We start from the raw sequence: 55,599 nt of genomic DNA, 5'->3' as shown, positions 1-55,599 counted from the left end.
GTTTCCTTGCGTGCCCGCGACAGGCGAATGGACAGGTCCTGGCCGATGACAAAGGCGGTGATGAAGGCCTGCCGGTCGATGGGCTTATCTACAAGGTCGGCGATCGCCAGCAAGGGCGGAAGGATGGCCACGCTGGGGTGGGTGCCTAAAGGGTCTGCCACATCATCGAAGTCGAGCACGCGCGCGGCGGCACCGTTGAGCATCGCCGCCGCCGGTGCGGGCAATGCCTGCTGGCGGCCGAGTACGCGGCTTTGGGGTTGGCCGCCCCATTGCTCGACGATGCCGGCCAGCACCTTGACCCCCTCGTCACGGGCGCCGGCCAAGGATACGCCCAGGGCATCGAGCAAGGAGCGGCTGGCGATTTCCAGGGCTGCGGGGTCGATGGCGCTAAAGGTCAGGTCGTCACAGTATTGGGTGATGCGGGCTTCCAGTATCATTTCAACTCCATTGAATATGAGAAGAGTTACCGATTGCCGCCCTGTTTTGGCGACGTCAGAGGTGCAACACGTTCAATCCACCTTGGCAAAGGTGATGAGCAACTGGCCGGCGAGGATGCCGTCGTCCTGCTGTATGTGTAGGGTCTGGATCCGCCTGCGCCCGGGCGCAGACAAGGTCATGACCATTTTCATTGCTTCGATGCGCAGCAACGGCTGGTTCTCTTCGACGAGGCTGTTTTCACTGATCAGAATCTCCAGCACGCGTGCAGGCATGGGCGCCAACAGGGTTGCACTAACGTCCTGGCGCGCAGTGGTCCCGTCGCCGTCGCGGCGCCTGGTGCTGTGCCAACTGATGCTGCGTCGGCTGCCGGCATGGTCCAGGGTCGATTCGTGGGCGCCATTGGGGGTGACGTGCACGGTCTTGCGTTGGCCATCGACCTTCAGCGCCAAGCGGGTGGCGCCGTGAGGCAGTTCGTCCTGGCGCAGGACATCCAGCACGAGGGTATGGCCATCGGCAAACACCGCCTGATAGCGCTGATTGCCGAGGTCTTCGATGTGAACCTGTGCCGTGTCGGCATCGCCTTCGACGCTACCGGCCAATGTCGTGAGCGACGCTGTGTTCGCTAATCTGCTCATGCGGGCATGCTCCTTGAGGGCTATCAGGACAACAGCCAGTGGCTGTTGCGCTGCGTCCAGGCTGACGTTTGGTGGCTGGCCGGCCGTGTCGTGGGCGCAGAGGGCGGCTGTAAATGCCGCGCCAGTGCCGCCACGGCGTGCATGAGTCGTGCATCCTCGGCGGGCAGGGCATGGGCTGAAGGGAAGTGATTGCAGATCGACAGGTCATACGTGCCATTGATAAAGGGCGGGTATGACAGCAGCCACGCGTGCACCGGCAGGTTGGTGCTGAAGCCCGCCACCAACCACTCATCCAGGGCGGCGCGGGCGCGTTGCACGGCGAAGGCTCGGTGGTTGGCGCAGACGATCAGTTTCAGGCACAGGCTGTCGAATAACGGCGACATCAGTGAGCCGATCTGTATCCCGGAATCCACACGAATACCCGGCCCCTCTGGGACGCGGTAGTCGGTGACGCGGCCTCCGGTAGGCAGGAAGTCGCCATGGGCGCTTTCAGCGCACAGACGGAACTCCAGAGCGTGCCCGTGAAACTGTACCTGCGCCTGGGTGATGCTCAGCGGCTGGTCCTGGGCCGAGCGAATCAGTTGCTCGACAATATCGACGCCGGTGATTTGCTCCGTCACCGGATGCTCGACCTGGATTCGCGCATTCATTTCGATGAAGTAGAACTGCTCGCTGGCATCCACCAGAAATTCCACGGTACCGACACTGTCGTAGCCAACCTCTCGAGCCACGGCCAGCGCGGCGTCATGCAGGCGTTGCCGAACTTCGTCGCTGAGGTTGGGGGCCGGCGCTTCTTCGACGATTTTCTGTCGACGGCGCTGCACGCTGCATTCCCGTGTGCCCAAGTGCAGATAATGGCCATGCTTGTCGGCGATCACCTGGACTTCGATGTGGCGCACGGCCTCCCCGAGAAATTTCTCCAGGTAGAGTTGATCACTGCCAAAGGCGCGCATCGCTTCATGGCGCACTTCGGCAAAGGCCCCGGCAAACTCATCCGGCTGCGCCACTACGCGGATGCCGCGCCCGCCGCCACCCAGGGCGGCCTTGAGTAACACCGGGTAGCCGAGGGCATCGGCCGCACGGGCACCCGTCTCGACGTCGGCGTCGATGGTCAGGCCTGGCACCACGGGCACGTCGGCGCGCTGGGCCGCCGTGCGGGCAGCAATCTTGTCGCCGGTTTGGCGCAAGGCGGCCACGTTGGGGCCGATAAACACCAGGCCTGCGTACCCGCATGCTTCGGCGAAGAAGGCATTTTCCGCCAAGGGCCCGTAGCCGGGCGCCACGGCGTCGGCGCCGCAGTCTACCGCTGCACCGATCACCGTTTCGATCAGCGTGGCCGGGTCCCAGGCTTCGACACGAATAGTGGCGTCGGCGGCAAGGACAAAGGGTGCTTCGTCATCGTCGGCGCTGTAAATCACCACGGTCTCGATGCCCAGCAGTTGGCTCGTGCGGATAAAACGGTATGCGATTTCCCCGCGACAACAAATCAGTACTCGACTCACCATCGTCACGCCCCTGTCAGTTATATGAGGGTTGTCTCGGCGCTTTGGCCGCGACCCAGGGTGGTATGGGCACGGGTAAATTCACCGGCGCTGACGGCACCTGCCACTGAGATTTCTCCGGCCAGCGCCACGGCCGCCGCGATTTCCGCCAATTTGCGCGCATCGTCGGAGCAGCCGAGCATGCGCAGGCATTCTTGCTGGGCGGGCAGCCGTGTGCCGCCGCCGACAGTGCCAACAATTAGATTGGGCAGGGTCACACTGGCGAGCAGGTCTCCGTTGTTCAGCACATCGAAGGTGGTGCAGGCATTCTTGAACGATACCGTGACGAAGGCTGGGTCCTGGCCGCAGGCGATGAACAATGCCGTCAGCGCATTGGCCACGTGGATGTTCGGCGCGGTGGCGCCGCGCTGGGCCAGCAAGCTGTTGCAAGCATGCAGGAAACGCTGCATGCGCAGGGGCGTGGTGCGCAGGCGCTGTTCTACCAAGGCCTTGGGGATTCTTACGCTAGCCGATACGTAACGCCCTTTGGCTTGGTCCGCGACGAAACGTTTATCGCCTCCCAGGGTGTTGAAGTAGTAGTCCACCCACTGCGGGCATTGGCTCTTGAGGTAACGGCACACGGCTTCGTTGGCCTTGGTGGCCATGTTCAGGCCCATAGCGTCGCCGGTTTCGTAGGTGAACGCTAGACCTACCAGGTCGCCCTGGAGCAGCGGCGTCAACTCCAGTAGGCGCGCATGCTTGCTGGTGGCGTTGGCCGTCGCAACAATATCGGCCATGTGCGCCCTGAGCCAAGCGTCGAACTGCGGGGCGTCGCTGGCGTTGTGCAAAACGATCGCGGAAATCTTGGTCAGCGCATCGCCGAGGAATCGGTAGGCCGGCTGCCCAGGTGAAGGCTGAGCGTTGTCTGGGCTGTTGATGGTGCAGCCGCCGCTGTCAGTGATCAGGTTCATGCCCCGGGAAAAGGAGGCGACCAGCGCCCCTTCGCTGGTCGCCAGCGGCACGATGAATGCACCTTGGGCCCGTGTTCCATTGATCAGCAGCGGGCCCGCGACACCCAAGGGGGTCCCGACAAAACCGATGAAATTCTCACAGGTACCTTTAACCTGCTCGCCACTGATCGGCGCACCGCCAATGTAAGGAAGCGGGGTGTCCGTCTGTTCCGCGACCCAGGCCAGGCGCCGGGCGATTTGCTCTTCGTGGTAATCGTTACTTGGGTCCCTTGGAATAGCCATGACCATGCTCCCTCACAGTTGAATGTTCGAATGTCTTCTCGCCGGTAGCCCCGGGATCTTGTCCTGTAATAGTGCGAAATTGGCGATCAGCGTATTGCGTAAATGTTCAGGTTCCACCAGCCCTTCGATGTAGGTACGGGTGGCCGAATATTCAGCGCTGGCGTGGGCCTGGCGGTAGTCATCTATAAGGGTTTCCCGGCGTGACTGAGGGTCGGCGGCGGCGGCAATATCCTTGCGGAAAATCACATCGACGGCGCCTTCCGGGCCCATCACCGAAATCTCGGCGCCGGGCAGGGCATAGATCAGGTCGGTGGCCGAGCGGTTGGCCAGGGTGGGGTAGGCGCCACCATAGGCTTTGCGCAACACCACGGCGATTTTCGGCACACTGGCTTCGCAGTAGGCATGCATCAATTTGGCGCCTGCACCAATCACGTTCGAACGTTCCTGTTGTCGCCCCGGCAGGTAGCCTGGTACGTCGATCAGCGTTAGCAGCGGAATACCGAATGAATCGCACAGCCGCACAAAGCGCGCCGCCTTGGTGGACGCATTGATGTCCAGGCAACCCGCCAGCCACGACGGCTGATTGGCAATGATGCCGATGCTTTGGCCGCCCAGCCTGGCAAAACCAATCACGATATTGCGCGCAAAGAGCGGCTGCACTTCAAGGAAAGAGTGCTCGTCGGCAACCGCCTCGATCAGATGGCGCACATCGAAAGGCAAGTTTTTCTCACTGGGGACCAGTTCGGCGACGGCAGGGATCAGGTAGCGCCGGGTGGCGGGACCTTCCGCCAGTGGTGGACGGACGGTGTTGTTTTGCGGCAGGTAGGACAGCAAGTCGCGGGTCAGGCTCAGTGCCTCTTCGACGCTGCCCACGAGGAAGTGGGCAAGCCCGGTTTCGCTGGCGTGCATGAGGCCGCCACCGATTTCTTCCTTGGTCACTTCTTCGCCGGTGGCGCGGCGGATCACCGCGGGCCCGGTCAGGAACAGGGCCGATTGATTGTCCACCATGATGATGAAGTCTGTCAGGGCCGGCGTGTAGGCGGCGCCGCCGATGCAGTCGCCGAGGACGATGGAAATCTGCGGCACTACTCCCGAGGCTCTTACAGTCTTGTAAAACACATGGCTAAACTGAGAGTCGGCATCGACCCCCTCGTGAATCCGTAGGCCGGATGAGTGATTGAGGGCAATTATCGGCACGCCGGTGCGTAGGGCAATATCCAGCACTTTGCAGATCTTCAGGGCATGGATCCGGCTTGAGCTGCCGCCCATGAAGCTACCGTCATGGCCATAGACTATAACGGGGCGGCCATCTACGGTTCCATGGCCGGTAGCGATGCCATCGCCCCGGATCTTGCGGGCTGCGGCCCCGAAATGCATGCAATCATGCTCGGCCTGAGCGTCCAGTTCATGGAAGCTTTGCGGGTCTAGCAGGTCGATGATCTGTTGCCGGTGTGCAGCCGGATTAGGAGCGAGAACTGTCCGTTCACGAGCAGCGTCCCTGACTTCAAGCGAATCTGACATGAGTTGGCTCCACTGGTTAAGAGTGTGCCGAACGCCGTCCCTTGACTGATTTACTGAGAGGCGGTCGATGGTTTGAAATAACGACAGTCGGATGCCGCTCGACGAATACTAGATCTCAAGCGATCTATTCGCAAGCGCTGCAAGTGAACATTTTTGAGAGCCGCTAGGGGCTCGGGAGGGAGGAAGCGCCGGGTTTTTGGGAGGTTCCGGCGCGAAAAGAGTTAGTCGCCGGCGGCCTTAATGATTTTGTCAAAGACCTCGTCGACGATAGTCAGGTGTTCGGCAGTCACGCCGTGCAGTAGCTTGGCGCGTATGCCCCTAACCACCAGTTCGGCTTGTTCTGCCAGCTTGCGACCGGCATCAGTTAGATAAAGTGCTTTGGCTCGACGGTCAGACGGATCGTCACGGCGAACCAACAGGCCCGAGCTTTCCAGTTGGTCCAACAGTCGCACCAAAGACTGTCCTTCAAGACCCATATGGTCCGCGAGGGTACGCTGGCGCAGACCTTCGCCCAATTTGCTGATGAGCCATAAAGGAGTGGTGGTGGCGTCCGACAAGTTGAGCTTAATCAATTCCTCGTCGGCGACCTTGCGCCAGACCCTGGCAGCTCGCTGCAGGCGCAGGCAAAATGTGTCGTCTGCAAGGGTACGTAAACTTGAATACATCAAAACACCTTATTGTTATATGCCGCTTGTCCGGTGGTTGCGATCAAAGCCGAGTGCCTACCGGTCCGCAACAGGGCCGCAGTGATACAGCTGCGATCCCTTCGCAGTTGCTAGTAAAAAATTATAGCGGATACAAACGAACAGTCAGGATGCATTCACATCTCAAGTTTAACAGAATATTTCTAGCTATGAGGATCCTCGAGGGTAACCTTGTCTTGATTTGAGAAAGCTTCGCGTTATTAAGCGTTTGTGACCGTTTGAAGAACGAATCACGCTCCACTTGCATCCATGATTGATATTTAAAGTTCTATAAATCCTTGCGTATTGATCATCTGCGTACTAATTTTTGATCTGGGGCTGTTGAGCCTACTCAGTCAGGGGGATTGGGAGCATGGAAAGCATTCGACATCTTGGTATCGTAGGCTTGGGATTACTGGGAAGCTCAATTTTGCGGCATGTGAAACTTAACTACCCCCATGTTCATCTGCATCCCTTTGATGGCGACCCAAAGGTTTGTCGCGAGGTTGAAGGGCTTGGCTTAACGCTGCAGTGCGCTGACAGTCTTACTGAGTTGCATGAATGCGATTTGGTGGTGGTCTGTGTGCCGACGGGATCGGTGGCGACGGTGGTCATGGATTTGGCCAAAGGGATGAAAAATGGCGCCGTGGTGACCGATGTCGGTTCAGCCAAGCAAACGGTGATCAATGAGTTGGGCAATTGCTTGCCGACGCATGTGTCATTTGTCCCTGGCCACCCCATGGCGGGCGGTGAGCAAAGCGGGCCGCGTGCAGGGCGCGAGGATCTGTTCGCTGGCAAAACTTGCCTATTAATACCGCTTTCCATAACGCCAACGAGTGCCATAGAACAGGTCGAAGGATTCTGGCGGGCGCTCGGGGCCATCACGTGTAGAGTCGATGCCCGTCAGCACGACCATATAGCCGCCTTGACGTCGCACCTGCCGCACTTGATTGCCTTCTCTCTGATGGAAACCTTTGGTGATCAGTTGCCTATCAGCTCGCAAACCGCCTCCTTCATCGGGCGTAGCTTCTTCGAGCAAATTCGTCTGGCCTCCTCGGATGTGACGGTGTGGACCAGCATCTTTGAAAATAACACCGACGCGATTTTGTCTGAGGCCGAGCATTTCATCGCGGTACTGAACCAGTGGTGTGCTGTCTTGCAAGAGCGCCCGATAGAGTTGCACGGCAAAATTAGCGACTCCTCGGCACTGGCCAACAAATTGCTGGGACGCTCACTGTAATGCGTGCAGGAGAAGAGGCAATGGAGAATGTTGAACTGGCGAGCCTGCGCAAAACCATTGATGAGCTGGACGAGCAACTGATTATCCTGCTTTCTCGACGGTTTGACGTCACTGAGCGAGTGGGGAGGCTCAAAGCACGGCAACAATGGCAGGCTGTGGATTCTGAGCGCGAGTCGCAACAGGAACATCGCTACTTGACCCTAGCTACGCAGAACGGCGTGAGTACGGTGCTGATCCTCAATATTTTTCGCACCATCATTGATGAGGTGGTATCTAATCACCGGTCGCTCATCGACGATTGAGCGGTGGTATTGTCAGTTTCGGACAGCTAGTACAAAAATTGCTCCGCCGAGCCCCCCTAAATTTGAAAAATACTGTGTTTTCAATAAATCAAATCGAGATCGAGAGTCCCGTCCACTGCGCCATATTTGCTTCCTAAGGCCCACTGAACATCGCTCAAAGGCCGGCTGGGTTACGATTCCGACAGCGCGTTCAGCAACGTATTGAACTCACCATGAAATCTCCGCCGCGCGAATACCGGCAAATACATGGTACCAGTTGCCCGCAGCGTAAATGCCGGTGCTGTCTCTCTGCTCACGGAAGTGATGACCAGGCACGCAAGGTAATGGCGCACGCCTCGATAAGCGATTCAGAGCCTAACCTCTAACCTTGATGACCACCTTCCCGAAAGGCCCCTGGTCGAGGCGCGCAAAAGCTGCAAGAGCGTCGGCGAACGAAAATACCTTGTCGATCACCGGCTTGATGCCGTACTGGTCAATGGCCTGATTCATCTCCTCGAAAGCACGCCGGTGCCCCACAGATACACCTCGCAAGGTGGCGCGTCGAAGTTGAAGCGGAATGGCCGGCATGCGGAGTTCGGTATCGGCCAGGAAGCCGATCTGCAAAATATGCCCGGAGACCGCGAGGGCTTCGACTGACTGGCGCAAGTTGTCACCACCGATCAGTTCCAGCACCTGATCGACGCCATCCCCATTCGTCAGTTCGACCGCCGCCTGCGCCCAGGTAGAAGACTGGCTGGTGTTGATGCCAGCCCAGGCGCCCAGCGCTTTAGCACGGGCCAAATTGTCGTCACTGCGTGAGGTCACTATCACGCGCGCGCCCAACGCTTGCGCGAACTGCAGGCCGAACAAGGACACCCCGCCCGTACCTTGGACCAGCACCGTTTGCCCTTTATGCAGCTTTCCAGCTTCCACCAGCGCGAACCAGGCAGTCAAAGCGGCAACGGGCAAGGTCGCGGCCTCTTCATAGGAAAGGTAGGAGGGTGCCGCGACCGCTATCTCCTCGGAAAGCACGACGTACTCGGCCAACATGCCCGGCAGCGGACCGCCCAGCGACAAGCCGTGCTTGAGCATCGCCCGAGGCGGCTCACCCTCCAGCCACTGCGTCCAGAAATTGCCTATGACTCGGTCGCCGACCTTGAAACGAGTGGTCTGCGAACCCAGCTCGATCACTTCACCCGCCATGTCGGAAACCGGGACGAAGGGCATCGGTGGTAGCTTCGGTAACAATTCGCCGTTGACTACCAGCTTGTCCCGGTAGTTCAGCGATACCGCTGCGACTTTTACCAGCACTTCGTTGGGACCTGGATGCGGCACAGGCCGTTGCGCCAGTTCCAGGTTTTTCAACCCGAATGTTGGTAATTGCCAGACCTGCATGGATTCGACCGTCATTTTCATTACTCCTTTCACGTCGCTCAGTCACGAAGGCTTAGTTTATGGGAGAATTGCATGCGTTAGTTTGGACTAATACGATATAGACTGAGCACTTTAATTCCTCAATCGAGGTCGGTATGACAATTTATAGTGCATCCCGTCTCCAAGGCATCAGCGTATTCGTCCAGGCGGTGGAGACGGGCAGTTTCACGGCGGCAGCCCAGAGAATCGGTCTTTCCAAATCCGCGGTGGGCAAAAGTGTCGCAACTCTGGAGGAGCGATTGGGCATACGCCTGCTCGATCGGACCACGCGGCGACTCGCACTCACGGCTGAGGGGGCCGACTTCTATCAAAGCTGCTTGCGCGTGATTGCTGAACTAGATGAGGCCGAATCGCGCGCCGCCTCGCGCCGCAGAGAGGTGTCGGGACGCCTGCGCATCAGTCTGCCGACGACCTTCGGAAGGCAATGGGTCATGCCGGTGTTGTGCGACCTCGCCCGGCAGCACCCGAAGCTCACGCTGGATGTGGCGTTTGCGGACCGTTCGGTCGATCTGCTGGAGGAGAACATCGATCTGGTGGTGCGGCTGGGAGACCCGGGCGACAGCGCCTCGCTGTCGGCACGTCATCTGGGATTCCAAAGAACAGTCACCTGCGGCACGCCAGCCTACTTCGTAGAACATGGCAGTCCAACATCCATTAATGATCTCACCAATCACGACTGCATTACTTTTGCACAAGGTGGACACGTGTTCCCGTGGAAGTTGCTAGATAGCGAGGGCCGTACTGTAAACGTCAAAATCAAGGGGCGCCACACCATCAGTGATGGGGATGCCTTGCGCACTGCGGTCCTTGATGGTCTGGGCATTGGGCAGTTTCCCACTTGGCTGGTGGCGGATGCATTGAAAAACGGTGCGCTCCAGACGGTTCTCGCGCCTCATGGGGTTGAGGGCTCCCCTATTCATGCTCTCTGGCCTGCAACGCGGGATCTGGCACCCAAGATCAGGGCGACAGTGGACAAACTCTTGCTGGCGTTCACACCCATAGCGCCCTGGGACAAGAAGGGAGCCCGACCTCCAGCTGTGCATCTATAGCTCGTCGTAGAGGTGCAGTGTTATCAGGCTTCTTTGATTTTCAGAAAGGAATCGTCGGGCCGCACCGATTGAAAAATAATTCAGGCTTCTCAATTAGATACCCTTTCAAGGTGGTTTTCCTCCTTGGACCTTGTACCTGACATGCCCAGATATTTAGACCGTTCTCATGCTTTCTGTGGACCTTCATTTTATCGAGCTGCTTCTGAGCCCCGCACCATCCTTCGATCACTTCAGTGGCCCCATTGGCGATGCGAGGAAACTTTTGGGCATAGCGTTGGAAGAGCCCAGGCGTGACCATAAATACGCTGCCACTCACTCTGTGGGTTTTGGCTTTGCTGTCATTGATTATCAGTTTGTGGCTCAAGATCCCTTCTTTTACCCAACTCAGGAATGCTTGATCAGGGTTGTCCGATAGGAGGGGAAAGCTTTCGGGAGGGCTTTCTAACGGTGCATCATTGGCGTCAGGCTGTAGTGGTCAACCAATCTCGGTCACCGCGTTAAGTTTCTCCTCGGCCACAGGGGTGTCAGCCCGCTGTTTGTTGATGGAGGTATCTGGAAACGTTTGGTTCTTTGATGAGATCGACCATGAATGGATGTTGATGTTTCTGGGACACCGGATTGCAGACCGGCGCCTGCTCGGGCTTATCTGCAAATGGCTTCAGGCGGGTGTTATGGAGGATGCCGTAGGGTGGCTGCGACCAAGGGGACTCCCCAAGGTGCAGTGATTACGCCGCGTACGATCTTGCATACTTTTTTCTCTGGTGCCTGAGCCTGTCGACGTCTCGCTGGCGTTGAACCCCGGATCCGGATCAACCCGGAACACCACCAAAATTTCGTGCTTATGAATTTCGACACGTTTGACCAGGCCGCGAATGATCTCGCGTTTCGTGACGAAATCCACAGCACCCAATCGGTCATGGACCGCAGCGGCAAACTCTTCGAGACGATTAATGACGAGAAACAGCTCGCGTTGACCCACCTGATGACGCCGTGACTCCTGAATCTGCTGATCAAGCTGTTCCAGACGGCTCTTCAAGTTTCGCATCTTTGGATCAAAGTCCATTTTGTCGATCATACCTTCGGCATAACTATCGATGAGCCGCGACTTGCCTTTCTCCAGTTGCAGTCGTTGTCGTTCCAGTGCGGCAGTATCAGGGGCTGTTTTTTCTTTTTCTTCGAGGATTCCCAGCCGACGTTCATATTCATTCTTTAGTCTTCCAGGATGGGCGAGCAGCTCAATAACCTTCCGCCACACCAGTTCATCAAGACGATCCGTTCGTATTTGCTGATTGTCACAGACGCGTTCGCCACCAAAGCGGTAGGCATCGGTTCCAATGCAACGATAATAGGCATAGTCCCGACGTTGGCCTTTGGCCGCGGCCTTGCCGACCTTTTTACCGTAATAGGCGTAGTCTATCGTCTGCAGCAGTGGGCAGATAAATCGAGTAGGCATCCATCACTCTAGAGGAGTGACCGTGCGAGCCGCCGGACGCTAATCGCACTTGGGGAAGAACCACCACGCAAGTGGCGTAGCCTTAAAGGTTCTGGCTACCTGGGTACTGTCGAGGACAGCGTTTGTAACGCTCGTTCTTCTAACGGTCAACAGCATTTTAGGGGCCACTATTGCGCCAATCGGTAGCGCTGGAAGTCCTTGGAAATCGGTGGCATTACATGGCAGGGTGGTCATTCGTCGGTTTTTAATGTGAGCCCATGCGAGTGGGAATGCGGAGCCTTCCCGCTCGCGTGGGCTTGGCCGAGAAAGCCCCAAGAGAAAGGCTTGTAACGGCGACAGTCGCCACTTCTGTCGCCATGCTGCAGACTAGGTATTACGCGGCTTGTCGCCGGTGTCTCCGCTGTCGCCAGCAGGGCGGATGTGGCTATCCACACCGATTAGATCACCTAAGACTCAAGTGCCCGCATCGCCTGGCTTTTGCTTGGGCTGCGATGTGGCATATTTCGCCCAAGCGTTCATAAGCTCCCTTCGCTTGTCGAAGAAGTCCGATCGGGAATACGCGCTTTCAGTTTCCCCGCGTTCGTCGTGAGCGAGCGCGAGCTCACAGATCTCTCGGGGGAAGGCTGTAGTCTCTCCGGCCCAGTCTCGGAATGTTGAGCGGAAACCATGGCGAGTGATGTGCTCATAGCCTAATTCGTGCAGCAGACTACGAATGCCGTTAGCGTGCATCACGCCGCTAAGGCCGTTACCAGGAAAGAGGTAGGGGCTTCGTACTCGAATTCGTGGCAGGTTTTTCACCAGCTCGACGACCTCAGGTGCGAGTGGGATGGCGAACGGCTCACGCGTTTTCATCCGCTCCGCAGGCAATGACCATCGACCTGACTCCAGATCGAACTCGTCCCATTGAGCAAATCTCACCATGTGGCTACGGGCGCCAGTAAGAATCAGAAATTGAGCAGCTACCGATACAGCAGTGGGGACGTTACGTAGTGCCTGCATGAGATCAGGTAGTTGCTGCCACGCGAGGGCAGGGTGGTGAACACGCTTGCGGGCTTTCTTCTTCTCATTGCGGCTGAGTAAGTTTTCCAGGTGGCCGCGCCAGCGAGCAGGATTTTCACCGACCCGCAGTCCTCTCGATCTGGCGGCATCCAAAATCTGCTCAATCTGACCGCGCACCTCATCCGCCGTACGTGTTTTCGTCGACCAAATCGGTTGCAACGTCTTGAGGACCTGCTTGGTCTCGATCTCATCTGCTGGAAGGTGCCCTAAATCGGGAAAGGCATAGAGTTCCAGCTTACGAAGCCAGCCTTTGCGCCACTTCTCCGACCAACTGGAGCCGTGGGCATCACGGTAGTCGTTGGCTAGCGTTTCGAAGGTAATCTGCTTCGCTTGTTCGCGGCGTTCAGCTTCTTTCTGAGCGGCCTGCTCAGCTTGTCGCTTGGCGAGTGGGTCATCACCTTTCAGGACCTGAATGCGATTTTCGAATGCCGCAGCACGTGCTTTTTTCAGATCGAGACTAGGATACCCGCCAAGGCCCATCTCCCTGCGTTTGCCGTGGAGCTGAAACCTCAGCACCCAATTTTTCCGGCCAGCGGAGGTCACGACCAGGCGCAGTCCATCACCGTCTTCATAGGTGCCTGGTTCGGTCAAGTTTTCGACTAGTTTTGCGGTCAGCTTGCCCATGATTTTCGCTCTCCAATCCCCCACTTGATCCCCCACTTTGTCGTGGAAGTCGGTGGATTAAAAAAGAAGTTGGCGGAACAAAAATAGGCTGAAACTCTTGATCTAGCAAGGCTGCTGCGGATTTCAGTAGATGAGGGTGGCTTTCAAAAAGGTATTAAAAAGCCGGCTTGTGGCCGGCTTCTCGGGGACTGCCTCAGCTTGTTTTTGACAAACTTCACCAGCCTTCAAATCGCTCAGCCCACATTGCGTCAGGCTGAATAGTAGGGGCATCCGCGGGAACTCCTCCGCTTCGCCGGCAGAGAATCAGCTAAAAGCGACCCCTGCCAAATGTGCGGCGCATGATACCCACATTCACTTCAGTTGCCCACCTCCGGTTCCGATTTAGAGCCTTCCCAGCCCAGCAGGTGTTCATCCAGCGGCACCGGTGGGCGGCGGTTGTTGAGGGTGGACCACCAAAATACCCAGCCGACGATCTTGAAGCTTTGCTCGAAGCGTTCCTCGTGGTTCAGATATTCGTCCGGGTGTTCGCTGGCGTTGTGGCTGCGCATGCGCAGGCCGCCGCCAGGGCGGTTGTAGAGGTATTTGATGCGCAGCATGCCGTCGTGTTCGACGGCGTAGATTTCGCCGTCGATGATTTGGGTGCGGCCTCGGTCGATGGCGAGTGTAGCGCCCTGTTGGATGATATCGATCATGCTGTTGTCGACCATGTAGGCGCCTATCGCGCGGTCGGGGTTGACGTTGAGGGTTTCCAGATTGTGCAGGGAGACGCGGATGCGTTCGGTTGAGGTGAAGGTGGGGTGGAGAGGAATGTCCACGTCGGTTTTTTCCGGGCGGCAGGCGGGGCCTGTGAGGTATTTGCCTGTGTCTTCGCGGGTGGTTGCAATCCTTGCGGTGGGGCCTTCCAACAGGTAGTTGGCGGGCGGGTGTTTGGGGCCTTTGCCGTCGCTTAACCAGCGACTTGAGACGCACAGCAATTCTGCGATCTCGTTGAGTCGGCCCATGGGGACGCCGCGTTTGAACCAGTTGTTCACGTGCTGAGGTGTGACGCCGCGGTTCTTGGCGAAGTCGGAGGCGGAAAGATGAACTTCCCGTAGTAGTGCTTTTAAACGATCACCTGATGTATTCATAAACGCAGAGTTTACTGGCCGGAAAGTCCCATCAAATAAACCATGCGTTGATTTGCAGTTGTAGGATCTGGCTTAGTTATGGCTTGATCTTTCATATGTGCAACTTGGTTAAACGCTGCAACTAAACATTGAACTTGATGTTTAGTCTGGCCCATAAAAAAGCCCCGAATTAACGAGGCTTTTTATTTGCCGTGGCAATGAGGTGCGGGTGTCAGCCTTTGTAGGCAGCAACCGACTTCATGATCTCGGCGCGGGCGGCGTCTGCGTTGCCCCAACCGTCGATCTTCACCCATTTGCCTTTTTCGAGGTCTTTGTAGTTCTCGAAGAAGTGCTTGATCTGTTCCAGCAGCAGTGGCGGCAGGTCGGTGTATTCCTTCACGTCCACATACAGCTGGGACAGCTTGTCGTGTGGCACTGCGATGACTTTGGCATCGCCGCCGCCGTCGTCGGTCATGTTCAGGATGCCGACTGGACGGGCGCGGATAACCGAGCCTGGGGTGACCGGGTAAGGGGTCACGACCAGCACGTCGAGGGGGTCACCGTCGTCAGCCAGGGTGTTGGGGATGAAACCGTAGTTGGCCGGGTAGAACATCGGGGTGGCCATGAAACGGTCAACGAACAGGCAGTCGCTGTCTTTGTCGATTTCGTATTTGATCGGCGCGTGGTTGGCCGGAATTTCGATGGCGACGTAGATGTCGTTCGGCAGGTCTTTGCCAGCCGGAATCTTGCTGTAGCTCATTGGGCGTTGCCCCCGTTAGTTGGCCATATGACATGGCCGGATTGGCCTAAAAGTGGCGGCGATTATAGGCATATTCTGACGCCGATGCCATGCGCCAAGCGTCGTACGGTCATTCGCCCTGTGGCGAGTAGCGCGGGTCGCTGGCTTGCAGTTGAGTCAGGCGGGCCAGGGGGTCCTGGCGATAAAAGCGGCTGAGTTGGGCGTACACCTGTGGATAACTGTTGACCAGTAAATCCGGGGCGCTGAAGAAATACTCGCTGGTGACGGCAAAGAACTCCGCCGGGTTTTCCGCAGCGTAAGGGTCTATCTCGGTCTCGGCGTCCGGGTTGGCGTCCAACTGGCGGTTGAGGTCATCGAAGGCGCCTTGCATGACGCTGGCCCAGTCCTGCACGCGCATGTCATGGTGCAGCGGCGGCAGGCCGTTGGCGTCGCCGTTGAGCATGTCCAGCTTGTGCGCCAGTTCGTGGATGACCAGGTTGTAGCCTTCCCATTGGCCGCTGGCGAGCACACCAGGCCAGGCGAGGATCACCGGGCCCTGTTGCCAGGCTTCGCCGCTGTGTTCGCCGTCCCACTCATGCTCCACGCCGCTGGCATCGCGATGGCGTTGCGGGCTGAGGAAGTCGTCGGGGTACAGCACGATCTCATGGAAACCCTGGTACCAGTCGAGGTCGCCCAGGTTCATCAGCGGCAATTGCGCCTGGGCGGCGAGCAGCAGGCGTTGTTCCTGGTGCAGTTCGACGCCGGGCAGGGCGGTGAGGTGTTTTTCGCTGAGGAACACCACGCAGGCTTCGCGCAGCCATTGGTCTTGCTCCGGCGTGATGCCGTCGAGGAAGGTCAGGTGGTGGCGCACCCGTTGCCAGGTGTCATCGGCAATCGGGTGCTTGGCCAGCAGGCGCCGGCGACGCCAGGCGCTGAGGGACCACACGGGGGGTCAGTGCGGGTTGGCTTCGGAGGACGTGCGGCCAAAGCGGCTGCGCACTACGCCAATAATCATCGGCACCAGTGACAGCAGGATGATGAACACCACCAGCAGCGACAGGTTCTTCTTGATAAAAGGCACGTTGCCGAAGAAGTAACCCAAGGTCACCAGGCCACCGACCCACAGGATGGTGCCCAGTACGCTGAAGCCGAAGAAGCGCGGATACGGCATCTTGGCCACGCCCGCGACGAACGGCGCGAAGGTGCGCAGGATCGGCAGGAAGCGCGCCAGGGTCACGGTCTTGCCGCCATGCTTGTCGTAGAAGTCGTGGGTTTTTTGCAGGTAGTCGCGTCGGAAGATCTTGGAGTTCGGGTTGCTGAACAAGCGCTCGCCCGCCGTTCGTCCGATCACGTAGTTGGTGCTATCGCCGAGGATGGCCGCCAGCATCAGCAGGCCGGCCAGCAGGACTGGGTCCATACCGCCGCCAGCCGCTACAGCACCGGCGATGAACAGCAAGGAGTCGCCCGGCAGGAAAGGCATGACCACCAGGCCGGTTTCGCAAAAAATCACCAGGAACAGAATGGCGTAGATCCACGGACCGTAATTGGTTACCAGCATGTCGAGGTAGACGTCGAGATGCAGGATAAGGTCGAGCGGGTTGAAATCCATGGATGGCACCTGTGTGAATAGCCCGACTCAGCGGGCTTGTGCGGAAGCTCAGGCAATAAGGCTACAAGTAATTGTCGCGGTTCTTACAACCCTGAAAGGTCGGCATTATACGGATTGAGAGGTGAAAAGCGTGTGGCTTTTGTAGCGGGGAGTGTCGCGAAATTGTGAAGGGGTGAGGCTTCAAGCCAGTCGCCGGATCCAATGTGGGAGCTGGCTTGCCTGCGATAGCGGTGGGTCATTATGAGAAATGCTCGCTGACACTCCACCATCGCAGGCAAGCCAGCTCCCACAAGGATATTGCGGTGTCTGGCTTACCGGTTCTCAGTCTTCGTTGATCGGCAACACGTAGTTTTTGAATTCGGTGTCTTCGCGAAACCCAATCGACTCATAGGTCTTCTGCGCCACGTCGTTATCGCTGCTGGTCGATACCCGCAGCCGCACCGCGTGGGTGTCCTTGGCCATTTTCTTGGCCGTGCGCATCAGGTTGTCCGCCACCAGTTGCCGGCGTGCGTCCTCGGCCACATAGATGTCGTTGAGGATCCATACCCGCTTGAGAGACAGTGAGGAAAAACTCGGATACAGCTGGCAAAACCCCAGCAGCCGCTTGTCGTCATCGTCGGCCAGGGCCAGGTAGATCACCGACTCCTTGCGCCGCAGGCGCTTTTCCAGGAAGGCCCGTGACGAGTCCGGGAACGGCAAGGCCCCGTAGAACTCGCGGTATTTGACGAACAACGGGGTCAACAGGTCCAGGTGTTCCAGGGTCGCTTGAGTAATCCGCATGCCAGGCCTCAACTTCCAAATGGGGTATGACCACACGAGCGGCCGTGACTCGATGCTGCCTAATGACGCCAAAAAGCGCAATCGTGCCGCTAGCGGTCATCTGCCGGGCTGAGCAGGAAATTGCCTTTCATCAGGTCCGGGTCGTCGGATTCGAGGGTTTGAACCTGTGCCTCATCCTTGAGATTGACCCCCGACAACTGCCGGCGACACGCCTCTCGCATCAAGTACAGTAGGCGATGGGCCGCCATGCCATAACTCAAGCCCTCCAGCCGCACATTGGAGATGCAGTTGCGATAGGCATCGGTGAGGCCGACCTTGGGGTTGTAGGTGAAATACAGGCCCAGGCTGTCCGGCGAGCTGAGCCCCGGCCGTTCGCCGATCAGGATCACCACCATCTTGGCGCCCAGTAGCTGCCCGATTTCATCGGCTACCGCCACGCGGCCTTGCTCCACCAGGATCACCGGTGACAAGGACCAGCCTTCGGCGTGGGTCTGTTCTTCCAGGCGCGCCAGAAACGGCGCTGTATGTTTATGCACGGCCAGTGCCGACAGGCCATCGGCCACCACGATGGCCAAGTCCACACCACCGGGCTGGGCCAGGGCGTAGTCGCGCAGCGTTTGCGCCGACTCATCGCTCAGGCGTCGCCCAAGGTCCGGGCGTTGCAGGTAGATGTGCCGGTCCGTGGCGGCGCTGTGCAACAACAGGCTGTCTCGGCCACGTTCGGCCAGTTGGTGGCTGAGCCCGGCGTGATCGAAGGGCAGGTGCACCGCGTCCCGCGCCTGGGCGTGGGCAAACTGGAAGTCCAGTTGGGCGCTGGTGGGAAGGCTGGTGCCGGTGCGGCCCAGGGCAATACGCGCCGGGGTCAGCCGGCGCAGTTCCAGCCACGGGTTGTCAGGCAATTCTGGTTCCACAGTCGGCTCCTTCATCCCAATTGCGCCAAGGCGTGACGAAAGGCCGGTGGCAGGCTGTTGCCAAAGTGCACCTTGCCATCGGCCTGCGTGAAGATGCCCATTTTCGCCAGCCACTGCTCGAACTCCGGCGCCGGTTTTAAACCCAATGTTTGCCGGGCGTACAGAGCGTCGTGGAACGAGGTGGTCTGGTAGTTGAGCATGATGTCGTCGGAGCCGGGGATGCCCATGATGAAGTTGATGCCGGCCACACCGAGCAGGGTCAGCAGGGTGTCCATGTCGTCCTGGTCGGCTTCGGCGTGGTTGGTGTAGCAGATGTCGCAACCCATGGGCACGCCGAGCAGTTTGCCGCAGAAGTGGTCTTCCAGGCCGGCGCGGATAATCTGCTTGCCGTTGTAGAGGTACTCCGGGCCGATAAAGCCGACCACGGTGTTCACCAGAAACGGCTTGAAGTGCCGGGCCACGGCGTAGGCTCGGGTTTCACAGGTTTGCTGATCGACGCCAAAGTGCGCATTGGCCGACAAGGCGCTGCCCTGGCCGGTTTCGAAGTACATCAGGTTCTGGCCCAGGGTGCCGCGCTTGAGGCTCAAACCCGCGTCATAACCTTCCTGCAGCACGTTCAGGTTGATCCCGAAACTGGCATTGGCCGCTTCGGTACCGGCAATCGACTGAAACACCAGGTCCAGCGGTACGCCGCGGTTGATCGCTTCGATGGAGGTGGTGACGTGGGTGAGCACGCAGGCCTGGGTGGGGATTTCGTAGCGCTGGATGATCGCGTCCAGCATCTCGAGCATGGCGCAGATTGAGGCGATGCTGTCGGTGGCCGGGTTGATGCCGATCATGGCGTCGCCGTTGCCATATAGCAGGCCGTCGAGAATGCTCGCGGCGATGCCGGCCGGTTCGTCGGTGGGGTGGTTGGGCTGCAAGCGCGTGGACAAGCGCCCGCGCAGGCCAAGGGTGCCGCGAAACTGGGTGACCACGCGGATCTTCTGCGCCACCAGCACCAGGTCTTGCACGCGCATGATCTTGGACACGGCCGCGGCCATTTCCGGTGTCAGCCCTGGCGCCAATGCGCGTAGGGTATGTTCATCAGCCGCATCGCTGAGCAGCCAGTCGCGCAGGCCGCCGACGGTGAGGTGGCTGACCGCTGCAAACGCCTGTTTATCGTGGGTGTCGATGATCAGCCGGGTGACTTCATCGCTTTCATAAGGAATTAGTGCTTCTTGCAGGAAGTGCTTGAGCGGGATATTCGCCAGCGCCATCTGCGCCGCCACACGCTCACCGTCATTCTGGGCGGCGACACCGGCGAGGAAGTCCCCGGAGCGTGCGGGGCTGGCCTTGGCCATCACGTCCTTGAGGCTGTCGAAGCGGTAGGTTTGAGCACCCACCGCGTGGGAAAAACTTGCCATACAGTGTCTCCTTGATGACGCGGGCCTGCTGTGGGCAAGGCACCGCGTCGAGGTTTTCGGCAGTTAGTGCAGAGCGGCCTCTGCGGCCTGGATCGCCGCGAATTCCTCTTCCGGCGTGCCTGCTACCAAGTGATGCCGGCTGTAGAAAGCAAAGTAAGCAATTAATACTCCATAGATGATCGCCGCGCCAATCACCACGCGCGGGTCCACCAGAAAGCCCGCCACCACGGCCACGCAAGCCAGTACCAGTGCCACGCCTGAGGTGAAGATGCCCCCCGGCGTGCGGTATGGCCGCTCCATTTTAGGGCGACGGATGCGCAGGGTGATGTGGGCGGCCATCATCAATACGTAGGAAATGGTGGCGCCAAACACCGCCACCAGGATCAGCAAGTCACCCTGGCCGGTCAGCGACAGGCCAAAACCGATAATCCCGGGGATTACCAGTGCCAATACTGGCGCCTTGCTCTTGTTGGTCTCGGACAATTTGCGCGGCAGGTAGCCGGCACGGGACAAGGCAAAGATCTGCCGCGAATAGGCGTAGATAATCGAGAAAAAGCTCGCGATCAAACCGGCCAGGCCGACCAGGTTGACGAAGCTGCCCATCCAGGTGGAACCGCCGTAGGACAACGCCAAGGCTTCAACCAGCGGGTTGCCGGATTTGATCAGCGCGTAAGTCCCCGCACCGCCCGGCGCGATCACCAGGATCAACAGGGCAAAACTGGTCAGCACCACAATTGCGCCGATCAGCCCGCGCGGCAGGTCGCGCTTGGGGTTCTTGGTTTCTTCAGCGGCCAGCGGCACGCCTTCCACCGCCAGGAAAAACCAGATGGCATAAGGGATCGCGGCCCACACGCCGACGTAGCCGAACGGCAGTAAGCTGCTGGCGCCCTTGGCCTCGGTCACTGGTATATCGAGCAGGTTGGCGACGTTGAAGTGCGGCACCATCGACACCAGGAACACGCCCAGGGCAATCGCGGCGACGGCGGTGATCACGAACATCAGCTTCAAGGCTTCACCCACACCAAAGATGTGGATGCCAATAAAGATGATGTAGAACGCCAGGTAGATCATCCAGCCGCCAATGCCGAACAACGACTCGCAATAGGCGCCGATAAACACCGCGATGGCGGCGGGGGCGATGGCGTATTCGATAAGGATGGCAGTACCGGTGAGGAACCCGCCCCAAGGGCCGAATGCGCTGCGGGCAAAACCGTAGCCACCGCCAGCAGTGGGGATCATGGACGACAGCTCGGCCAGGGAAAAGCACATGCACAGGTACATGGTGGCCATCAGCAAAGTGGCGAGGAACATGCCGCCCCAGCCGCCTTGGGCCAGGCCGAAGTTCCAGCCGGCGTAATCGCCGGAAATAACATAGGCGACGCCAAGGCCAACCAGTAGTACCCAGCCGGCGGCGCCTTTTTTCAGTTCGCGTTGTTCAAAATAATCGGTGCCGACTTTTTCGAAGTCGACAGAAGAACCAGTGGGTTCGCTAGGCATGGGAAGTACCTTTGATTGTTATTGTTTTTAACTCGGCATCTGTGTGCCGAACGAGGTAGCAATTACTGGCGAAGTTCAAGTGTAGGAGTAGGCAAGCCAGCTCCCACACTTGATTGCATTTCAAGTTGGGAGCGGGTTGCTTGTTATGAGGCTAAGTTAGAAAAAGCCCAACGGATTAATGTCGTAGCTCACCAGCAAGTTCTTGGTCTGCTGGTAGTGATCCAACATCATCTTGTGGGTTTCACGGCCCACGCCAGACTTCTTGTAACCACCAAACGCGGCATGCGCCGGGTACAGGTGGTAGCAGTTGGTCCACACGCGGCCGGCTTTGATCGCCCGGCCCATGCGGTAGGCGCGGTTGATGTCGCGGGTCCACAGGCCGGCGCCCAGGCCGAACTCGGTGTCGTTGGCAATCGCCAGGGCTTCGGCTTCATCCTTGAAAGTGGTGATGCTCACCACCGGGCCGAAGATTTCTTCCTGGAACACGCGCATGTCGTTGGTGCCCTTGAGCAGGGTCGGCTGGATGTAATAGCCGGTGGCCAGGTCGCCCGTGAGCTTCTCGACCTTGCCGCCGGTGAGCAATTGCGCGCCTTCGCCCTTGGCGATTTCCAGGTAGGACAGGATCTTGTCGAACTGCTGCTCGGACGCTTGGGCGCCGACCATGGTGTCGGTGTCCAGCGGGTCACCACGCTTGATCGACTCGACCTTCTTCATCACCACTTTCATGAAGTCGTCGTAGATCGACTCTTCCACCAGAGCGCGGGAAGGGCAGGTGCACACTTCGCCCTGGTTGAAGAACGCCAGCACCAGGCCTTCGGCGGCTTTTTCGATAAATGCAGGTTCCGCTTTCATGATGTCGGCGAAGAAGATGTTCGGCGACTTGCCGCCCAGCTCGACCGTGGACGGAATGATGTTCTCGGCCGCGGCATGCATGATGTGCGAGCCCACAGGCGTTGAACCGGTAAAGGCGATCTTGGCGATGCGCTTGCTGGTGGCAAGGGCTTCGCCAGCTTCCTTGCCGAAACCGTGCACCACGTTCAGCACGCCCGGTGGCAGCAAGTCGCCGATCAGCTCCATCAGCACGCTGATGCCCAGCGGCGTTTGCTCGGCTGGCTTGAGCACCACGCAGTTACCGGCGGCCAGGGCCGGTGCGAGTTTCCACGCGGCCATCAGCAGTGGGAAGTTCCACGGGATGATCTGACCAACCACACCCAGCGGTTCGTGGAAGTGGTAGGCGGCGGTGAGTTCGTTGATTTCCGCGCTGCTGCCTTCCTGGGCGCGGATGCAGCCAGCGAAGTAGCGGAAGTGGTCGGCGGCCAGAGGAATGTCGGCGTTGAGGGTTTCGCGCACGGCCTTGCCGTTGTCCCAGGTTTCGGTGATGGCCAGCAGTTCGAGGTTTTGCTCGATGCGATCGGCGATTTTCAGCAGTACCAGCGAGCGGTCCTGGGCGCTGGTTTTGCCCCAGGCGTCCGCGGCTGCGTGGGCGGCGTCCAGTGCTTTGTCGATGTCTTTGGCGGTAGAGCGCGGGAAGTCGGCGATGGGCTTGCCGTTGACCGGCGAGGTGTTGGAGAAGTAGTTGCCATCGACCGGCGCCACGAATTCGCCGCCGATGTAGTTGCCGTATTTGGCCTTGAACGAAACGATGGCGCCTTCGGTACCGGGGTGTGCATAACGCATGGTGGGCATCTCCTGCTTTTATGTTTATCGGAGTACAGCGCTGCGAGCGCGTTATAAAGCGTAGAGCAAAGGTCGGGCCATCGCCGTGCGGGCCAGCAGAATCAAGAGGTTGGGCTTTGTTGCAAGGCTTTGCCGTGACGGGGGTGATACAGGCAAGGTGACAGTTTGTGCCATAAACGATACAGCCTGTGACCGGTGGGTCGGGCCGGGATTGCAATGGTCGGATGGCTGGGGGATGCTGGGCGTTCTCACGCAGGGAGAATAATAAGAACATGCATAACGATCATTTCAGTCGCCATGCCCAACAAGTCTTGACCGTCACCCGTGGCCAAGAGCTTTCCCAAGGGCCTGGCAGCGACCCGTCCATCGCCCGTTCCTGGCTGCGCTGCGTGGAGGATTACCACCTCGACCCGGCGCTGACCATCGCGCCCACCGTGCTCGAGCACGGGCGCCTGCTGGAAAGTCGCGAACGCCTGCGCCAAGTGCTGCACATCGCCGGCAGCGAAATGAACAGCCTGCACCAGCAACTCTCCGGCGCGGGTCATGCGGTGCTGCTCACCGATGCGCGTGGGGTGATCCTCAACTGTGTCACCGCGCCGTCCGAGCGCAAGATATTCGAGCGCGCCGGCTTATGGCTGGGCGCAGACTGGAGCGAAGCCTGCGAAGGCACCAACGGCATCGGCACCTGCCTGGTGGAGCGGCAGTCGTTGACGATCCACCGTGACGAGCATTTTCGCGGCCGTCATACCGGGCTGACCTGTTCGGCCAGCCCGGTGTTCGACCCTCATGGTGAATTGCTGGCGGTGCTGGATGTGTCCTCGGCCCGCGAAGCCGTGTCGCGCCAGAGCCAGTTCCACACCATGGCGCTGGTGAACCTGTCGGCCAAGATGATCGAAAGTTGCTACTTCCTGCGCCACTTCGAACACCACTGGCTGCTGCGTTTTCACCTACAGGCCGAGTCGGTCGGGTTATTCAGCGAAGGCTTGCTGGCGTTCGATGGTGAAGGGCGCATTTGTGCGGTCAACCAGAGCGCTCTGAACCTGTTGGGGCAGCTGCGCGGCGGCTTGGTGGGCCAGCCGGTGGAGGCATTTTTCGACTGCTCCCTGGATCAGTTGCTGGGGCGGGCCAGCGCGAATGCCACGGCCAGTTGGCCGCTGCGCACCCGCGACGGTCGGCCTCTGTTTGCAGCGCTGCGAGGCCAGCCGCGCAGTGTGCCGGTACCCATCATCAAGCCGCAGGCGCCACGGCCTTTGGGTATCTGCGTGGGCGACCCGGCGTTGCAAAATGAGCTACGCAAGGCCTCGCGAGTGTTCGAGCGCGACGTGCCCTTGCTGATCAACGGCGAAACCGGCTGCGGTAAAGAAGCTTTCGCCAAGGCCGTGCATCAGGGCAGCCAGCGGGGCGATAAGGCCTTTGTTGCGCTGAACTGTGCGGCGATTCCAGAAAACCTGATCGAGAGCGAATTGTTTGGCTATCGCGCCGGCAGTTTCACCGGCGCCCTTAAAGAAGGCATGCGCGGCAAGCTGCAACAGGCCGACGGCGGCACGCTGTTTCTCGACGAAATCGGCGACATGCCCCTGGCGTTGCAAACCCGCCTGTTACGGGTACTGGAGGACCGCCTGGTGGTGCCTATCGGCGGCGAACCTCAAGCGGTGAACGTGCGCATCATCAGCGCCACGCACCGTAATTTGCTGGAGCGCGTGGCCGATGGCAGCTTTCGCGAAGACCTGTATTACCGCTTGAACGGCTTGGAAGTGGCCCTGCCGCCGTTGCGCGAACGCAGTGACAAGTCGCAACTGTTGGACTTCCTCCTGGCCCAGGAAGGGGGCCCCGAGCAAGTGATGCTGGACGAACCTGCGCGCCAGGCCTTGTTAGCATTCCAATGGCCCGGCAACCTGCGGCAGTTGCGTACAGTGTTGCGCACGGTAGTGGCGCTCTGTGAGGGCGGGCGAGTCGGTCTTGAAGACTTGCCGGCCCTGATTCGCCAAGCGCAGCCGCAAGGGGCGAGGGTGGATGCGCCGTGCGCCTCGCCGCTGGAGAACGCCGAGCGCCAGGCATTGCTCAACGCGTTGGCGCAGCAGCGCTGGCATATGAGCCATGTGGCTGAACAGTTGGGGGTCAGTCGCAATACGCTGTACCGCAAGTTACGCAAGCATGGCATTTCACGGGGCGCCATGCAGTAAGTGGCGCTGTCGGAGTAACCTGGTTATTGCGAACTGCTCGTTTTTTGCCTCACGCGCTACCTTGAAAGGCGCTGAGCTTAAAAACGCCGGCAGCACGGTTTAAGAGCTCCCTTGTGCCGGATCCTACCGGCGAGCGTTTCGTGCTCAGCTAAAGCGTGCGAACTTTCCCACCCTACGCTAACCTGCCTCGATGTTTACGAGGTCGACTATGCACATTCATATTCTGGGTATCTGCGGTACGTTCATGGGTTCGATGGCGGTTCTGGCCAAAGAGCTGGGCCATCACGTAACAGGCTCCGATGCCAATGTTTATCCACCCATGAGCACGCAGCTACAGGCGCAAGGGATTGAGCTGATCCAAGGTTACGACCCTTCGCAATTCGACCCGGTGCCGGACCTGGTCGTCATCGGCAACGCCATGTCTCGCGGCAACCCGGCGGTGGAATACGTACTGAACAAAGGCTTGCCTTACGTCTCCGGCCCCCAGTGGCTGGCGGACCATGTGCTGCAGGGTCGTTGGGTCCTGGCAGTGGCGGGCACTCACGGCAAGACCACCACCAGCAGCATGCTGGCCTGGGTGCTGGAGCATGCAGGCATGAGCCCGGGTTTCCTGATTGGCGGTGTGCCGCAGAACTTCTCGGTATCGGCGCGCCTTGGGGAGACGCCGTTTTTTGTGATCGAGGCCGATGAATACGACAGCGCCTTTTTCGACAAGCGCTCCAAGTTCGTCCATTACCGCCCACGCACAGCGATCCTGAACAACCTTGAGTTCGATCACGCGGATATCTTCCCTGATCTGCCGGCGATTGAGCGCCAGTTCCACCACTTGGTGCGCACTATCCCAAGTGAGGGCCTTGTCATTCATCCCACCACCGAGCCTGCGTTGCAGCGTGTGATCGACATGGGCTGCTGGACCCCGGTGCAAACCACCGGCGCGGACGGGCAGTGGCAGGCGAGGTTGCTCAGCGAAGACGGTTCGCGGTTTGAAGTGCTGTTCGAAGGCCAGCCCCAAGGCATCGTCGATTGGGGCATGACCGGCCAACACAACGTGGCCAACGCTTTGGTGAGCCTGGCTGCCGCTCGGCATGTTGGCGTGGTACCAGCCATGGGCATTGCCGCCTTGAGCGCGTTCAAGAGTGTGAAGCGGCGCATGGAGAAAGTCGCTGAAGTAAATGGAATTACCATCTACGACGACTTTGCCCACCACCCGACCGCAATTGCCACCACCCTGGATGGCCTGCGCAAGCGCGTCGGCGATGCGCAGATCATTGCCATCGTCGAGCCGCGTTCCAACTCCATGAAGCTGGGCGCGCACCGTGATGGCCTGCCCGAGAGCGTCAACGATGCCGACCAGGTGGTGTGGTATGCGCCGGCCAACCTCGGCTGGGATTTGCCCGCGATTGCTGCGCTATGCACCGTGCCCTCCACAGTCTGCGTTTCGTTGGAAGACATCATTGAGCATGTGAAATCCTTGGCCCAGCCCGGCACCCACGTGGTGGTCATGAGCAACGGCGGCTTTGGCGGCCTGCACGGCAAGCTGGCCGAGGCACTGAAATGAGCGGGCCGGAACGCATCACCCTGGCGATGACCGGCGCATCCGGTGCGCCCTATGGCCTGCGCCTGCTCGACTGCCTGGTGCGTGAAGACCGTGAGGTGCATTTTCTGATCTCCAAGGCGGCGCAATTGGTGCTGGCGACTGAGACCGATGTCGCGCTGCCTTCCAAGGTGCAGATGATGCAGGCATTCCTCACCGAGTACACCGGCGCAGCTGCGGGGCAGATCAAGGTCTACGGCAAAGAAGACTGGATGTCGCCGGTAGCCTCAGGCTCCGGTGCGCCAGCGGCGATGGTGGTGGTGCCGTGTTCCACCGGCACCTTGTCGGCGATTGCCACGGGCGCCTGCAACAACCTGATCGAACGGGCGGCGGACGTGACCTTAAAGGAGCGCCGCCAATTGATCCTGGTGCCGCGCGAAGCGCCGTATTCGAGCATTCACCTGGAGCACATGCTCAAGTTGTCGAACATGGGCGTGACCATCCTGCCCGCGTCGCCAGGCTTCTATCACCAGCCACAGACCATCGATGACCTGGTGGACTTTGTGGTGGCGCGCATTCTCAACCTGTTGAACATTCCCCAGGACATGCTGCCACGTTGGGGCGAGCACCATCTGGGCGGCGATGAATAAAGCACTGCTGCTGTTGATGGCGCTGCAACTCACCGGCTGTGCCACCGCGCGTACGCTGGATGCCGCGCAACCGGGCGCCCCGGTGGTGTATGCCGGCGCACGCCTGGATCTGTACGCGATCAATGGCGGCTGCTGCGCCAAGGACCGCTTTGGTGCCGAGGCCCCGAGCTATCCCCATCTCGACCTGCCGGCCAGCGCGTTGCTCGATACTTTATTGTTGCCACTGTCGGTGTTGACGGTGCTGGGGGTTGGCTTCAACGCCACGGGCGGACTGTAAGATAAGGGCTACCTGGGTGGATCGTTCCCACGCTCCGCGTGGGAATGCAGTCGGGGACGCTCCGCGTCCCAAGCATGACGCGGAGCGTCATAACCGGCGTTACCACGCAGAGCGTGGGAACGATCAGTACAAGCCCTGCATCATTACTTGCCGAGCTTGCGCAACTCGTCCGATTCCACCACCCGCACGCCATCCTGTTCTTCCAGCGCCAGGCGCCACATGGCGCGGGCCAGTTCGCAGACTTCAATACCGTGGTACTTGCCCGGGATAAGCCGTGACAGCGGGCCGGCCAACTGTTCGGCCAGGCGCGGTTCCAGTCGCTCACCCAGCAGCAGCGAGGGACGTACGATGGTCAACTGCGGCCAGTCTTGCGCTCGGAGCGCCAGTTCCATTTCCCCTTTGACCCGGTTGTAGAACACCGAGGATTTCGGGTCGGCGCCAATCGCACTGATCACGATCAGATGCCGCGCGCCCAGTTCCCGTGCGCGTTTGGCGAAGGCCACTACCATGTCCAGGTCGACCGCACGGAACGCCGGTTCCGAGCCGGCCTTTTTGATCGTGGTGCCCAGGCAGCAGAAGGCAATATCCACGCGGCCGCTCAGTTGCGGCAGGAACACCGCCGGGTCGCCCACCGGGTTTTCCAGGCGTGGATGTTCAGCCAATGGTTTGCGGCTGGGTGCCAGCACGCGGGTCACGGTGGGTTCGTTGAGCAGGCGGTCTAGCAGGTGTTCGCCAGTGAGGCCGGAGGCCCCGGCCAGCAAGATATGCTGCGGTGTCAGGTACATGGTGTTTCCCCCTTGTTACACGTTACAGCTTAGTTGCCTTTGGCTTCCTTGCTATTCATTGAGACGCTTTCGAGCGCCTTTCGTGCCTGCTGTTTACGTAATAATTGCCAATGGGCGATCACGCCCTTAGGCGCCCAGATCTGCGGTTCGGAGGCTTCGAAATTGTCCGCCTGTTCGCGTTCGGCCACGTGCAGTTGTGCCAGTTTGAAGGCGTGTTGCAAATCATCCGTTTGGTTGAAAGCCTGTGCGAAAAGCGCATCGCCGAAGTAGGTGAAGTCTGCTTCTTCCGAGCAGCCGAACGACACGCGGTCCGCGCGGGAGGCGGTCATGATCAGGGTGCGCTCATCTTTGAGCGCCGGTATGAAACCGCCGGAATAACATGCGGAGATCACGATGACCTTGTCGCGGTTTCTCAGCGGTGCGAGCACGGCGGCCAGCTCGTCGGCGGGCAGGTCGGCCAGTTCCATGCGCGGTTGGTCGAGCACCAGCTCATGCTCATGGGTGCCATGACTGGTCATGTAAATGAACACCAGGTCTTCCGGCCCGGTCCGTTCGGCCAGGGTTTGCACCGAGCGGCGCAGGCTTTCACGGGTGGCCAGGGGGCGGTCGGCGATATGGTCGCGGTGGTTGACCAGGCGCACCTGCCCGCGCGCGCCGAAGCGGGTGGCGAGCAGGTTGCTGACGTAGTCGGCCTCGCGCAGGAATACGCTTTGTTTGCCGTCGCCGGCCAGCACCAAGGTGTATAGCTCCACGGCCGGAGTGGACGCGGGCACTGTCGCCAGGGCGTCATCAAGCAAGCGGCCTTGGGCCAGTATGCCGGTCTCCAGTGGGTCGGGCAGCAGCTTGCCCTCGGCGTCGCGTACGCGCAGGCCATTGACCCAGGTGCCGGACTGCACGGTGCCGTCGGTGAGGACCAGGGTGCCACGGCCTTGATAGTTGTCACTGTCGAAGCCTCCGATATAGAAACTGCCATCGGTGAGGTTCAGACGCCCTTCGCCGGTAAAGCGCCAGTCACTGAACTGGCCGACATAGTGGCTGCCATCGACCCCGATCAATTCGCCTTTGCCGGTCAGCGCGCCTTCCTTGAACTGGCCGATCCACACATCGCCGTCGGCGTTCTCGTAGCGACCTTTGCCATTGAGCTGGTTCTGTTTGAACTGGCCGACATAGATATCGCCTTCGGCGCTATTGAAAGTGCCATTGCCTTCCAGTTGACCATCGACAAAGCGGCCGCTGAACTGGTTGCCGCTGTCGTCATTGCGCTGGCCTTCGCCATTGGGCTTGCCGTGGGCGAACTGCCCCTGGTACTGACTGCCGTCGGCCAGTTCCAGGCGGCCGAGGCCTGAGTACTGGTCGTCCTGGAATTCGCCGCGATAAGTCATCTGCCCTTCTTTGAGGGTGCCTTCGCCGTTGCGTCGGCCGTTCTTGAAACCGCCCACGTAGCTGCTGCCCGAGGTGGTCAGGCTACCCTGGCCATCAAACAGGCCCTGCTTGAATTCACCTTTATAGACTTCGCCATTGCTGCCATGCCATTCGCCCTGGCCGTGCCACTGGCCTTTGTCGAACTGGCCGGCGTACCAACTGCCATTGGGGTAATCCACACGGCCTTGGCCTTGCAGCAAGCCGTTGACCACATCGCCACGGTAGCGGCCGCCATCGGGCAGGCGCGCATCGGGCGGCAACAGCGATTCGCCGTCTCCGCAAGCGGTGAGCAACAGGGCAAGGGCAAGGGGAGCGAGTGGGCGCATAGCGGGATCCGGATAATTGAGCGCCGAGTATGCCGTAGCCGGGGTGCCGAACCTAGTGGTCTATGCGCAGGATCCATCACCTGTAGGAGCGGGCTTGCCCGCGAAAAACTCACAGGCGCCGCATTTGTTCAGCAAGCACGCGTTATCGCTGACGACCTTCGCGAGCAAGCTCGCTCCTACAGTGGGGGTGTGGCGATCATACGAAGCAGAGTGACAGCGACTCGGCAATATAGGCCGGCTTCTCCTGACCTTCGATTTCCAGGGTGGCGGTGGCCTTGAACAGCCATTGGCCCGGTTTTTTCTCGGTGACGTCAGTGAGGGTGACGTTCAGCCGCACCTTGGAGTTTACTTTCACCGGCTGGATAAAGCGCACGCTGTCCAGGCCGTAGTTGACGGCCATTTTCAAGCCTTCGGGCATGATCAGGATGTCTTCCATCAGCTTGGGCATCAGCGACAGTGACAGGAACCCGTGGGCGATGGTGCTGCCGAACGGGGTTTGCGCCGCCTTGACCGGGTCGACGTGGATGAACTGATGATCGCCGGTGGCTTCCGCGAACAGGTTGATACGCGCCTGGTCGATGGTGAGCCATTCGGAACGTCCCAGTTCCTTGCCGACGTAATCTTTGAGCTGCACTACGGGTACATAGGGCATTGCGTCTCTCCTTGGTTCATCACTTATGTGCCCGTTGATAAGGGGCGTTTTTATGGGTTACAGAGAACCAATGTAGATCATCATGGGCAATCAGCCTGGTCAACCCAACATGCTTTTGGCGAATGCCGGAGCATAGGGCGGGCATGCTTATAATGCGCGCGAGTTTTGAGGGGGGAGAGCGGGATGCTGTTACGTGGCCTGACCTGGCTGGTGCTGTTTCAACTGATCGGCACCGCGATCAATCATTTGCTGGTGCCGGTACTGCCGGGGCCGATCATCGGCTTGTTGCTGATGCTGGGCTTTCTGGTCTGGCGCGGTGAAGTCGGCGAGCCCCTGAGCCTGGCGGCCGGCAGCCTGTTGCGTTACCTGCCGCTGCTGCTGGTGCCGCCGGCGGTGGGAGTGATGGTGTATGCCAAGGACATCGTGGCGGATTTCTGGGCCATCGTCGGGGCGTTGGTGTTGTCGCTGGTGATCGCCATGGGCTTTGTCGGTGTGCTGATGCAGCAGATGGTCAAGCGCAAGGAGAAGGACCAATGATCCTCGACTGGCAGGGCGCTTGGACGGCGGTCATTCATCACCCGCTGTTCGGTATCGGTATCACCCTGGGCGCCTATCAACTGGTGCTGGCGGGGTTCGAGAAAACCCGCTGGATCTTCCTGCAGCCGGTGCTGGTGTCGATGCTGCTGGTGATCGGCGTGCTGCTCACCTGCGGGCTGAGCTACGCCGAATACCGCAAGAGCACCGAGATCATGGGCATCCTGCTGGGGCCTGCGACCGTGGCCCTGGCGGTGCCGCTTTATCTGAACCTGCGACGGATTCGCCAATTGTTCTGGCCGATTTTTACTACGCTGGTGGTAGGCGGGGTATTGGCCACCGGCCTTTGTGTGGCGTTGGGATGGTGGTTCGGGGCCGAGCACAGGGTGCTGATGACCATGGCACCCAAGTCGGTCACCTCGCCGATTGCCATGCTGGTGGCCGAGCAGATCGGCGGCGTGGCGGCCTTGGCGGCGGTGTTCGTGTTGATCACTGGGGTGGTCGGCGCGATGATCGGTCCAGCGCTCTTGTCGCGCCTGGGTGTACGCAGCCCTGAAGCGCGCGGCATGGCCCTGGGCATGACCGCCCACGCCGTCGGCACTTCGGTAGCCCTGCAGGAAAGCGAAGAATGCGGCGCCTTCGCGGCGCTGGCCATGAGTTTGATGGGCGTGGCCACGGCAGTGTTCCTGCCGTTGGCGGTGTCGGTCATTGTTTAACCCAGGTTTTAAGGAAACCGTTATGAGTCTGGCGCTATTCCCCCTCAACACTGTGCTGTTCCCGGGCTGCACCCTCGACTTGCAGATATTTGAGGCGCGCTACCTGGACATGATCGGCCGTTGCATGAAAAAGGGCGAAGGCTTTGGTGTGGTGTGCATCCTGGATGGCCCAGAGGTAGGCACGGCCCCTGACGGCTATGCGCTTGTCGGTTGTGAAGCGCTGATTCGTGACTTCAAGCAGCAGGACAACGGCCTGCTGGGCATTCGCGTCGAAGGTGGCCGTCGATTCCGCGTGCGTGAGGCCGGCGTGCAGAAAGACCAGTTGCTGGTGGCTGATGTGCAATGGCTGCAAGAATTGCCGGACCAGCCGTTGGGCGAAGAGGACGCCGACTTGCTGGCGTTGCTTGAGGCCCTGGCCGAGCACCCGATGGTGGCCTCGCTGGACATGGGCGGCCAGGCCGAAGGCCAGCAAGCCCTGAGCAATCAGTTGGCCTATCTGCTTCCATTTAACGAGGCCGACAAGATCGACTTGCTGCAACTGGACGACCCAGGGCAACGCCTGGATGCGATCCAGCTGTTGCTCGATGAATTGCAGGGCGAGCTGTTCACCTGAGGTTCGGATTTGCCTGACAGAGCTTTCAGACTTTGCTCGGTCGCCTCCACTGCGCCGCCTGCACTATTTTCCGATCGCACAACAATGATCGGAGATAACCATGATTCGGCTGACACCCTCGGAACAAGTCGCGTGGGATGCTTATTTTGTCAGCGTGACCACGCAATTACTCCAGCAGGAAGCCACGCGGGGCGCGGAGTACATCGCCGAGCGCGCCGCCGAAATGGCCGATGAGATGCTGCTGGAGCGCCGCGAGCGTTGCGTTGAACGGCGCAACGCCTCCGTGGACTGGATCGGCCCGGCCAAGGGTCAATAGGCGTACCTGAGCAGGGCGTGGGGTGTGCCGGTAAAGGCGATGAAACCGAGCACGGCCACCACGGCGGGCAGCACCAGCCACCAGGCTTTTTGCGACATGGCTGGCAATGGGCTGCGGTGCTCGATTGCCGTCAGGCTGAACGCACACACGGTCATTGCCAGCAAGGTACCGGCCAGGATGTCCGTGGGCCAATGGGCACCCAGGTACACCCGCGACAAGGCAATGAACGCTGCGGGAATGCAGCCCAGCAGCATCCAGGTCAGGCGCAGCCGCGTGGGTTGGCCGCGACCGGCCAATACCGCGAGCGCCAGGAAGAAGGCAAAAGCACCGGAGGCATGGCCGCTGGGCATGCTGAAGCTGGTCAGCGGGTCGGTGAGGATTTCCGGGCGGCCACGGGCGAAAAACAGCTTGGTACCGGTGTTGATCACTGCCGCGCCAGCGAGGGTGGCGCCGACAAACACCGCGTGGCGCCACTGCCGTGCCAACAGCAACAGGCCAGTGAACACCGCGCTGGCGAAGAACATCTTCTTGAACTCACCCAGTTGGGTGACCCGTACCATCACTTCGTCCAGCCACGGGCTGCGATGCTCTTGCACCAGGGCGCTCAGGCCCTGGTCGAAGTCATTGAGGTGGGGATAGCCGATAAACAACGCGATCAACAACACCAGGCTGGCGCAACCGATCCACAAGGTGGCGCGCCGATGCCCGCGCCAACTGCTGTTCAAACTCAGCCCCAGCAGCACCGCCAGGCACGCCGCGATAATCGCCGCTTCCGGCCAGAAGCCTTCCGGCAACGGCAGGCGGAACGCGGCGCCGGCAGCCCAGCCCGGCAGCAGATAGGCCACGGTCCAACCCGCTGCGGCAATGATGCTCACAGCGGCAAAGCGCGGGAAGGGCATGTCGCACATGCCGGCGACCATGGGCAGCATGGGACGCAATGGGCCGATGAAGCGCCCGACCAACAGGCTGGCGATTCCGTACTTGTGGAAGTAGGTTTCTGCGCCGTTCATCCATTCAGGATGCTGGCGCAGGCCGGGCAGGCGCCGGATGTTCTGATGGAAATGGCGGCCCAGGTAATAGGAAACGCCGTCGCCCAATAAGCCGCCGAGGAAGCCCAGCAGCAGGGTTTCACTCAACGACAGCGCACCGCTGCCAGCCAACGCGGCGATTGCAAACAGCAATACCGTGCCTGGCACGATCAACCCGGCAATCGCCAGGCACTCCACACACGCGACGATAAACACCGCCGCTGCCAGCCATTGTGGGTTGAGGGTCAACCAGCCGGTGATGCTATCGAGCCATTGGCCCATACAATCCACTCCATGCATACAAACAGAATTTGAGACGGTGAAATTCAACTGTGGGAGCTGGCTTGCCGGCGATGGCTGCGGCATGGCCAGGATGGAAGTTGCCTGACATACCGCTATCGCAGGCAAGCCAGCTCCCACATGGGATGTGTCGCGCGTTAAATCAAAAAATAATCCCGGCCTTCGACCTGCCCCCGACGCAGCGGGTTCCGCGTGCAATAAGGCGCATAGCCAGCATCGACGAAACGGTACATCAAGTGCTCATCGCGCCCAGTGGGAATGCCCAGGCGCGTAGTCTGGATAATCTGCGTGGGCACCTGGCCCACGTCTTCGACATACAGCAGTTCCTGATCGAAGCGCTTGGCATCCCACATCGGCACTTTCAGGCCCAGTGCCTTGCACAGCAGCGTCTGGCCTGCACACAGCTTCTGCGAGGGGCGTGGGCTGCCATCGGGGTTGGGGTTGTTCAACAGCATCTGCGCCAGGCTCGCCGCGCCGGAAATGTCGTCGACCCAGGGATAGGCCGATTTGATCAGCACGGCATTGCCCGGGCCGTGAGCGCTGAAGTTCAACGAATCACCGCCACGGGCGTAGTACATGTAGATATGGCCACCATCCAGAAACAAAGCCTTACGCTTTTCTGTGTAGCCGAGTGAGGCGTGGCTGCCTTTTTCGGCCACGTAATAGGCTTCGGTTTCAATAATTCGCGCCGAAAGCCAGAGATCGCCCACACGATGACGAATGACTTTTCCGAGTAATTCGCGCGCAAGCAGTTGCGCATCGCGGTCGAAGAAGCTATCGGGCAGGGGGCTGGCGGGAAGTTGGGGCGAAAAATCGGGCATGGCGGTCAAGGGTTGATACGGCTAAATGTGACCGAATCATAACAACTCTCAGCTTAATTACGCCTGAACCTGGGGTTTTTACAGTTCATTTCGACCATCCGCCCCTCACCGCTGTCAGTCGGGCGGCGTCACAGCTATAATCTGCCGCTTTCCTCTTTGCCAAGACTCCCTGACCATGACTGAGTCCGTTCTTGACTACATGACCCGCCTGGGTCGCGCTGCCCGGCAGGCCTCGCGGTTGATCGCCCGTGCGAGCACCGCGCAGAAGAACCGTGCGCTGCTGGCGGCTGCGGATGCTCTGGATGCTTCGCGCTCCGAGCTGACCGCCGCCAACGAGCTGGACCTGGCCAATGGGCGCGCTAACGGCCTGGAGCCAGCCCTGCTGGACCGCCTGGCGCTGACCCCGGCACGTATCGACGACATGATCGAAGGCCTGCGTCAGGTGGCCAAGCTGCCTGACCCCATCGGTGAAATTCGCGACATGCGCTACCTGCCGTCCGGCATCCAGGTGGGCAAGATGCGCGTGCCCCTGGGCGTGATCGGCATCATCTATGAGTCGCGTCCGAACGTGACCATCGACGCCGCGAGCCTGTGCCTCAAGTCTGGCAACGCCACTATCCTGCGTGGCGGTTCCGAAGCGATCAATTCCAACCGCGCCATCGCCGCCTGCATCCAGCAGGGCCTGGCCGTGGCCGAGTTGCCGGCTGAAGTGGTGCAAGTGGTGGAAACCACCGACCGTGCTGCCGTGGGCGCGCTGATCACCATGCCGGAGTTCGTCGACGTGATCGTGCCGCGGGGTGGCAAGAGCCTGATCGAGCGCGTCAGCCGCGATGCCAAGGTGCCAGTTATCAAGCACCTGGACGGCGTCTGCCATGTGTTCATCGACATCGCCGCCGACCTCGACAAGGCGATTCGCATTGCCGACAACGCCAAGACCCACCGCTACGCGCCGTGCAACACCATGGAAACCCTGCTGGTGCACGCTGGCATTGCCGAGCGTGTGCTGCCGCCGCTGGCGGCCATCTACCGTGACAAGTCGGTAGAGCTGCGCGGTTGCGAGCGCACCCGTGCGCTGCTGGGCGCGGACGTCATCGAGGCGACCGAGCAGGACTGGTACACCGAGTACACGGCCCCGATCCTGTCGATCCGCATCGTCGACGACCTGGACCAGGCCATCGAACACATCAATACCTATGGCTCCAAGCACACCGACGCCATCGTTTCCGAGCATTTCAGCGATGCCCGGCGTTTCCTCAACGAAGTGGATTCCGCTTCGGTGATGGTCAACGCCTCGACGCGCTTTGCCGACGGCTTCGAGTACGGCCTGGGGGCTGAGATCGGTATTTCCACCGACAAGCTCCACGCACGCGGCCCGGTGGGCCTCGAAGGGCTGACCAGTGAGAAGTACGTGGTGTTTGGCGACGGTCATGTGCGCACTTGATGACTAAACGCATCGGGCTGCTCGGCGGTACTTTCGACCCCGTGCACATCGGCCATTTGCGCAGTGCCCTGGAAGTTGCGGATGCCCTTGCGCTGGATGAGCTGCGCCTGCTGCCCAATTTTCGGCCGCCCCATCGCGACACGCCGCAGGTGGCCGCAGAACAACGCCTGGAAATGGTGCGTGTTGCCGTAGAAGGTATATCGCCGCTGGTGGTGGACGATCGCGAACTCAAGCGCGATAAACCGTCCTACACTATCGACACCCTGGAGCTCATGCGCGCCGAATTGGCCGCAGATGACCCACTGTTTCTGCTTTTGGGCTGGGACGCATTTTGCGGCCTGCCCTCTTGGCACCGCTGGGAGGAACTCCTCCAGCATTGCCACATCCTGGTTTTGCAACGCCCGGATGCCGACAGCGAACCGCCGGATGCCTTGCGCAACCTGCTGGCCGCGCGGTCGGTAAGTGACCCCTTGGCCCTGACCGGGCCGAACGGGAATATTGCATTCGTCTGGCAGACCCCGCTTGCGGTGTCCGCCACCCAGATCCGTCAACTGCTGGCCAGCGGGAAGTCGGTACGTTTCCTGGTGCCTGACGCGGTCCTGGCCTACATCGATGCGCACGGGCTTTACCGTGCGTCGAACTGAAAAGGCGCGCTTGAACGCACGAACCGTGCAGCAAGCGCCCGAACATACGAGCAAAACGAGTTTTATATGACGAACAAAGACGTAAGCAAAGTTAAGCGCAAAGGCACCTTCAAAAGCGCGCCGCTGCCGGTTGAAGCCCATGTCGGCCCGGAACTGGCTGGCGAAGAGCTGGTGAAAGTCGCCGTGGCTGCCCTGGAAGACGTTAAAGCCCAGGACATCCAGGTGCTTGACGTGCGCGACAAGCAGAGCATCACCGACTTCATGATCATCGCCACCGGTACCTCCAACCGCCAGATCGGCGCGATGCTGGACAAGGTTCGCGAAGCCGTCAAAGCCCAGGGCGTCAAGCCACTGGGTGAAGAAGGCAAAGGCGACAGCGACTGGGTGTTGCTGGACATGGACGATGTGATCGTTCACATGATGACCTCCAACGCTCGCCAGTTCTACGACCTGGAACGTCTGTGGAAAGGCGCCGAGCAGAGCCGTGCCGCCGATGGCAAGCATCACAGCCCGGAAGTGGGCCACGCGCACTTCGACAAGCTCAACAAAGACCAGGAATAAGGAACGGCTGTGCGCCTGCGTCTGATCGCTGTCGGTTCACGCATGCCCAAGTGGGTGGAAGAAGGCTGGCACGAATATGCCAAGCGTCTGCCCGCTGAGCTGTCGCTTGAGCTGGTGGAAATACCGCTCAATACCCGGGGCAAGAACGCCGACGTGGCGCGCTTTATCCGTCAGGAAGGCGAAGCCATGCTGGCCAAGGTCGGCCCCAATGAGCGCATCGTCACCCTTGAAGTGCACGGCAAGCCCTGGAGCACCGAGCAACTGGCGGTGGAGCTGGATCGCTGGCGCCTGGATTCGCGCACGGTCAATTTCATGGTCGGCGGCCCGGAAGGGCTGGCGCCGGAAGTCTGTGCGCGGGCCGATCAGCGCTGGTCGCTGTCGGCGCTGACGTTGCCGCACCCGTTGGTAAGGATTCTGATCGGTGAACAGCTGTATCGCGCCTGGACAGTTCTGTCCGGGCACCCTTACCACAAATAGTCTGCGCCGCCCCCGATGACCCAACCGATCCGCATCAAGGACCACGAGAAAGACGCACGTCTGGTACGCGCGCGGGTGGTGTTCGGTGCTGTCTTGGTGGTGGTGCTGATGTGCGTGCTGATTGCGCGGCTGTATTTCCTCCAGGTGATCCAGTACGACTATCACTCCACGCTGTCGGAAAACAACCGGGTGCATGTGCAGCCGATTCCCCCGACCCGTGGGCTGATTTTCGACCGCAATGGCGTAGTGGTTGCCGATAACCGGCCCAGCTTCAGCCTGAGCATGACCCGTGAACGCTCCGGCGATTGGAAGCAGGTCCTCGATGTCATCGTCGAGGTGCTGCAACTGACGCCGGAAGACCGGGCCGTCTTCGAGAAGCGCATGCGGCAGGGGCGCCGGCCTTTCGAGCCGGTGCCGATCCTGTTCGAGCTGACCGAAGAGCAGATCGCCCGGATTGCGGTGAACCAGTTCCGCCTGCCGGGTGTGGAAGTGGTGGCGCAGTTGGTGCGGCATTACCCGCAAGGGCCGCACTTTGCCCACTCCGTTGGCTACATGGGGCGGATCAACGAGAAAGAGCTGAAAACCCTCGACCCGATCAACTACAGCGGCACCCATCACATCGGCAAAACCGGTATCGAGCGTTTCTACGAGGCCGAGTTGCATGGCCAGGTAGGTAACGAGGAAGTCGAGACCAATGCGCGTGGCCGCGTATTGCGCGTGCTCAAGCGCACCGATCCGGTGCCGGGCAAGGACATTGTCCTGAGCCTGGACATCAAGTTGCAGGAAGCTGCCGAGATGGCCCTGGGCGGTCGGCGGGGTGCCGTAGTGGCGCTGGACCCGAAGACTGGCGAAGTGCTGGCGATGGTCAGCCAGCCCAGCTTCGACCCCAACCCCTTTGTGACTGGCATCAGCTTCAAGGCCTACGCCGAGCTGCGTGACTCCATCGACCGGCCACTGTTCAACCGTGTGTTGCGCGGCCTGTACCCACCGGGCTCGACCATCAAGCCGGCGGTGGCGATTGCCGGCCTGGATGCTGGTGTGGTCACGGCCTCAAGCCGGGTGTACGACCCTGGCTACTACATGCTGCCCAACTACGACCACAAGTACCGTAACTGGAACCGCTCCGGTGACGGCTATGTCGATTTGGACACCGCAATCATGCGCTCCAACGACACCTATTTTTACGACCTGGCCCACAAGCTGGGGATTGATCGGCTATCTGCCTACATGGGCAAGTTCGGCCTCGGTCAGAAAGTCTCCTTGGACATGTTCGAAGAATCCCCCGGCCTGATGCCATCGCGGGAGTGGAAGCGTGCGACCCGCCGCCAGGCGTGGTTCCCTGGCGAAACCCTGATCCTGGGTATCGGCCAGGGCTATATGCAAGCCACTCCGCTGCAACTGGCCCAGGCCACGGCGCTGGTGGCGAACAAAGGCGTGTGGAACCGACCGCACCTGGCCAGAACCATCGAAGGCGAAAAGCCGGTGGACGACAATCCGATTCCTGACATCGTGCTGCGTGACCCGTCCGACTGGGCCAAGGTCAACCACGGCATGCAGCAGGTGATGCACGGCGCTCGCGGCACTGCGCGCAAAGCGGCAATTGGCGCTCAATACCGCATTGCCGGCAAAAGTGGTACCGCCCAAGTGGTCGCGATCAAACAAGGCGAAAAGTATGACCGCTCCAAGGTGCAGGAGCGCCACCGCGACCACGCCTTGTTTGTCGGCTTTGCCCCGGCGGAAGACCCGAAAATCGTGGTGGCAGTGATGGTCGAGAACGGCGAGTCCGGCTCCGGCGTCGCGGCCCCAGTGGTACGCCAGGTGATGGACGCCTGGCTGCTGGCCGACGATGGCCGGCTCAAGCCCGAGTATGGCGGCCCCCCTTCAAGCCCCGAGGTTACGGCCCGTGAAGAGTAATTTTGACCGCATCCTCTCCAGCGAAGATGTGATGCGTCGCCGTGCGACGTTGCTGCAACGCATGCACATTGATGGCCCCTTGCTGATCCTGCTGCTGACCCTGGCGGCCGGCAGCCTTTTTGTACTGTATTCGGCCAGCGGCAAGAACTGGGACTTGCTGATCAAGCAGGCGTCCTCGTTTGGCCTGGGCCTGCTGTCGATGGTGGTGATCGCCCAGTTGGAGCCGCGCTTCATGGCACGCTGGGTGCCCTTGGGCTATGTCGCCGGCGTGTTGCTGCTGGTGGTGGTGGACGTCATGGGCCACAACGCCATGGGGGCCACACGCTGGATCAACATCCCCGGGGTGATTCGCTTCCAGCCGTCGGAATTCATGAAGATCCTGATGCCGGCCACTATTGCCTGGTACCTGTCCAAGCGCACCTTGCCGCCGCAGCTCAAGCACGTGGCGATCAGCCTGATCCTGATTGGCGTGCCCTTTGTGCTGATCGTGCGCCAGCCGGACCTTGGCACCTCGTTGCTGATCCTCGCCGGTGGCGCGTTCGTGCTGTTCATGGGCGGATTGCGCTGGCGCTGGATCCTCAGCGTGCTGGCCGCCGCCGTGCCCGTGGCGGTGGCCATGTGGTTCTTCTTTATGCACGACTACCAGAAGCAACGGATCCTGACGTTCCTCGACCCGGAGAGCGACCCGCTGGGCACCGGCTGGAACATCATCCAATCCAAGGCGGCCATCGGTTCCGGCGGGGTATTTGGCAAGGGGTGGTTGCTGGGCACCCAGTCTCACCTGGACTTCTTGCCCGAGAGCCACACCGATTTCATCATCGCGGTGATGGGCGAAGAGTTCGGTCTGGTGGGCATTTGCGCGTTGTTGCTGATTTATCTGCTGTTGATTGGTCGCGGCCTGGTGATCACTGCCCAGGCGCAGACGCTGTTCGGCAAATTGCTCGCCGGCAGCCTGACCATGACTTTTTTTGTTTATGTTTTCGTCAACATCGGTATGGTCAGTGGCCTGCTGCCGGTGGTTGGGGTGCCGTTGCCATTCATTAGCTACGGCGGAACTTCGCTGGTGACATTGCTGTCAGCGTTTGGGGTTTTGATGTCGATTCATACGCATCGCAAGTGGATCGCACAGGTTTGAATAAGGTGAAGATGTCAATGCAAGTAATGCGCGGCTGGGCGACTCGGCATGCGACCTGGATGGGCCTGATCGGGCTGCTGGGAGCAACGCAAGAGGCGCAGGCCGGTGACTACGATGGCTCTCCCCAGGTTGCCGAATTTGTCGGTGAGCTGACCCGCGACTACGGTTTTGCCGGTGAGCAACTGATGGGCGTGTTCCGCGAAGCCCAGAAAAAGCAGGCGATCCTCGACGCCATTTCCCGGCCCGCCGAACGCGTCAAGCAGTGGAAGGACTATCGCCCGATGTTCCTCACTGATGCGCGCATCGCCCGCGGCGTGGATTTCTGGCGCCAGCACGAGGCGGTACTGGCCCGCGCCGAGCAGGAGTACGGCGTGCCAGCCCAGGTGATCGTCTCGATCATCGGCATCGAAACCTTCTACGGGCGCAACACCGGCAGCTATCGAGTGATCGACGCCTTGTCGACACTGGGCTTCGATTACCCGCCCCGCGCCGAGTTCTTCCGCAAGGAACTGCGCGAATTCCTGTTGCTGGCCCGCGAAGAGCAGGTCGACCCGCTGAGCCTCAAGGGCTCCTACGCCGGGGCGATGGGCTTGCCGCAGTTCATGCCGAGCAGCTTTCGCGCCTATGCGGTGGATTTCGACGGTGACGGGCACATCAATATCTGGAGCAACCCCGACGATGCCATCGGCAGCGTGGCCAGCTACTTCAAGCGCCACGGTTGGGTCGCCGGCGAGCCGGTGGTTATCCGCGCCGATGTCACGGGCGAGCGCGCTGACGAGGGCCTGACCCAAGGTATCGAACCGGTCAAGACCGTCGGGGAGTTGCGAGCGCTGGGCTGGTCGAGTCAGAATGCGCCACGCGACGACATGCCGGTGACGGCATTCCGCCTGGAAGGCGCAAATGGCCCTGAATACTGGATGGGCCTGAAGAATTTCTACGCAATCACGCGTTATAACCGCAGTGTGATGTACGCCATGGCCGTGCATCAGCTGTCAGATGAGCTGGTTCAAGCACGGGGCAACAAGTAATGCGGGTATCGCCGTTCAAAAAACCGCTCAAGCTGGTGGCGTTCGCCGCGTTGTCCTTGTTGGTAGCCAGTTGCTCCACCCCCCCTAACCGTGCGCCGGCCAAGAAGGCGGGCGGTGCGGTGGTACGTGCCCAGCCGGGCCTGGACATCAACCGCGCGCACAAAGACGGCGCGCCGTGGTGGGATGTGGATGTGTCGAAGATCCCGGACGCCACGCCGACGCTGCACACCGGCCCGTACAAGGCCAACCCCTATACCGTGCTGGGCAAGAATTACTTCCCGCTGCAGGAATCCAAGACTTACGTGCAGTCGGGCACCGCGTCCTGGTACGGCACCAAGTTCCATGGCCAGAACACCGCCAACGGCGAAGTGTATGACCTGTATGGCATGAGCGCGGCCCACAAGACCCTGCCGCTGCCCAGCTATGTGCGCGTGACCAACCTGGACAACAATCGCACCGTGATCCTGCGGGTCAATGATCGTGGGCCGTTCTATTCGGACCGGATCATCGACTTGTCCTACGCCGCCGCCAAGAAACTCGGTTATGCCGAAACCGGCACCGCACGGGTCAAGGTCGAAGGCATCGATCCGGCGCAGTATTGGGCCCAGCGTGGCAAACCCGCGCCGTTGATGCTCAACGAACCGCCAACCCCGCAACCGCAAGTGACGGCCTCCACCGGCAAGATCGAGCAATGGACCCCGCCACCTGCGCAGCATGCGCCTGATACCGTGGTGGTACCTCACGCGGCAGCGGGCGCCTCCATGGCCGGTGGGCAATACCTGCAGGTCGGCGCTTTCGCCAACCCGGATGCGGCAGAACTGTTAAGGTCCAAGCTCAGCGGTATGGTCAGCGCGCCAGTCTTCATCAGCTCCATCGTGCGTAACCAGCAAACGTTGCACCGTGTGCGCATGGGCCCGATCGGCTCGCCGAGCGAAGTGGCGCAAGTGCAGAACAGCGTACGCCTGGCCAACCTGGGGCAACCTAGCGTGGTCACCGCAGAATAAGTAACGCATTGATGGCTCGGGGGCGTCTGCGTGCCCGAGCCCTGGTTGTTGGCTCGTTGAACAATAAAAACCCAGGGGCAAGGGGTGAGCGGGCAACCGAACACGTGACAGTCTGGAAGCGGGCTGTCTGAATAGTTTTGCCCGCGAGGGCAAGTTTCCATAAGCAATTTCGAGAGACGGATGAACATCACCACCTTAGCCAAACGCACGTGCCTGCTTATCTCGCTGATCATCACCCCGGCCGCCTGGGCGGTTGAAATGGTGCCGGCCTCCCCGCAACTGGCCGCCAAGTCGTGGGTCCTCATGGACGCCGCCAGTGGCAACGTGCTGGTCGAAAACGGCGGTGATGTACGCCTGCCGCCTGCCAGCCTGACCAAGCTGATGACCGCCTACATCGCGACCCTGGAAATCCGTCGCGGCCAGATCGGCGAAAACGACCCGGTTACCGTCAGCGAAAACGCCTGGCGTACCGGTGGTTCGCGGATGTTCATCAAGGTGGGTTCGCAAGTCACCGTGAGCGACCTGCTGCACGGCATCATCATCCAGTCCGGTAACGACGCCAGCGTCGCCCTGGCCGAGCACATCGCCGGCAGCGAAGACGCCTTCGCCGACATGATGAACAAAACCGCCGGTGAGCTGGGCATGACCAACAGCCACTTCATGAACCCGACCGGCCTGCCGAACCCAGAGCACTATTCGTCGGCTCATGACATGGCGATCCTGGCACGCGCCATCATCCGCGTTGACCCGGTGCACTATGCGATCTACTCCCAGAAGGAATTCTTCTGGAACAACATCAAGCAGCCTAACCGCAACCTGTTGCTGTGGCGCGACAAGACCGTCGATGGCCTGAAGACCGGCCACACCGACGAAGCCGGCTACTGCATGGTGTCGTCCGCCGTACGTGATGGCCAGCGCCTGATCGCCGTGGTATTCGGCACCAACAGCGAGCAGGCCCGTGCGGCCGAGACGCAAAAACTGCTGACTTACGGCTTCCGCTTCTTCGAAACCCAGACCTTCTACCAGAAGGGTGCTGAACTGGCGACCGCGCCGGTGTGGAAGGGCTCGACTTCGCAAGTCAAGGCCGGCCTGGCCGACGACCTGACCCTGACCATGCCTAAGGGCCAGCTGAAAAAACTCGCCGCCAGCATGACCCTGAACCCGCAATTGGTTGCGCCAATCGCCAAGGGTGATGTGATCGGCAAGGTCGAAGTGAAGCTGGACGACAAGGTGGTGCACAGCGCCGACCTGATCGCGCTGGACGCTGTCGAGGAAGGTGGTATCTTCCGCCGCGTATGGGATAGCATCCGTCTATTCTTCTACGGCTTGTTCAACTGATTGTGTGCACCTGCAAAGCCCCGCGTTGATCCAACGCGGGGCTTTGCCCGTCGCCACGGCTTAGCGCTTACGAGGCTGTTCTGCCATGACCGATAAAGACGTAGAAGTAAAGGCGCCAAAGATCGAATTTCCTGTGACGGATTATCCCGTCAAGGTGATCAGCGATACCGGTGTCGGCCGCAAGGACAAGATTCTCGAGATCGTCAGGAAGCACGCGACGATCAACGACAACCGCGTGGACGAGCGCCAAAGCTCCACCGGCAAGTACACCACGATCCAGTTGCACATCGTTGCGACCGATCAAGACCAGCTCTACAACATCAACAGCGAACTGCGAGCCACCGGCTTCGTGCATATGGTGCTGTGATGTCGCAAGTCTTGGGCTTTCGCGAGCTCGGCCGGATGGCATACGAGCCGGTCTGGCATGCCATGCAGCGCTTTACCAATGAGCGCGGCACTTCGGCCCCGGATGAAATCTGGCTGGTGGAACACCCGCCGGTCTTCACCCAGGGTCAGGCCGGCAAGGCCGAGCACTTGCTGCTTCCGGGCGATATTCCGGTGGTGCAGGTCGACCGAGGGGGGCAAGTGACTTACCATGGGCCCGGTCAACTGGTGGCTTACCTGCTACTGGACGTGCGCAAGCTGGGGTTTGGCGTGCGCGACCTGGTCAGCCGCATGGAGACGTGCCTGATCGAGCTGTTGGCCAGTTACGGCGTGACCGCCGTGGCCAAGCCCGATGCACCGGGTGTGTACGTGGATGGCGCGAAAATCGCCTCCCTGGGGCTGCGCATTCGCCACGGTTGTTCCTTTCATGGCCTGGCCTTGAATGTGGACATGGACCTGGCGCCGTTCCGGCGGATCAACCCGTGCGGTTACGCCGGGCTTGCGATGACCCAGTTGAGTGAGCATGCAACATCCATAGAATTTGCCGAGGTAAGTGCCCGGCTGCGCGCGCAGCTCGTCAAACACCTCGACTATGCAGAGCAGATGACCCTGACGGGCGGAATCGATTGATATGACTACTGATGTTGTGCAAACCATGATCCCGACGCTGGACATCACTGAGCGTCCAGCCCCGGCCCCGCGTGCCAAGGTGGAAGCCGGCGTCAAGCTGCGCGGCGCCGAGAAGGTTGCACGCATCCCGGTCAAGATCATCCCGACCACCGAACTGCCGAAGAAACCTGACTGGATTCGCGTGCGCATCCCGGTTTCGCCGGAAGTCGACCGTATCAAGTCGCTGCTGCGCAAACACAAGTTGCACAGCGTATGCGAAGAAGCCTCCTGCCCGAACCTGGGCGAGTGCTTCTCTGGCGGCACCGCCACGTTCATGATCATGGGTGACATCTGCACCCGTCGCTGCCCGTTCTGCGACGTCGGCCACGGCCGTCCGAAGCCGTTGGACGTCAACGAGCCAGAAAGCCTGGCCATCGCCATCGCCGACCTGAAGCTCAAGTATGTAGTGATCACCTCCGTGGACCGCGACGACCTGCGTGACGGTGGTGCCCAGCACTTTGCCGACTGCATCCGCGAGATCCGCAAGCTGTCGCCCAACGTGATGCTCGAAACCCTGGTGCCGGACTACCGTGGCCGTATGGACGTCGCCCTGGACATCACCGCTGCCGAGCCGCCGGATGTGTTCAACCACAACCTGGAAACCGTGCCGCGCCTGTACAAGGCGGCGCGCCCGGGTTCGGACTACCAGTGGTCGCTGACCCTGCTGCAGAAATTCAAGCAGATGATGCCGCACATCCCGACCAAGTCCGGCTTGATGCTGGGCCTGGGTGAAACCGACGAAGAAGTCATCGAAGTCATGAAGCGCATGCGCGAACACGACATCGACATGCTGACCCTGGGCCAGTACCTGCAACCGTCCCGCAGCCACTTGCCGGTGCAGCGCTTCGTGCACCCGGACACCTTCGCCTGGTTCGCCGAGGAAGGCTACAAGATGGGCTTCAAGAACGTGGCCTCGGGCCCGTTGGTGCGGTCTTCGTACCACGCCGATGAGCAGGCCAAGCTGGTCAAGGCGAGCCTGGTTTCGTAAGCCGCTCCAGGATCAATGTGAAATGCGGGCTTGTGTGGGAGCTGGCTTGCCTGCGATAGCATCACCTCGGTGTCACTGATACACCGAGGCGCTTGCATCGCAGGCAAGCCAGCTCCCACATTTCGTTCTGCGTCATATAGGGAGAACCATGGATGACCGCCGCCGTACCTGCACTGCGCCCCGAAGGCACCCTCGGCCTGATCGCCCCCGCCGGCCCCGCCGCGCTGGATGTTGAAAAAACCCGGCAATGGATGCGTGCCCGTGGCTACGACCTGCACATTTTCCCTGGTGTGCACGAGCGCGACGGCTACCTGGCCGGTAGCGATGAAGTGCGCCTGCGCGATTTGCATGCCGCCTTCGCCAACCCCGACATCGATGCCATCCTCTGCCTGCGTGGCGGCTATGGCACGCCCCGTTTGCTCGATGCGCTGGACTTCGACCTGCTGCGCGCCAACCCCAAGCCGTTTGTGGGCTACAGCGATATCACCGCCTTGCACCTAGCCATCAACCGCTATGCGGGCTTTGTGACGTTCCATGGCCCGATGCTCAATGCCGACCTGCTCGGTGGCAAACAGCCGCCCACCGAATCCTCTTTGTTCAGCCTGCTGCGTGGCCAACGGGGCGCCGGCAGTGTGCTGCCGCACCCGATGGCCTACCCGTTGATCACAATCGAGCCCGGTGTGGCTTGTGGGCGCTTGCTGGGCGGTAACTTGTCGATGATCGCCGCAGTCATGGGCACGCCGTACGAAATAGACGCTGACGGCATCATCCTGTTTATCGAAGACGTCAACGAACCGCTCTATCGCATCGACCGCCTGCTGACCCACCTGCGCTTGGCTGGGAAGCTGGCTCAGGTCGCCGGTGTGCTGGTAGGGGATGTGGCCGGTGTGGATAGCGCGGCGTTGGCGCATCTGCTGAAGCAGACCTTTGAGCCGCTGTGCATTCCAGTGCTGGCAGGTTGGCGCAGTGGGCATTGCGACCCGAACCTGACATTGCCGATGGGCGCCTTGGTGCGCCTGGATGCGGGGGAGCAGCGGGTGGTGTTGGAGCAGGATGTAGTGTTCAAGGCCTGATCGTTCCCACGCTCTGCGTGGGAATTCCTCCAGTGACGCTCTGCGTCACCCTCTTCAGTCGCCGACGCGGAGCGTCCAAGGCAGCGCTCCCACGCAGAGCGTGGGAGCGATCACTTCAGCGGTTCTGCAGCGACTCCAGCAACTTCACCGTCGGATACCCATCCGCCGGCCAGCCCAACGCCTGCTGTGCAGCCCGAATCGCCTTGCGCGTGTTGGCGCCAATAATCCCGTCGGCATTACCCGCGTCATACCCTTTGGCGCTGAGCGCCGTCTGCAGGTCAATGCGTTGCGAACGGCTCAGCGGCAGCTCATCCTTTGGCCAACTGCCCCGAATCACACCGCCACCGCCAAACCGCTCGGACAGCAAGCCAACCGCCAGTGCATAAGACGACGAATTGTTGTACTTGAGGATCGCGCGGAAGTTATCCAGCACCAGGAACGCCGGGCCACGGTAGCCGGCCGGCAGCAGCAGGGCGGCGGACAGCTGGTCGACATTGGCCGGCAGGCTCACGCCAGGCGGCAGTTGGATGCCCAGTTGCAGCCATTGCGCCACGGTCTTGCGCACGCCGCCATCGGCCAGGCTGTAGTCGAAGCCAGACGGCAGCGGCTGCACTTCAACGCCCCATGGCTGGCCTTTCTGCCAGCCGGAGCTTTGCAGGTAATGCGCCGTGGAGGCGAGGGCGTCGGACGGGCTGTTCCAGATATCGCGGCGACCGTCACCGTCGAAGTCCACGGCATGGGTGTTGTAGGTGGTCGGGATGAACTGGGTCTGGCCCATCGCCCCGGCCCAGGAACCTTTCATCTGGTCGGCCTGAATATCGCCATGCTGGATGATCTGCAGCGCGGCGAGCAACTGCGCTTGCGCAAAGGCCGGACGACGTCCTTCATAGGCCAGGGTGGCCAGGGAGCGGATCACCGAGTTATTGCCCTGGAAAGCGCCGAAGTTGCTCTCCATGCCCCACACCGAGACCAGCGCCTGGCGGTCGACGCCATAGCGTTGCTCGATGCTTTGCAGAATATCGGCGTACTTGACCAGCAGTGCCTGGCCATTGCGCACGCGCACCGGCGACAGTGCACCGTCGAGGTATTCCCAAACCGGGCGGGAAAATTCCGGTTGGCTGCGGTCGGCGCGAATCACCGCCATATCAGGAGTGACGCCGGCAAAAGCGTTATCGAACACGGCCGCAGTGATCCCGGCCTGCAGCGCTTGAGCACGGAAGCCAGCCTGCCATTCGGCAAAGGTCTGGGTCGGCTGGATATCGAGATTGTCCACCGCCAACGGGGCCACCACGGCAGGCGCGATAGCCGGGGCCGTCTGGAGCTTGGGCAGGGGTTGAGCGTCCGCAGCGGTAGGTTTTTCGGCGCAGGCGACGAGCAGAATGAGGCTGGAGGCAGCGATCAATTGGCGTAGGTGCCAATGACGAGAAAGACGAGAGGGCATGCACAGGTCCAGGGGGTTACAAATCAGGTACAGACCTTATCATGCCAGAGGGGCGCTTGCCTTCAGGCAGCCAGAAAGTAAGAAGCCTCCCAGCTATTAGACTGGAAGGCTTCGCGGCGGTAGCTGCCTTTGCCTTTGCCGGCGCGTTCCTGGCGGCTGCGGAACAAGGGCTGGGCGATGATGGATTTGGCCTTGTTGGGGCCATGCTTGGATGGCTTTTTGCTCATGGTGGATTCTCTCGCTTGGGGTGGAATGCAGCGGTGCAAATCATCTGCCGAAGTGGGCCGGCTGTAAAGCCCGTCGATAGGTGGGAAATGTCGCAAATAAGCAGTGGGCAGAGTCAATGTGGGAGCTGGCTTGCCTGCGATGGCGGTGGGTCAGTTGGCACAAAGGGCACTGATACACCGCCATCGCAGGCAAGCCAGCTCCCACAGGGTTTTGTGCTGTTGTACAGAAGGGTTTATTCGGCAGGCAACGCCAGGCGCTGGCCGGCCATCAACAGCGACAGACGGCTCAGGCTCATCCACGGCGAGCCGGCCGCCTGGCCTTTGATCTGTGCGTCGATGCGCTGCGCTTCCAGCAACAGTTGCGCCCAGCGTTGCGCCGAGTGCCGTTGCAGGGCTTTGCTCATCAGGGGTTTGCGCTTGTCCCACACCGGCGGCCTGGCCTGGCTGAAACATTTGTCCAGCGGTGTGCCTTGGCTGTATTGCAGGGCAATGTTCGCCAACACCCGCAGCTCACGGGCCAGGGCCCAGAGAATCACCGGTGGTTCCACTCCTTCGCCACGCAGGCCTTCGAGCATGCGCAGGGCGTGGGCGGGTTCGCCGTTGAGGATGGCGTCCACCAGGCCGAACACATCAAAGCGCGCGCTATCGGCCACTGCGCCTTGCACGGTTTCGACGGTGATCTGCCCGTCTTCAGCCATCAGCTTGAGCTTTTCGATCTCCTGGGCGGCGGCAAGCAGGTTGCCCTCGACCCGAGCGGCGATCAGCTCCACGGCATCCTGTGTCGCTGCGAGCCCTGATTGCGACAGGCGCTGACGAATCCACTGCGGCAACTGGTTGCTGTCCACTGGCCAGATCTGAATGAACTGAGTCTGTGGACCTTCAACCAGAGCCTTGCCCCATTTGGTTTTCTGCGCGCTGCCGTCGAGCTTGGGCAGGCTGATCAACAGCACGGTGTCTTCGGCAGGGCGCGAGCAGTATTCCATCAAGGCCGCCGCGCCTTTATCGCCCGGCTTGCCCGAGGGCAGGCGCAGTTCCAGCAGGCGTTTTTCGGCAAACAGCGACATGCTCGCGCCAGCTTGCAGCAGCGTGCCCCAGTCGAAACTGGCGTCGGCGCTGAACACCTGGCGTTCATCGAAACCTTGCTGGCGTGCGGCGGTGCGGATAGCGTCGGCCGCTTCCTGGCACAGTAGCGGGTCGTCGCCGCTGACGATGTACACAGGCGCAAGGCCACCTTGCAGGTGTTTGGCGAGTTGGGCGGGGGCAAGTTTCATAGGCAGGGCGAACGGGGCGCCAGGGGCGCCCCGTCTGGCTTACTCGACAGGGACTTCAACAGGCGACTGTTTCGGTGTGTTGTCTTCATATTCCTGCGCGGCTTTCAGGGCGTCGGCGTCAGCCTTGGCCTTGTTGTCGGCAACTTGCTGCAGCTCAGCCAGTTTTTCCGGGGTGAGCATTTGCAGGCGAGTCATCATGCGCTGGATCAGCTCACGACGCATTTCCTTGCGCACCTGGATGGTCTCGGAGTCCGAACCCACCAGGTTGTTGCCATCGTGGCTCACCACTTTCTGCACCTGGATCTTGTCACCCATCAACGGCAACTGATCACGGCCTTGTATTTCGAACATCAGCGCCGTGTTCAACTCGACGTCGGACGCACGGCCAGCACTGGCGTAGCTGATATTGCGCTGGGTTTCTCGCTCATCCGTCAGGATCAGTTTGTAGGTGGCGCCGTTGTACACGTGCACACCGCTGTTTTCCAGGGTCTGGCGCAGCTGGGTGACGGTTTCGCCGTAGGCGTTGCGGGCGCTGACGTCGAGTTCCTTGAGCGACAGCTCATTGGTGCCGGTGCCGCGCAGCTGGAAGCCGCAAGCGCTCAACAGCACGGCAAGGCCCATAACCAGCAGATTGCGTTTGATCATTTTGTTGCTCCCCTTGAAACCAGGTGGGCCTTCTCGGGCCCTAAAGGTTTAGTTCGGCGTGGGGCCCAAGCCCCGCGCCTGATCCGATTTAGCTGGCGACGATATTGACCAGTTTGCCAGGCACCACGATCACCTTGCGGATGGTCAGGCCTTCGGTAAAGCGCAGCACGTTCTCATTGATACGTGCAGCTGCTTCAACCTCTTCACGGCTGGCGCTGGCCGGCATGTCGATCTGGCCACGCAGTTTACCGTTAACCTGGATGACCAGTTGCAGCGTGTCCTGTACCAGGGCGCTGTCATCCTGCACCGGCCAGGCGGCATCGATGACGGCACCGCTGTGGCCCAGACGGCTCCACAGTTCATGGCTGATATGCGGCGTGATCGGCGCGAGCAACAGGGTAACTGTTTCCAGGCCTTCCTGGATCAGCGCACGGTCTTGTTCGGTCGCCTGCGAGGCTTTTTCCAGCACGTTCATCAGCGTCATCACCTGGGCGATGGCGGTGTTGAATTTGTGGTTCTGCCCGACGTCCTGGCTGGCCTGGCGGATAGCCAGGTGGATGCTGCGGCGAACGGCTTTCTGCTCGTCGTTCAACGCGCCGATATCCAGCTTGCCCGGCAGGCCCTGGCTGACATGAGCGTGGGCCAGGCGCCAGACGCGCTTGAGGAAACGGTGCGAACCTTCAACGCCAGAGTCGGACCATTCGGCGCTCATGTCAGGCGGCGAGGCGAACATCATGAACAGGCGGCAGGTGTCGGCGCCGAACTGATCGATCATCGACTGTGGGTCGACGCCGTTGTTCTTGGACTTGGCCATCTTCTCGGTGCCACCGATTTCCACCGGCAGGCCGTCGGCTTTCAACTTCGCGCTGATGACCTTGGCCTTGCTGTCACGCTCAAGCTCGACATCCGCCGGGTTGAACCAGGTGTAGGCGCCATTGGCTTCGCGGCGATAGTAAGTGTCGGCGATCACCATGCCCTGGGTCAGCAGGTTCTTGAATGGCTCATCGGAGCTCACCAGGCCTTCGTCACGCATCAGCTTGTGGAAGAAACGCGCGTACAGCAGGTGGAGGATGGCGTGTTCGATGCCACCGATGTACTGATCCACGGGCAACCAATGGTCGGCTGCGGATTTCTCCACCAGGCCGCCTTCATAGTGCGGCGAGGCATAACGAGCGTAATACCACGAGGACTCCACAAAGGTGTCCATGGTGTCGGTTTCACGCTTGGCCGGCGCGCCGCATTTAGGGCAGCTGCACTCGTAGAACTCGGGCATGCGCGCCAACGGCGAGCCAGCACCATCCGGCACCACGTCTTCTGGCAGCACGACCGGCAGTTGGTCTTCCGGTACCGGCACGTCACCGCAGGTTTGGCAGTGGATGATCGGGATCGGGCAACCCCAGTAGCGCTGGCGGCTGATGCCCCAGTCACGCAGGCGGAACTGGGTGCGCGAGGCACCGAGGTTTTTCTTGATCAGGGCCACTTCCATGGCGTCGAATGCGCCCTGGAAGTCCAGGCCGTCGAATTCGCCGGAGTTGATCAGCGTGCCGTGCTCGCCGTAGGCGTCTTGCCACGGAGCGGGGTTGGTGTCACCCGAGCTGGTGCGCACGACCGACTTGATCGGCAGGCTGTACTTGGTGGCGAATTCGAAATCGCGCTCGTCGTGGGCCGGCACGGCCATGACGGCGCCATCGCCGTAGTGCATCAATACGTAGTTGGCGACCCAAACCGGCAGTTTCTCGCCGGTCAGCGGGTGCTCGACGAACAGGCCGGTTGGCAGGCCTTTTTTCTCCTGGGTGGCGACGTCGGCTTCGGCCACGCTGCCGCCTTTGCATTCAGCGATGAACGCCTGCAGCTCAGGGTTGTTCTGCGCGGCCTGGGTGGCCAGCGGGTGTTCGGCGGCCACGGCGACGTAGGTCGCGCCCATCAGGGTGTCGGGGCGGGTGGTGAAGACCTTGAGTGCGCCCGCTTCGCCGATGGAGTCGACGTTGTACGGGAACTGCACTTCCATGCCCTTGGATTTTCCGATCCAGTTGCGCTGCATGGTCTTGACCTGTTCAGGCCAACCCGGCAGATCGTCGAGGCTCGACAACAGTTCATCCGCGTAGGCGGTGATCTTGAAGTAGTACATCGGGATTTCGCGCTTTTCGATCAGCGCGCCGGAACGCCAGCCGCGACCGTCGATAACCTGTTCGTTGGCCAGTACGGTCTGGTCGATCGGGTCCCAGTTCACGGTGCCGCTTTTTTTGTAGATCACACCTTTTTCGAACAGGCGCGTGAACAGCCATTGTTCCCAGCGGTAGTAATCCGGCTTGCAGGTGGTGACCTCGCGGGACCAGTCCACCGCCAGGCCCAGGCTGCGCAGCTGGGTCTTCATGTAGGCGATGTTTTCGTAGGTCCACTTGGCGGGCGCCACGTTGTTTTTCATCGCGGCGTTTTCTGCCGGCATGCCGAAGGCGTCCCAACCCATGGGTTGCAGCACGTTCTTGCCGAGCATGCGCTGGTAGCGCGAAATCACGTCGCCGATGGTGTAGTTGCGCACGTGCCCCATGTGTAGCTTGCCGCTGGGGTAAGGGAACATCGATAGGCAGTAGTAAGTCTCCTTGCCTGGCTGTTCACTGACTTCAAAGGACTTTTGCTCGTCCCAGAAGGTTTGGGCGGCATTTTCTATTTCACGGGGCTGATATTGTTCGTGCATGGCTACTTTTGAACTGGATAGGGGTGGCCTAATCCTCTTCGGTGCACTGTCCGGGTTGTTCGACACCAAGAAGCGGCGCGTCCGTGCCCAAACCCTGCGGGAAGTGGAGTTACAGGAAGCGCCGTAGCATACATGACCCCACTCTATCGAGGGAAACCCTGATTGCGCGCCAAGGGCCGTCTGTCGCGGCACCGGGCAGGCGCAGCAACGGGGGCTACGCTGTTTAGTGGGGAGCAAGTATTTCTTCAATGAGGTGAGGGGATGGTTGAATCGCAGCGAACTTTAACGAAACCGCAGTTGTATGAAGGATTGATCGACCGTTTGGGTCGGGCATTGGATGCCGCAAGAACCGCAGGCCGATTGCGTGATGAACGGCCTCTGGAGCTGGAGTTGCGAGGCTTGAGCCAGGCGGAGCTTGAATTGATCAAGAACTATCTGGCGTTGAATCACGACCGCGCCTCCCATGGGCAGGCTTCCCCGCCCGCTCATTCGGCCAAGGTCATCTGGCTCAAAGACCTGGCGACCGGCCGCGGGCCAGAGAACTTCCGCTCCGTGCGGTGCAAGTGAGCCCCGCGTTATCCGTTAGCGTTATCAAAATGTTGTCGGTAAGGATTGTTGCAAAACCCCGATGCATCTAGGCTTCGGGCATCTTTGGAGATGCCCGATGCCTTTTCGTTATTTCATTAAACAACTGTTGTTGCCGCCCGGTATTTTTCTGCTGTTGTTGGCGTGTGCCTGGTGGTTTCGCCGCAGCCGTCCGCGCCTGGCGGGCTTGTGCTTTGCCCTGGGGCTGGGCGGAATGTGGTTGATAAGCCTGCCAGTGATGGTGCAATGGGGCGCCCGTGCCCTGGAGACAGAGCCGCCTTTGGCCCGGGAAGACTGGGCCACCCTGGCCCAGCGTGCCGATGCGATTGTGGTGCTGGGCTCGGGGCGCGAGCGTGGAGATATTGCGTGGGGCAGCGACCAACCCACCGGTATTGGCCTGGAACGTGAGCGTTTTGCCGCGCGGCTGGCCAAGGCATCCGGTTTGCCAGTGCTGACCAGCGGCGGCTTGCACTACGGCACGCCGCCCAGTGAGGCCGAGCTGATGGCCGTGTCGATGCAGGATGACTTCGGTGTCACCGTGCGCTGGAAAGAAGAGCGCAGCCGCACTACCTGGGAAAACGCCCAGATGAGCGCCGAGATTTTGTTGCCGCAAGGCATCAAGCGTGTAGTGGTAGTGACCCAGGCCTGGCACATGCCGCGTTCGGTGTGGAGTTTTGAAAAGGCCGGCTTCACCGTGGTGCCGGGGCCGGTGGGCTTTTTGGGTGTCGACCATGGCCGACCGCTGGGTGGCTGGATGCCGGAGGTCAAGGCGGTGTGGCAAAGCGGGCAGTTGATCAATGAAGCGGTGGGGCAGGTGGGGTATCGGTTGTTCTACCGGTAGGCGCAACACAGGAGATCAAAATGTGGGAGCTGGCTTGCCTGCGATAGCGGTGGGTCAGTGAGCACTCAGGGCACTGATACACCGCCATCGCAGCATAGGTATCTACACAACTTAAATACGACACTGACCCTGTGGCGAGGGAGCTTGCTCCCGTGACGGCCTGACAGCCAGCGCTGTTCTAACTGACGCGCCGCTGTCCAAATGT

At 60.5% G+C, this 55,599-nt stretch carries 54 protein-coding genes and 1 pseudogene (1 of these 55 only partly in view); 26 read left to right on the top strand and 29 right to left on the bottom strand.

Features of this window, described 5'->3' with window-relative positions; genetic code table 11:
- The 6 genes from AC07S6_RS19445 to AC07S6_RS19420 all read right to left on the bottom strand — a co-directional run.
- A protein-coding gene (locus AC07S6_RS19445) for an MmgE/PrpD family protein (RefSeq protein WP_495112821.1) crosses the window boundary here: on the bottom strand, nt 1-437 show its beginning. The gene continues 958 nt to the left of window position 1, outside the view; 437 of the gene's 1,395 nt are visible here — the first part of the coding sequence; it begins with the start codon at nt 435-437; the stop codon falls past the left edge of the window.
- A gap of 72 nt (nt 438-509) precedes the next feature.
- A complete protein-coding gene (locus AC07S6_RS19440) occupies nt 510-1,073 on the bottom strand; it encodes an acyl-CoA carboxylase biotin carboxyl carrier protein subunit (protein WP_495112820.1) in 564 nt (187 codons plus the stop codon).
- A gap of 23 nt (nt 1,074-1,096) precedes the next feature.
- Nucleotides 1,097-2,578 carry an acetyl-CoA carboxylase biotin carboxylase subunit gene (locus AC07S6_RS19435; protein WP_495112819.1) on the bottom strand — a complete coding sequence of 494 codons (1,482 nt, stop codon included), beginning with the start codon at nt 2,576-2,578 and terminating at the stop codon, nt 1,097-1,099.
- 17 nt (nt 2,579-2,595) lie between these two features.
- Nucleotides 2,596-3,807 (bottom strand): hydroxymethylglutaryl-coenzyme A reductase family protein, encoded by a 1,212-nt coding sequence (locus AC07S6_RS19430; RefSeq protein ID WP_495112818.1) that lies wholly within the window; start codon nt 3,805-3,807, stop codon nt 2,596-2,598.
- 12 nt (nt 3,808-3,819) lie between these two features.
- A complete protein-coding gene (locus AC07S6_RS19425) occupies nt 3,820-5,328 on the bottom strand; it encodes an acyl-CoA carboxylase subunit beta (protein ID WP_495112817.1) in 1,509 nt (502 codons plus the stop codon).
- A 221-nt stretch (nt 5,329-5,549) separates the two neighbouring features.
- Nucleotides 5,550-5,993, bottom strand: a complete 444-nt coding sequence (locus AC07S6_RS19420) for a MarR family winged helix-turn-helix transcriptional regulator (RefSeq protein WP_495112816.1) — start codon at nt 5,991-5,993, stop codon at nt 5,550-5,552.
- Between the two features lie 391 nt (nt 5,994-6,384).
- Here AC07S6_RS19420 and AC07S6_RS19415 point away from each other — a divergent pair, with 391 nt between their 5' ends.
- Both AC07S6_RS19415 and AC07S6_RS19410 read left to right on the top strand, forming a co-directional pair.
- Nucleotides 6,385-7,251, top strand: a complete 867-nt coding sequence (locus tag AC07S6_RS19415; RefSeq protein ID WP_495112815.1) for a prephenate dehydrogenase — start codon at nt 6,385-6,387, stop codon at nt 7,249-7,251.
- Nucleotides 7,252-7,271: 20 nt separating this feature from the next.
- Complete coding sequence (locus AC07S6_RS19410) at nt 7,272-7,553, top strand: chorismate mutase (RefSeq protein ID WP_495112814.1); 282 nt, start codon at nt 7,272-7,274, stop codon at nt 7,551-7,553.
- A gap of 354 nt (nt 7,554-7,907) precedes the next feature.
- Here the strand turns inward: AC07S6_RS19410 and AC07S6_RS19405 are convergent, their stop codons facing one another.
- Nucleotides 7,908-8,942, bottom strand: a complete 1,035-nt coding sequence (locus AC07S6_RS19405) for a zinc-dependent alcohol dehydrogenase family protein (protein WP_495112813.1) — start codon at nt 8,940-8,942, stop codon at nt 7,908-7,910.
- Nucleotides 8,943-9,061: 119 nt separating this feature from the next.
- Between AC07S6_RS19405 and AC07S6_RS19400 the strand changes: the two genes are divergently transcribed.
- A complete protein-coding gene (locus tag AC07S6_RS19400; RefSeq protein ID WP_495112812.1) occupies nt 9,062-10,015 on the top strand; it encodes a LysR family transcriptional regulator in 954 nt (317 codons plus the stop codon).
- A gap of 23 nt (nt 10,016-10,038) precedes the next feature.
- On the opposite strand, the pseudogene AC07S6_RS19395 reads toward AC07S6_RS19400, so the two are convergent.
- From AC07S6_RS19395 to exaC, 12 genes and pseudogenes are all read right to left on the bottom strand, one after another.
- A pseudogene (locus AC07S6_RS19395) lies at nt 10,039-10,484 on the bottom strand (conjugal transfer nickase/helicase domain-containing protein); the annotation flags it as partial.
- A 189-nt stretch (nt 10,485-10,673) separates the two neighbouring features.
- Nucleotides 10,674-11,468: a hypothetical protein gene (locus AC07S6_RS19390; RefSeq protein ID WP_495112811.1), complete on the bottom strand. Its 795-nt coding sequence runs from the start codon at nt 11,466-11,468 to the stop codon at nt 10,674-10,676.
- A 453-nt stretch (nt 11,469-11,921) separates the two neighbouring features.
- Nucleotides 11,922-13,151, bottom strand: coding sequence for a tyrosine-type recombinase/integrase (locus AC07S6_RS19385; protein ID WP_495112810.1), 1,230 nt, complete (start codon nt 13,149-13,151; stop codon nt 11,922-11,924).
- Between the two features lie 356 nt (nt 13,152-13,507).
- Nucleotides 13,508-14,278: a LexA family transcriptional regulator gene (locus AC07S6_RS19380; protein WP_197880371.1), complete on the bottom strand. Its 771-nt coding sequence runs from the start codon at nt 14,276-14,278 to the stop codon at nt 13,508-13,510.
- 211 nt (nt 14,279-14,489) lie between these two features.
- Nucleotides 14,490-15,017 (bottom strand): inorganic diphosphatase, encoded by a 528-nt coding sequence (gene ppa, locus AC07S6_RS19375; protein ID WP_003176323.1) that lies wholly within the window; start codon nt 15,015-15,017, stop codon nt 14,490-14,492.
- Nucleotides 15,018-15,126: 109 nt separating this feature from the next.
- Nucleotides 15,127-15,942 carry a M90 family metallopeptidase gene (locus AC07S6_RS19370; RefSeq protein ID WP_057975558.1) on the bottom strand — a complete coding sequence of 272 codons (816 nt, stop codon included), beginning with the start codon at nt 15,940-15,942 and terminating at the stop codon, nt 15,127-15,129.
- Nucleotides 15,943-15,948: 6 nt separating this feature from the next.
- Nucleotides 15,949-16,605: a DedA family protein gene (locus AC07S6_RS19365; protein WP_003194521.1), complete on the bottom strand. Its 657-nt coding sequence runs from the start codon at nt 16,603-16,605 to the stop codon at nt 15,949-15,951.
- A gap of 321 nt (nt 16,606-16,926) precedes the next feature.
- On the bottom strand, nt 16,927-17,385 hold the full coding sequence (locus AC07S6_RS19360) for a GNAT family N-acetyltransferase (RefSeq protein ID WP_014720105.1): 459 nt from the start codon (nt 17,383-17,385) through the stop codon (nt 16,927-16,929).
- A gap of 89 nt (nt 17,386-17,474) precedes the next feature.
- Complete coding sequence (gene eutC / locus AC07S6_RS19355) at nt 17,475-18,311, bottom strand: ethanolamine ammonia-lyase subunit EutC (protein ID WP_495112809.1); 837 nt, start codon at nt 18,309-18,311, stop codon at nt 17,475-17,477.
- Complete coding sequence (locus tag AC07S6_RS19350; protein ID WP_054896914.1) at nt 18,308-19,702, bottom strand: ethanolamine ammonia-lyase subunit EutB; 1,395 nt, start codon at nt 19,700-19,702, stop codon at nt 18,308-18,310. Before AC07S6_RS19350 ends, eutC begins: the two co-directional genes overlap by 4 nt.
- A gap of 63 nt (nt 19,703-19,765) precedes the next feature.
- Nucleotides 19,766-21,199, bottom strand: a complete 1,434-nt coding sequence (gene eat, locus AC07S6_RS19345) for an ethanolamine permease (RefSeq protein WP_495112808.1) — start codon at nt 21,197-21,199, stop codon at nt 19,766-19,768.
- Nucleotides 21,200-21,355: 156 nt separating this feature from the next.
- On the bottom strand, nt 21,356-22,876 hold the full coding sequence (gene exaC / locus AC07S6_RS19340) for an acetaldehyde dehydrogenase ExaC (protein WP_005791797.1): 1,521 nt from the start codon (nt 22,874-22,876) through the stop codon (nt 21,356-21,358).
- Nucleotides 22,877-23,148: 272 nt separating this feature from the next.
- Here exaC and AC07S6_RS19335 point away from each other — a divergent pair, with 272 nt between their 5' ends.
- The 4 genes from AC07S6_RS19335 to AC07S6_RS19320 all read left to right on the top strand — a co-directional run bounded on the left by AC07S6_RS19335 (nt 23,149) and on the right by AC07S6_RS19320 (nt 27,520).
- Complete coding sequence (locus AC07S6_RS19335) at nt 23,149-25,059, top strand: sigma-54-dependent Fis family transcriptional regulator (RefSeq protein WP_495112807.1); 1,911 nt, start codon at nt 23,149-23,151, stop codon at nt 25,057-25,059.
- Nucleotides 25,060-25,267: 208 nt separating this feature from the next.
- Complete coding sequence (gene mpl, locus AC07S6_RS19330; protein WP_252950802.1) at nt 25,268-26,617, top strand: UDP-N-acetylmuramate:L-alanyl-gamma-D-glutamyl-meso-diaminopimelate ligase; 1,350 nt, start codon at nt 25,268-25,270, stop codon at nt 26,615-26,617.
- Nucleotides 26,614-27,243, top strand: coding sequence for a flavin prenyltransferase UbiX (gene ubiX, locus AC07S6_RS19325; RefSeq protein WP_032895136.1), 630 nt, complete (start codon nt 26,614-26,616; stop codon nt 27,241-27,243). The genes mpl and ubiX overlap by 4 nt, the downstream gene beginning before the upstream one ends.
- Nucleotides 27,236-27,520: a YceK/YidQ family lipoprotein gene (locus AC07S6_RS19320; protein ID WP_495112806.1), complete on the top strand. Its 285-nt coding sequence runs from the start codon at nt 27,236-27,238 to the stop codon at nt 27,518-27,520. Before ubiX ends, AC07S6_RS19320 begins: the two co-directional genes overlap by 8 nt.
- 143 nt (nt 27,521-27,663) lie before the next feature.
- On the opposite strand, the gene AC07S6_RS19315 is transcribed toward AC07S6_RS19320, so the two are convergent.
- The 3 genes from AC07S6_RS19315 to AC07S6_RS19305 all read right to left on the bottom strand — a co-directional run bounded on the left by AC07S6_RS19315 (nt 27,664) and on the right by AC07S6_RS19305 (nt 30,705).
- Nucleotides 27,664-28,305 carry an oxidoreductase gene (locus AC07S6_RS19315; protein WP_495112805.1) on the bottom strand — a complete coding sequence of 214 codons (642 nt, stop codon included), beginning with the start codon at nt 28,303-28,305 and terminating at the stop codon, nt 27,664-27,666.
- Between the two features lie 29 nt (nt 28,306-28,334).
- The gene (locus tag AC07S6_RS19310; protein WP_096144079.1) at nt 28,335-30,053 is read right to left on the bottom strand and encodes a C13 family peptidase; all 1,719 of its coding nucleotides are present in this window, start codon (nt 30,051-30,053) and stop codon (nt 28,335-28,337) included.
- A 196-nt stretch (nt 30,054-30,249) separates the two neighbouring features.
- Entirely contained in the window at nt 30,250-30,705 is a 456-nt protein-coding gene (locus tag AC07S6_RS19305) for a MaoC family dehydratase (protein WP_197880379.1), read from the bottom strand.
- Between the two features lie 183 nt (nt 30,706-30,888).
- Between AC07S6_RS19305 and AC07S6_RS19300 the strand changes: the two genes are divergently transcribed.
- From AC07S6_RS19300 to AC07S6_RS19285, 4 genes are all read left to right on the top strand, one after another.
- Nucleotides 30,889-31,242, top strand: coding sequence for a CidA/LrgA family protein (locus AC07S6_RS19300; protein WP_003194494.1), 354 nt, complete (start codon nt 30,889-30,891; stop codon nt 31,240-31,242).
- Nucleotides 31,239-31,955, top strand: coding sequence for an LrgB family protein (locus AC07S6_RS19295; protein WP_034126899.1), 717 nt, complete (start codon nt 31,239-31,241; stop codon nt 31,953-31,955). The genes AC07S6_RS19300 and AC07S6_RS19295 overlap by 4 nt, the downstream gene beginning before the upstream one ends.
- A gap of 22 nt (nt 31,956-31,977) precedes the next feature.
- Nucleotides 31,978-32,568, top strand: coding sequence for an LON peptidase substrate-binding domain-containing protein (locus AC07S6_RS19290; protein ID WP_495112804.1), 591 nt, complete (start codon nt 31,978-31,980; stop codon nt 32,566-32,568).
- Between the two features lie 100 nt (nt 32,569-32,668).
- Nucleotides 32,669-32,884, top strand: coding sequence for a hypothetical protein (locus AC07S6_RS19285; protein WP_490613938.1), 216 nt, complete (start codon nt 32,669-32,671; stop codon nt 32,882-32,884).
- Here AC07S6_RS19285 and AC07S6_RS19280 read toward each other — a convergent pair.
- Together AC07S6_RS19280 and AC07S6_RS19275 are read right to left on the bottom strand one after the other, a co-directional pair.
- A complete protein-coding gene (locus AC07S6_RS19280; RefSeq protein WP_495112803.1) occupies nt 32,878-34,194 on the bottom strand; it encodes a bifunctional DedA family/phosphatase PAP2 family protein in 1,317 nt (438 codons plus the stop codon). The two genes, AC07S6_RS19285 and AC07S6_RS19280, sit on opposite strands and share 7 nt — an antisense overlap.
- A gap of 155 nt (nt 34,195-34,349) precedes the next feature.
- Nucleotides 34,350-35,033, bottom strand: a complete 684-nt coding sequence (locus tag AC07S6_RS19275) for a DNA-3-methyladenine glycosylase (protein WP_495112802.1) — start codon at nt 35,031-35,033, stop codon at nt 34,350-34,352.
- Between the two features lie 175 nt (nt 35,034-35,208).
- Here AC07S6_RS19275 and AC07S6_RS19270 point away from each other — a divergent pair, with 175 nt between their 5' ends.
- The 13 genes from AC07S6_RS19270 (at nt 35,209) to AC07S6_RS19210 (ending at nt 47,689) form a co-directional block, all read left to right on the top strand.
- A complete protein-coding gene (locus AC07S6_RS19270; protein WP_034126904.1) occupies nt 35,209-36,474 on the top strand; it encodes a glutamate-5-semialdehyde dehydrogenase in 1,266 nt (421 codons plus the stop codon).
- Nucleotides 36,474-37,118, top strand: a complete 645-nt coding sequence (nadD, locus tag AC07S6_RS19265) for a nicotinate-nucleotide adenylyltransferase (RefSeq protein WP_003194480.1) — start codon at nt 36,474-36,476, stop codon at nt 37,116-37,118. The genes AC07S6_RS19270 and nadD overlap by 1 nt, the downstream gene beginning before the upstream one ends.
- A gap of 66 nt (nt 37,119-37,184) precedes the next feature.
- The gene (gene rsfS / locus AC07S6_RS19260) at nt 37,185-37,679 is read left to right on the top strand and encodes a ribosome silencing factor (protein WP_003176298.1); all 495 of its coding nucleotides are present in this window, start codon (nt 37,185-37,187) and stop codon (nt 37,677-37,679) included.
- A 9-nt stretch (nt 37,680-37,688) separates the two neighbouring features.
- A complete protein-coding gene (gene rlmH / locus AC07S6_RS19255; protein WP_003176297.1) occupies nt 37,689-38,156 on the top strand; it encodes a 23S rRNA (pseudouridine(1915)-N(3))-methyltransferase RlmH in 468 nt (155 codons plus the stop codon).
- A gap of 15 nt (nt 38,157-38,171) precedes the next feature.
- Nucleotides 38,172-40,070, top strand: coding sequence for a penicillin-binding protein 2 (gene mrdA / locus AC07S6_RS19250; RefSeq protein WP_034126905.1), 1,899 nt, complete (start codon nt 38,172-38,174; stop codon nt 40,068-40,070).
- A gap of 31 nt (nt 40,071-40,101) precedes the next feature.
- Complete coding sequence (gene rodA / locus AC07S6_RS19245) at nt 40,102-41,205, top strand: rod shape-determining protein RodA (protein WP_044268991.1); 1,104 nt, start codon at nt 40,102-40,104, stop codon at nt 41,203-41,205.
- A gap of 17 nt (nt 41,206-41,222) precedes the next feature.
- A complete protein-coding gene (gene mltB, locus AC07S6_RS19240) occupies nt 41,223-42,233 on the top strand; it encodes a lytic murein transglycosylase B (protein WP_054896188.1) in 1,011 nt (336 codons plus the stop codon).
- Nucleotides 42,233-43,237 carry a septal ring lytic transglycosylase RlpA family protein gene (locus AC07S6_RS19235; RefSeq protein WP_495112801.1) on the top strand — a complete coding sequence of 335 codons (1,005 nt, stop codon included), beginning with the start codon at nt 42,233-42,235 and terminating at the stop codon, nt 43,235-43,237. Before mltB ends, AC07S6_RS19235 begins: the two co-directional genes overlap by 1 nt.
- A gap of 180 nt (nt 43,238-43,417) precedes the next feature.
- Nucleotides 43,418-44,575, top strand: coding sequence for a D-alanyl-D-alanine carboxypeptidase family protein (locus AC07S6_RS19230; protein ID WP_014720083.1), 1,158 nt, complete (start codon nt 43,418-43,420; stop codon nt 44,573-44,575).
- 85 nt (nt 44,576-44,660) lie between these two features.
- Nucleotides 44,661-44,942, top strand: coding sequence for a DUF493 domain-containing protein (locus tag AC07S6_RS19225; RefSeq protein WP_005791752.1), 282 nt, complete (start codon nt 44,661-44,663; stop codon nt 44,940-44,942).
- Entirely contained in the window at nt 44,942-45,589 is a 648-nt protein-coding gene (lipB, locus tag AC07S6_RS19220) for a lipoyl(octanoyl) transferase LipB (protein ID WP_072435473.1), read from the top strand. The genes AC07S6_RS19225 and lipB overlap by 1 nt, the downstream gene beginning before the upstream one ends.
- Nucleotides 45,590-45,614: 25 nt before the next feature.
- The gene (lipA, locus tag AC07S6_RS19215; protein WP_161793230.1) at nt 45,615-46,616 is read left to right on the top strand and encodes a lipoyl synthase; all 1,002 of its coding nucleotides are present in this window, start codon (nt 45,615-45,617) and stop codon (nt 46,614-46,616) included.
- 152 nt (nt 46,617-46,768) lie between these two features.
- Nucleotides 46,769-47,689: a S66 peptidase family protein gene (locus AC07S6_RS19210; protein WP_495112800.1), complete on the top strand. Its 921-nt coding sequence runs from the start codon at nt 46,769-46,771 to the stop codon at nt 47,687-47,689.
- 115 nt (nt 47,690-47,804) lie between these two features.
- Here the strand turns inward: AC07S6_RS19210 and AC07S6_RS19205 are convergent, their stop codons facing one another.
- The 5 genes from AC07S6_RS19205 to leuS all read right to left on the bottom strand — a co-directional run bounded on the left by AC07S6_RS19205 (nt 47,805) and on the right by leuS (nt 53,968).
- On the bottom strand, nt 47,805-49,130 hold the full coding sequence (locus AC07S6_RS19205) for a lytic murein transglycosylase (RefSeq protein WP_003194458.1): 1,326 nt from the start codon (nt 49,128-49,130) through the stop codon (nt 47,805-47,807).
- A gap of 62 nt (nt 49,131-49,192) precedes the next feature.
- Nucleotides 49,193-49,357 (bottom strand): alternative ribosome rescue factor ArfA, encoded by a 165-nt coding sequence (arfA, locus tag AC07S6_RS19200; protein ID WP_003176285.1) that lies wholly within the window; start codon nt 49,355-49,357, stop codon nt 49,193-49,195.
- A 233-nt stretch (nt 49,358-49,590) separates the two neighbouring features.
- The gene (gene holA, locus AC07S6_RS19195; protein WP_032895162.1) at nt 49,591-50,628 is read right to left on the bottom strand and encodes a DNA polymerase III subunit delta; all 1,038 of its coding nucleotides are present in this window, start codon (nt 50,626-50,628) and stop codon (nt 49,591-49,593) included.
- Nucleotides 50,629-50,667: 39 nt separating this feature from the next.
- Complete coding sequence (locus AC07S6_RS19190) at nt 50,668-51,273, bottom strand: LPS-assembly lipoprotein LptE (RefSeq protein ID WP_014720078.1); 606 nt, start codon at nt 51,271-51,273, stop codon at nt 50,668-50,670.
- 88 nt (nt 51,274-51,361) lie between these two features.
- A complete protein-coding gene (leuS, locus tag AC07S6_RS19185) occupies nt 51,362-53,968 on the bottom strand; it encodes a leucine--tRNA ligase (protein WP_003194453.1) in 2,607 nt (868 codons plus the stop codon).
- 261 nt (nt 53,969-54,229) lie between these two features.
- On the opposite strand from leuS, the gene AC07S6_RS19180 reads away from it, so the two are divergent.
- Both AC07S6_RS19180 and AC07S6_RS19175 read left to right on the top strand, forming a co-directional pair.
- Nucleotides 54,230-54,535: a hypothetical protein gene (locus AC07S6_RS19180; RefSeq protein WP_020301951.1), complete on the top strand. Its 306-nt coding sequence runs from the start codon at nt 54,230-54,232 to the stop codon at nt 54,533-54,535.
- A gap of 97 nt (nt 54,536-54,632) precedes the next feature.
- Nucleotides 54,633-55,394: a YdcF family protein gene (locus AC07S6_RS19175; protein WP_034126912.1), complete on the top strand. Its 762-nt coding sequence runs from the start codon at nt 54,633-54,635 to the stop codon at nt 55,392-55,394.
- Nucleotides 55,395-55,599 lie beyond the last annotated feature (205 nt).

The organism is Pseudomonas sp. GW821-FHT07B01 (assembly GCF_059419065.1).
This window is presented reverse-complemented; position numbering and strand designations above follow the sequence as displayed.

Excerpts from the sequence above, each read along its gene's own strand:
- AC07S6_RS19235 (WP_495112801.1), top strand. The coding sequence starts at position 42,233 with ATGCGGGTATCGCCGTTCAAAAAACCGCTCAAGCTGGTGGCGTTCGCC.
- AC07S6_RS19290 (WP_495112804.1), top strand. The coding sequence starts at position 31,978 with ATGAGTCTGGCGCTATTCCCCCTCAACACTGTGCTGTTCCCGGGCTGC.
- leuS (WP_003194453.1), bottom strand. The coding sequence starts at position 53,968 with ATGCACGAACAATATCAGCCCCGTGAAATAGAAAATGCCGCCCAAACC.
- AC07S6_RS19385 (WP_495112810.1), bottom strand. The coding sequence starts at position 13,151 with ATGGGCAAGCTGACCGCAAAACTAGTCGAAAACTTGACCGAACCAGGC.
- ppa (WP_003176323.1), bottom strand. The coding sequence starts at position 15,017 with ATGAGCTACAGCAAGATTCCGGCTGGCAAAGACCTGCCGAACGACATC.
- mrdA (WP_034126905.1), top strand. The coding sequence starts at position 38,172 with ATGACCCAACCGATCCGCATCAAGGACCACGAGAAAGACGCACGTCTG.
- AC07S6_RS19180 (WP_020301951.1), top strand. The coding sequence starts at position 54,230 with ATGGTTGAATCGCAGCGAACTTTAACGAAACCGCAGTTGTATGAAGGA.
- exaC (WP_005791797.1), bottom strand. The coding sequence starts at position 22,876 with ATGCGTTATGCACACCCCGGTACCGAAGGCGCCATCGTTTCGTTCAAG.
- mpl (WP_252950802.1), top strand. The coding sequence starts at position 25,268 with ATGCACATTCATATTCTGGGTATCTGCGGTACGTTCATGGGTTCGATG.
- AC07S6_RS19225 (WP_005791752.1), top strand. The coding sequence starts at position 44,661 with ATGACCGATAAAGACGTAGAAGTAAAGGCGCCAAAGATCGAATTTCCT.
- AC07S6_RS19230 (WP_014720083.1), top strand. The coding sequence starts at position 43,418 with ATGAACATCACCACCTTAGCCAAACGCACGTGCCTGCTTATCTCGCTG.
- AC07S6_RS19285 (WP_490613938.1), top strand. The coding sequence starts at position 32,669 with ATGATTCGGCTGACACCCTCGGAACAAGTCGCGTGGGATGCTTATTTT.
- holA (WP_032895162.1), bottom strand. The coding sequence starts at position 50,628 with ATGAAACTTGCCCCCGCCCAACTCGCCAAACACCTGCAAGGTGGCCTT.
- AC07S6_RS19205 (WP_003194458.1), bottom strand. The coding sequence starts at position 49,130 with ATGCCCTCTCGTCTTTCTCGTCATTGGCACCTACGCCAATTGATCGCT.
- AC07S6_RS19280 (WP_495112803.1), bottom strand. The coding sequence starts at position 34,194 with ATGGGCCAATGGCTCGATAGCATCACCGGCTGGTTGACCCTCAACCCA.
- eutC (WP_495112809.1), bottom strand. The coding sequence starts at position 18,311 with ATGAAGGAGCCGACTGTGGAACCAGAATTGCCTGACAACCCGTGGCTG.
- mltB (WP_054896188.1), top strand. The coding sequence starts at position 41,223 with ATGCAAGTAATGCGCGGCTGGGCGACTCGGCATGCGACCTGGATGGGC.
- AC07S6_RS19300 (WP_003194494.1), top strand. The coding sequence starts at position 30,889 with ATGCTGTTACGTGGCCTGACCTGGCTGGTGCTGTTTCAACTGATCGGC.
- AC07S6_RS19190 (WP_014720078.1), bottom strand. The coding sequence starts at position 51,273 with ATGATCAAACGCAATCTGCTGGTTATGGGCCTTGCCGTGCTGTTGAGC.
- AC07S6_RS19425 (WP_495112817.1), bottom strand. The coding sequence starts at position 5,328 with ATGTCAGATTCGCTTGAAGTCAGGGACGCTGCTCGTGAACGGACAGTT.
- eat (WP_495112808.1), bottom strand. The coding sequence starts at position 21,199 with ATGCCTAGCGAACCCACTGGTTCTTCTGTCGACTTCGAAAAAGTCGGC.
- AC07S6_RS19360 (WP_014720105.1), bottom strand. The coding sequence starts at position 17,385 with ATGCGGATTACTCAAGCGACCCTGGAACACCTGGACCTGTTGACCCCG.
- AC07S6_RS19420 (WP_495112816.1), bottom strand. The coding sequence starts at position 5,993 with ATGTATTCAAGTTTACGTACCCTTGCAGACGACACATTTTGCCTGCGC.
- AC07S6_RS19410 (WP_495112814.1), top strand. The coding sequence starts at position 7,272 with ATGGAGAATGTTGAACTGGCGAGCCTGCGCAAAACCATTGATGAGCTG.
- nadD (WP_003194480.1), top strand. The coding sequence starts at position 36,474 with ATGACTAAACGCATCGGGCTGCTCGGCGGTACTTTCGACCCCGTGCAC.
- AC07S6_RS19365 (WP_003194521.1), bottom strand. The coding sequence starts at position 16,605 with ATGGATTTCAACCCGCTCGACCTTATCCTGCATCTCGACGTCTACCTC.
- rodA (WP_044268991.1), top strand. The coding sequence starts at position 40,102 with ATGCGTCGCCGTGCGACGTTGCTGCAACGCATGCACATTGATGGCCCC.
- lipB (WP_072435473.1), top strand. The coding sequence starts at position 44,942 with ATGTCGCAAGTCTTGGGCTTTCGCGAGCTCGGCCGGATGGCATACGAG.
- AC07S6_RS19405 (WP_495112813.1), bottom strand. The coding sequence starts at position 8,942 with ATGACGGTCGAATCCATGCAGGTCTGGCAATTACCAACATTCGGGTTG.
- ubiX (WP_032895136.1), top strand. The coding sequence starts at position 26,614 with ATGAGCGGGCCGGAACGCATCACCCTGGCGATGACCGGCGCATCCGGT.
- rsfS (WP_003176298.1), top strand. The coding sequence starts at position 37,185 with ATGACGAACAAAGACGTAAGCAAAGTTAAGCGCAAAGGCACCTTCAAA.
- AC07S6_RS19440 (WP_495112820.1), bottom strand. The coding sequence starts at position 1,073 with ATGAGCAGATTAGCGAACACAGCGTCGCTCACGACATTGGCCGGTAGC.
- AC07S6_RS19315 (WP_495112805.1), bottom strand. The coding sequence starts at position 28,305 with ATGTACCTGACACCGCAGCATATCTTGCTGGCCGGGGCCTCCGGCCTC.
- AC07S6_RS19320 (WP_495112806.1), top strand. The coding sequence starts at position 27,236 with ATGAATAAAGCACTGCTGCTGTTGATGGCGCTGCAACTCACCGGCTGT.
- AC07S6_RS19390 (WP_495112811.1), bottom strand. The coding sequence starts at position 11,468 with ATGCCTACTCGATTTATCTGCCCACTGCTGCAGACGATAGACTACGCC.
- AC07S6_RS19335 (WP_495112807.1), top strand. The coding sequence starts at position 23,149 with ATGCATAACGATCATTTCAGTCGCCATGCCCAACAAGTCTTGACCGTC.
- AC07S6_RS19275 (WP_495112802.1), bottom strand. The coding sequence starts at position 35,033 with ATGCCCGATTTTTCGCCCCAACTTCCCGCCAGCCCCCTGCCCGATAGC.
- AC07S6_RS19350 (WP_054896914.1), bottom strand. The coding sequence starts at position 19,702 with ATGGCAAGTTTTTCCCACGCGGTGGGTGCTCAAACCTACCGCTTCGAC.
- AC07S6_RS19435 (WP_495112819.1), bottom strand. The coding sequence starts at position 2,578 with ATGGTGAGTCGAGTACTGATTTGTTGTCGCGGGGAAATCGCATACCGT.
- AC07S6_RS19380 (WP_197880371.1), bottom strand. The coding sequence starts at position 14,278 with ATGAATACATCAGGTGATCGTTTAAAAGCACTACTACGGGAAGTTCAT.
- AC07S6_RS19415 (WP_495112815.1), top strand. The coding sequence starts at position 6,385 with ATGGAAAGCATTCGACATCTTGGTATCGTAGGCTTGGGATTACTGGGA.
- AC07S6_RS19270 (WP_034126904.1), top strand. The coding sequence starts at position 35,209 with ATGACTGAGTCCGTTCTTGACTACATGACCCGCCTGGGTCGCGCTGCC.
- lipA (WP_161793230.1), top strand. The coding sequence starts at position 45,615 with ATGATCCCGACGCTGGACATCACTGAGCGTCCAGCCCCGGCCCCGCGT.
- AC07S6_RS19430 (WP_495112818.1), bottom strand. The coding sequence starts at position 3,807 with ATGGCTATTCCAAGGGACCCAAGTAACGATTACCACGAAGAGCAAATC.
- AC07S6_RS19295 (WP_034126899.1), top strand. The coding sequence starts at position 31,239 with ATGATCCTCGACTGGCAGGGCGCTTGGACGGCGGTCATTCATCACCCG.
- AC07S6_RS19400 (WP_495112812.1), top strand. The coding sequence starts at position 9,062 with ATGACAATTTATAGTGCATCCCGTCTCCAAGGCATCAGCGTATTCGTC.
- AC07S6_RS19175 (WP_034126912.1), top strand. The coding sequence starts at position 54,633 with ATGCCTTTTCGTTATTTCATTAAACAACTGTTGTTGCCGCCCGGTATT.
- AC07S6_RS19310 (WP_096144079.1), bottom strand. The coding sequence starts at position 30,053 with ATGCGCCCACTCGCTCCCCTTGCCCTTGCCCTGTTGCTCACCGCTTGC.
- AC07S6_RS19305 (WP_197880379.1), bottom strand. The coding sequence starts at position 30,705 with ATGCCCTATGTACCCGTAGTGCAGCTCAAAGATTACGTCGGCAAGGAA.
- arfA (WP_003176285.1), bottom strand. The coding sequence starts at position 49,357 with ATGAGCAAAAAGCCATCCAAGCATGGCCCCAACAAGGCCAAATCCATC.
- AC07S6_RS19210 (WP_495112800.1), top strand. The coding sequence starts at position 46,769 with ATGACCGCCGCCGTACCTGCACTGCGCCCCGAAGGCACCCTCGGCCTG.